The sequence below is a fragment of the Aliifodinibius sp. S!AR15-10 genome, from assembly GCF_031569985.1.
Lineage (GTDB): Bacteria > Bacteroidota > Rhodothermia > Balneolales > Balneolaceae > JAMQKA01.
Genome location: NZ_JAMQKA010000020.1, coordinates 57,672 through 98,759 on the forward strand (window position 1 = coordinate 57,672; position 41,088 = coordinate 98,759).

37 protein-coding genes, 1 tRNA gene and 1 pseudogene (1 of these 39 cut by a window edge) are annotated in these 41,088 nt (G+C 46.3%); 21 read left to right on the forward strand and 18 right to left on the reverse strand.

Going from position 1 to position 41,088, the window contains the following annotated elements:
* The 10 genes from NC796_RS14100 to msrB all read left to right on the forward strand — a co-directional run.
* Positions 1-95: the 3' portion of an outer membrane beta-barrel protein gene (locus NC796_RS14100; protein WP_310685277.1), read on the forward strand. It extends 493 nt beyond the left edge of the window; only the last 95 of its 588 coding nucleotides appear in the window; the start codon falls outside the window, past its left edge; its stop codon occupies positions 93-95.
* A 166-nt stretch (positions 96-261) separates the two neighbouring features.
* Positions 262-2,508 carry a bifunctional (p)ppGpp synthetase/guanosine-3',5'-bis(diphosphate) 3'-pyrophosphohydrolase gene (locus NC796_RS14105; RefSeq protein ID WP_310685279.1) on the forward strand — a complete coding sequence of 749 codons (2,247 nt, stop codon included), beginning with the start codon at positions 262-264 and terminating at the stop codon, positions 2,506-2,508.
* A 138-nt stretch (positions 2,509-2,646) separates the two neighbouring features.
* On the forward strand, positions 2,647-2,979 hold the full coding sequence (locus NC796_RS14110; protein ID WP_310685281.1) for an HU family DNA-binding protein: 333 nt from the start codon (positions 2,647-2,649) through the stop codon (positions 2,977-2,979).
* Positions 2,980-2,982: 3 nt separating this feature from the next.
* Positions 2,983-3,414 (forward strand): Holliday junction resolvase RuvX, encoded by a 432-nt coding sequence (gene ruvX, locus NC796_RS14115; RefSeq protein WP_310685282.1) that lies wholly within the window; start codon positions 2,983-2,985, stop codon positions 3,412-3,414.
* A gap of 3 nt (positions 3,415-3,417) precedes the next feature.
* The gene (def, locus tag NC796_RS14120) at positions 3,418-3,999 is read left to right on the forward strand and encodes a peptide deformylase (protein WP_310685283.1); all 582 of its coding nucleotides are present in this window, start codon (positions 3,418-3,420) and stop codon (positions 3,997-3,999) included.
* 53 nt (positions 4,000-4,052) lie between these two features.
* Positions 4,053-4,973 (forward strand): methionyl-tRNA formyltransferase, encoded by a 921-nt coding sequence (fmt, locus tag NC796_RS14125; protein WP_310685284.1) that lies wholly within the window; start codon positions 4,053-4,055, stop codon positions 4,971-4,973.
* A 131-nt stretch (positions 4,974-5,104) separates the two neighbouring features.
* A complete protein-coding gene (locus NC796_RS14130; protein ID WP_310685285.1) occupies positions 5,105-5,797 on the forward strand; it encodes an ankyrin repeat domain-containing protein in 693 nt (230 codons plus the stop codon).
* A 223-nt stretch (positions 5,798-6,020) separates the two neighbouring features.
* Entirely contained in the window at positions 6,021-7,022 is a 1,002-nt protein-coding gene (gene gap / locus NC796_RS14135) for a type I glyceraldehyde-3-phosphate dehydrogenase (RefSeq protein WP_310685286.1), read from the forward strand.
* A gap of 48 nt (positions 7,023-7,070) precedes the next feature.
* Positions 7,071-7,144 (forward strand) — tRNA-Pro (locus tag NC796_RS14140).
* Between the two features lie 74 nt (positions 7,145-7,218).
* A complete protein-coding gene (gene msrB, locus NC796_RS14145; protein WP_310685288.1) occupies positions 7,219-7,662 on the forward strand; it encodes a peptide-methionine (R)-S-oxide reductase MsrB in 444 nt (147 codons plus the stop codon).
* Between the two features lie 63 nt (positions 7,663-7,725).
* Here msrB and moeB read toward each other — a convergent pair whose 3' ends face one another.
* From moeB to NC796_RS14165, 4 genes are all read right to left on the reverse strand, one after another.
* A complete protein-coding gene (moeB, locus tag NC796_RS14150) occupies positions 7,726-8,907 on the reverse strand; it encodes a molybdopterin-synthase adenylyltransferase MoeB (RefSeq protein ID WP_310685289.1) in 1,182 nt (393 codons plus the stop codon).
* A 111-nt stretch (positions 8,908-9,018) separates the two neighbouring features.
* The gene (locus NC796_RS14155; RefSeq protein WP_310685290.1) at positions 9,019-9,294 is read right to left on the reverse strand and encodes a MoaD/ThiS family protein; all 276 of its coding nucleotides are present in this window, start codon (positions 9,292-9,294) and stop codon (positions 9,019-9,021) included.
* Between the two features lie 19 nt (positions 9,295-9,313).
* A complete protein-coding gene (locus tag NC796_RS14160) occupies positions 9,314-9,754 on the reverse strand; it encodes a M67 family metallopeptidase (RefSeq protein ID WP_310685292.1) in 441 nt (146 codons plus the stop codon).
* 8 nt (positions 9,755-9,762) lie between these two features.
* A complete protein-coding gene (locus NC796_RS14165) occupies positions 9,763-10,677 on the reverse strand; it encodes a cysteine synthase family protein (protein ID WP_310685293.1) in 915 nt (304 codons plus the stop codon).
* 772 nt (positions 10,678-11,449) lie between these two features.
* On the opposite strand from NC796_RS14165, the gene NC796_RS14170 reads away from it, so the two are divergent.
* The 6 genes from NC796_RS14170 to NC796_RS14195 all read left to right on the forward strand — a co-directional run bounded on the left by NC796_RS14170 (position 11,450) and on the right by NC796_RS14195 (position 16,766).
* Positions 11,450-12,292, forward strand: coding sequence for a sulfurtransferase (locus NC796_RS14170; protein ID WP_310685294.1), 843 nt, complete (start codon positions 11,450-11,452; stop codon positions 12,290-12,292).
* A 38-nt stretch (positions 12,293-12,330) separates the two neighbouring features.
* Entirely contained in the window at positions 12,331-14,013 is a 1,683-nt protein-coding gene (locus NC796_RS14175; RefSeq protein WP_310685296.1) for an NADPH-dependent assimilatory sulfite reductase hemoprotein subunit, read from the forward strand.
* 17 nt (positions 14,014-14,030) lie between these two features.
* A complete protein-coding gene (gene cobA / locus NC796_RS14180) occupies positions 14,031-14,846 on the forward strand; it encodes a uroporphyrinogen-III C-methyltransferase (RefSeq protein WP_310685297.1) in 816 nt (271 codons plus the stop codon).
* A gap of 11 nt (positions 14,847-14,857) precedes the next feature.
* A complete protein-coding gene (locus tag NC796_RS14185) occupies positions 14,858-15,625 on the forward strand; it encodes a phosphoadenylyl-sulfate reductase (RefSeq protein WP_310685298.1) in 768 nt (255 codons plus the stop codon).
* A 3-nt stretch (positions 15,626-15,628) separates the two neighbouring features.
* Positions 15,629-16,309: a bifunctional precorrin-2 dehydrogenase/sirohydrochlorin ferrochelatase gene (locus NC796_RS14190; protein ID WP_310685299.1), complete on the forward strand. Its 681-nt coding sequence runs from the start codon at positions 15,629-15,631 to the stop codon at positions 16,307-16,309.
* A 121-nt stretch (positions 16,310-16,430) separates the two neighbouring features.
* Positions 16,431-16,766, forward strand: coding sequence for a DUF3470 domain-containing protein (locus tag NC796_RS14195; RefSeq protein ID WP_310685301.1), 336 nt, complete (start codon positions 16,431-16,433; stop codon positions 16,764-16,766).
* 121 nt (positions 16,767-16,887) lie between these two features.
* Here NC796_RS14195 and NC796_RS14200 read toward each other — a convergent pair whose 3' ends face one another.
* The 11 genes and pseudogenes from NC796_RS14200 to ilvB form a co-directional block, all read right to left on the reverse strand.
* Positions 16,888-18,063 carry an aminotransferase class I/II-fold pyridoxal phosphate-dependent enzyme gene (locus NC796_RS14200; RefSeq protein WP_310685303.1) on the reverse strand — a complete coding sequence of 392 codons (1,176 nt, stop codon included), beginning with the start codon at positions 18,061-18,063 and terminating at the stop codon, positions 16,888-16,890.
* 20 nt (positions 18,064-18,083) lie between these two features.
* Positions 18,084-18,497: an OsmC family protein gene (locus NC796_RS14205; protein WP_310685305.1), complete on the reverse strand. Its 414-nt coding sequence runs from the start codon at positions 18,495-18,497 to the stop codon at positions 18,084-18,086.
* Between the two features lie 246 nt (positions 18,498-18,743).
* On the reverse strand, positions 18,744-19,859 hold the full coding sequence (locus NC796_RS14210; RefSeq protein ID WP_310685306.1) for a branched-chain amino acid aminotransferase: 1,116 nt from the start codon (positions 19,857-19,859) through the stop codon (positions 18,744-18,746).
* Complete coding sequence (gene leuB / locus NC796_RS14215; protein ID WP_310685308.1) at positions 19,856-20,965, reverse strand: 3-isopropylmalate dehydrogenase; 1,110 nt, start codon at positions 20,963-20,965, stop codon at positions 19,856-19,858. The genes NC796_RS14210 and leuB overlap by 4 nt, the downstream gene beginning before the upstream one ends.
* Positions 20,962-21,528 (reverse strand): hypothetical protein, encoded by a 567-nt coding sequence (locus NC796_RS14220; protein ID WP_310685309.1) that lies wholly within the window; start codon positions 21,526-21,528, stop codon positions 20,962-20,964. Before NC796_RS14220 ends, leuB begins: the two co-directional genes overlap by 4 nt.
* A 23-nt stretch (positions 21,529-21,551) precedes the next feature.
* On the reverse strand, positions 21,552-22,853 hold the full coding sequence (locus tag NC796_RS14225; RefSeq protein ID WP_310685311.1) for a 3-isopropylmalate dehydratase large subunit: 1,302 nt from the start codon (positions 22,851-22,853) through the stop codon (positions 21,552-21,554).
* A gap of 105 nt (positions 22,854-22,958) precedes the next feature.
* Positions 22,959-24,107 (reverse strand): annotated as a pseudogene (locus NC796_RS14230) (2-isopropylmalate synthase); the annotation flags it as partial.
* Positions 24,108-24,176: 69 nt separating this feature from the next.
* Positions 24,177-25,781 (reverse strand): citramalate synthase, encoded by a 1,605-nt coding sequence (gene cimA, locus NC796_RS14235; RefSeq protein WP_310685315.1) that lies wholly within the window; start codon positions 25,779-25,781, stop codon positions 24,177-24,179.
* A gap of 31 nt (positions 25,782-25,812) precedes the next feature.
* Positions 25,813-26,832, reverse strand: coding sequence for a ketol-acid reductoisomerase (gene ilvC / locus NC796_RS14240; protein WP_310685317.1), 1,020 nt, complete (start codon positions 26,830-26,832; stop codon positions 25,813-25,815).
* Positions 26,833-26,877: 45 nt separating this feature from the next.
* On the reverse strand, positions 26,878-27,402 hold the full coding sequence (ilvN, locus tag NC796_RS14245) for an acetolactate synthase small subunit (RefSeq protein WP_310685320.1): 525 nt from the start codon (positions 27,400-27,402) through the stop codon (positions 26,878-26,880).
* Positions 27,399-29,078 carry a biosynthetic-type acetolactate synthase large subunit gene (ilvB, locus tag NC796_RS14250; protein ID WP_409070378.1) on the reverse strand — a complete coding sequence of 560 codons (1,680 nt, stop codon included), beginning with the start codon at positions 29,076-29,078 and terminating at the stop codon, positions 27,399-27,401. Before ilvB ends, ilvN begins: the two co-directional genes overlap by 4 nt.
* Before the next feature lie 652 nt (positions 29,079-29,730).
* Here ilvB and ilvD point away from each other — a divergent pair.
* Together ilvD and NC796_RS14260 are read left to right on the forward strand one after the other, a co-directional pair.
* Positions 29,731-31,440, forward strand: coding sequence for a dihydroxy-acid dehydratase (gene ilvD / locus NC796_RS14255; protein WP_310685323.1), 1,710 nt, complete (start codon positions 29,731-29,733; stop codon positions 31,438-31,440).
* A 143-nt stretch (positions 31,441-31,583) separates the two neighbouring features.
* Positions 31,584-33,632: an OPT family oligopeptide transporter gene (locus NC796_RS14260; protein ID WP_310685325.1), complete on the forward strand. Its 2,049-nt coding sequence runs from the start codon at positions 31,584-31,586 to the stop codon at positions 33,630-33,632.
* A 54-nt stretch (positions 33,633-33,686) separates the two neighbouring features.
* Here the strand turns inward: NC796_RS14260 and hisIE are convergent, their stop codons facing one another.
* A complete protein-coding gene (gene hisIE, locus NC796_RS14265) occupies positions 33,687-34,325 on the reverse strand; it encodes a bifunctional phosphoribosyl-AMP cyclohydrolase/phosphoribosyl-ATP diphosphatase HisIE (protein WP_310685326.1) in 639 nt (212 codons plus the stop codon).
* Positions 34,326-34,416: 91 nt separating this feature from the next.
* Positions 34,417-35,184: an imidazole glycerol phosphate synthase subunit HisF gene (hisF, locus tag NC796_RS14270; protein WP_310685327.1), complete on the reverse strand. Its 768-nt coding sequence runs from the start codon at positions 35,182-35,184 to the stop codon at positions 34,417-34,419.
* A gap of 501 nt (positions 35,185-35,685) precedes the next feature.
* Here hisF and NC796_RS14275 point away from each other — a divergent pair.
* Positions 35,686-36,747, forward strand: a complete 1,062-nt coding sequence (locus NC796_RS14275; RefSeq protein ID WP_310685328.1) for a hypothetical protein — start codon at positions 35,686-35,688, stop codon at positions 36,745-36,747.
* 97 nt (positions 36,748-36,844) lie between these two features.
* The gene (locus NC796_RS14280) at positions 36,845-37,348 is read left to right on the forward strand and encodes a phosphoheptose isomerase (protein ID WP_310685330.1); all 504 of its coding nucleotides are present in this window, start codon (positions 36,845-36,847) and stop codon (positions 37,346-37,348) included.
* 53 nt (positions 37,349-37,401) lie between these two features.
* Here the strand turns inward: NC796_RS14280 and hisA are convergent, their stop codons facing one another.
* Positions 37,402-38,115, reverse strand: a complete 714-nt coding sequence (gene hisA / locus NC796_RS14285; RefSeq protein WP_310685332.1) for a 1-(5-phosphoribosyl)-5-[(5-phosphoribosylamino)methylideneamino]imidazole-4-carboxamide isomerase — start codon at positions 38,113-38,115, stop codon at positions 37,402-37,404.
* 133 nt (positions 38,116-38,248) lie between these two features.
* On the opposite strand from hisA, the gene NC796_RS14290 reads away from it, so the two are divergent.
* Positions 38,249-39,832 (forward strand): calcineurin-like phosphoesterase family protein, encoded by a 1,584-nt coding sequence (locus tag NC796_RS14290; protein ID WP_310685334.1) that lies wholly within the window; start codon positions 38,249-38,251, stop codon positions 39,830-39,832.
* The last annotated feature ends 1,256 nt before the right edge of the window (positions 39,833-41,088 follow it).

Genomic DNA, 41,088 nt, shown 5'->3' on the forward strand with positions numbered 1-41,088 from the left:
ATGTTGGTGAAAGTTTTTATGATGATGTACAACAACAAAATGTACCTTCATCTTCTAATGGAAGGGTCGTTTTCGGTGTGTTATTGAAGTTTTAAAAGTATTTCCAACATTTTACCATTGGCGGACGTTATGAAATGCGTCCGCCTTTTTTATTATCTCTTGGCAGAATAATGGGGTAAATTGGTATTTAAGTGGACATATCCTTTAATTAAATTGTTTAAGTGTTACCAGAACTGTAGAGTTGAGAAAGGCAGTTAATAGATGTCTGAGGTCAAAACAACATATAAGCAGGATTTAGACGCCTATGAGTTAGATCCGGCACAGCAGGATGATTTAAATCAACTGTTGGATATGTGCCATCAGTACACCGATTCTACCGACGATGAGATGGTAACCAAGGCCTTTAAACTCTGTTACCTTTCGCACAAGGGAGTTCGTCGGGCTTCGGGAGAACCATTTTATTATCATCCCGTTTCTGTTGCCAAAATTGTGGCGTCAGAAATTAATATTGATGACGTGTCGGTTGCGGCTGCATTGCTGCATGACACCGTTGAGGATACCGAAGTCACGCTAGAGGATATTGAAAGAGAATTTGGTGAAGTGGTAGCACATCTTATTGATGGGGTCACCAAGATTTCCGGCGTGTTCAAAAGCCGCGATACCAAGCAGGCCGAGACGTTTATGAAGTTACTGTTGTCAATGGCAGAAGACCTGCGTGTGGTGCTTATCAAGTTTGCCGACCGGCTGCACAACATGCGGACAATCCAGCACCTGCCGCGCGATAAACAGCTAAAGATAGCCACCGAAACGCGCGAACTATACGCTCCGCTGGCCCATCGTTTTGGGCTTTTCAATATCAAGAGCGAACTGGAAGACCTCTGTTTTAAGGTTATTGATCCCAATTCCTATAAATTTATTGCCCGCAAGCTTCGGGAAAAAAAAGAATCTCGGGAAGCTTTTATCAAAGAATTTATGCAGCCTATTGAGGACGAACTCTCCAAACAGGGCTTCGCATTTGAGATTAAGGGTCGGCCGAAGCATATCTACTCTATCTTCAGGAAAATGCAGCGGCAACAAAAACCGTTTGAAGAGATTTATGACCTTTTTGCTATTCGCGTTATCCTGGAAGATCCCCACAAAAAAGAGGATTGCTGGAGAGTGTATTCCATCATCACCGATTGGTATACGCCCATTCCGAAGCGATTCCGTGACTTTATCTCGGTTCCCAAAGCGAACGGGTACCAGTCGCTGCACACAACGGTAATTACAAAGAAGGGACGGAAGGTAGAGGTACAGATCCGAACCCGGAAGATGGATGACATTGCTGAGCGGGGTCTTGCCGCCCACTGGAAGTATAAAGAGGGCAAAGAAGGTTCCGAAACACTGGATAAATTTGTACACTGGGTGCGCGATGTACTGGAAAATCCACGGCCTGATGAGGCAAAAGAGTTTGTGAAGGATTTTCAGCTCAATCTCTATCAAGATGAAATTTATGCGTTTACCCCGGACGGCGAACTGCGAACGCTTCCACAAGGGGCTACCCCGATCGATTTTGCCTTCGATATTCACAGTGAGGTGGGAGAACGTGCGATGGCTGCGAAAATTAACGGGAAAATGGCACCGTTGCGTCAAAAGCTGGAGATTGGCGACCAGGTGGAGATCATCACGGGTAACAAAATCAACCTGAATCCCGATTGGATTAACGATGTGGTTACCCACAAAGCCAAATCGCGCATTCGCCAGTATATTAAGCAGAAAGAGCGTAGGGTGGCCGAAGAAGGGCGCGAACTCTGGCAAAAACGTGCCGAGCGGGGTAATATTGAAATTAATGAGCAAGAGCTCATGCGTGTAGCCCATAAGCACAAGTTCGATACGACCCAAAACATGTTTTATGAAATTGGTCGGGGCACGTTTGATGTAAATGAACTCTATAAAACGGCCAAGCAGCTAACCAGCAAGGGGCGCATAGAAGACGATGATGATACGCCAGAGCAACGACCGCTGACGGAAGAAGAAATCCAGGAAACATATATCAGTGCTGCGCGTTCAGTTAGTGACAGGAAGTCGCTTCTCATTAATGGAGAATTAACCGATGTAAAATATGCATATGCCAATTGTTGTAACCCCATCCCCGGAGATGATGTTATCGGGTTTATAAGTCGCGATGGAGATGTGAAAATTCATCGTTCGAATTGTAAAAATGTGCATCACCTGATACAAACGGACGGGGAACGGGTGGTCGACGTATCATGGGCCAAGCACATAGATTCAAAATTCCTCGGGGCTGTTAAGATAATTGGTGAAGATCGTGTTGGTCTTGTTAATGATCTGACCGATATCGTTTCGAAGTCACTTAAAACAAATATGAAAAGCATCAACGTCAACAGTGACAGTGGAATGTTTGAGGGCTTGCTGACCGTTTATGTTGATGATATCGATCATTTGGATAAAATTATTACGAAATTACTAAAAGTTAGTGGCGTTAAGAGTGCATTTAGATACGAATAAGTACGATGTTTTTTAGGCTTTTTTAATCGTTTTAAATTTTTATATCTGCAATAAAAACAATATCATCTCTCCTTTTATAACTCAAAGAGTTTACAAAGGTTAGAGCTGAATAATAATACATAAAGCACACTTTATTCTATGATTACCTATACTAAAAGAGACTTGGTGCGTCGGGTTGCCGAAGAGATGGATGAACCTATGGTTCAGTCAGAACCGTGGGTGGAAGCTGTGTTGGTGGCAATTCGTGAAACAATGATGAAAGCCGATCCTGAGTGCAGGATTGAGTTGCGAGATTTTGGTGTTTTCGAAGTGAAAACAACGAAAGCAAAACCCAAAGCACGTAATCCAAAGACAAATGAGGTCATTTACGTACCACCACATCGTAAGACCCATTTTAAACCGAGCAAATTAATGAAAGAATTCCTCAAAGAACCTTTAGACGAAGAGGAATTGGAAGAAGCAGAAGGCTAATCATTGACAGAATACGGTCGAATAATTGGAATTGATGTAGGAACAAAGCTGACGGGCCTTGCTCGTACAGATTTGTTGCGTACCAGTGCTAACCCTATCGGCACCTACGGCAGCCGCCAGGTTTTTGATGAACTGGAACGACTTATAGAAAATGAAAATGAACGGGTCATCAAAATTGTAGTAGGCTGGCCGCTGACGCCCGACGGAAATGAGGGCGATGCCACCGAACGTGTCGAGAAATTTATTACGAAGTTGCGCCACCGTTTTCCCAACATTGAAATAGAAAAGATGGATGAGCGGTACACCTCGAAAGAAGCTGTTCAAGCGATGATTGAGGCTGGTGTTCCCAAAATGAAACGGCGCGAGAAGGAACGAATTGATCAGGCGGCTGCTGCCATTATTTTGCAAAAATACTTACAAATATCTGAACACTGATATATGCCCATTCTACCTATCGTTACATACGATGATGACGTGCTCAGAACGAAAACCAAGCCCGTCAAAAAAAACTCTGAGGAGCTGCAAAACCTGATCGATGACATGTTCGAGACGATGTATAACGCCGACGGGGTAGGCTTGGCAGCCCCCCAGGTGGGCCAACTGGTCAGGGTCTTCGTGGCTGATGCCGATCCAATGATTGACGATGCCGACCAGTCCGCAAAGAAATATGGGCCACTCACCATGATTAATCCTGAGATTGCAGAAACCAGTGAGGCTGAAGTTGAAATGGAAGAGGGGTGTCTGAGTATTCCGGGCGTCAATGCTGCAGTAAAACGTCCCGAGAAGATCAAAGTTCGATATCTTGATCGCGACTTCAATCAGCAGGAACTTGATCTGGATGGATGGCTCTCCCGCGTTGTGCAGCATGAGAAAGACCACTTGGATGGGGTACTGTTCCTGGAGTACCTTTCATATTTCAAGCAGAAGATGTTGAGTTCTAAATTGAATGAAATTGAAAAAGGTGAAAAAGAGACTGACTATCCCTTGGTGCCCAAAAAAGAAAAGAGTGCTCAGCAATAACTATATCGAGAATTATACTTAACAACTAGTAAAGTAACGGAAGCATTTCTCTGATGGATATTGTTTTTATGGGATCCCCCGATTTTGCCATTCCCAGCCTGGAAAAGATCCATGCCTCAGAACATGATGTTGTTGCCGTGGTAAGCAATGTAGACAAACGACGAGGCAGGGGAGGGGGTACAAGTCCTACCCCCGTAAAGGCAAGGGCACTGGAGCTTGATCTCCCGGTAATTGGAGTGGATGACCTATCATTACCCGCTTTCACAAACAAACTTGCGGCTTTGAAAGCCGATCTTTTTGTTCTCGTTGCTTTCCGTATTCTTCCACCGAAAATATTGGATATTCCCAGGAAGGGTTCCATCAATTTACATGCTTCCCTTCTGCCTAAATATCGGGGTGCCGCCCCTATTCACTGGGCTATAATTAATGGGGAAGAGAAGACCGGGTGCACCGTTTTCTTCCTTAATGAAAAGGTTGATACAGGCCATATTATTAAACAAAAAGAAACGGCCATTGGGAAAAATGAAACGACTGGTGATGTTTATAAACGCCTTAAAAAAATGGGTAGTGAACTATTGCTTGAGGCGTTAGATGAGATTGCTGATGATTCGTATTCTACATATCAGCAGGATGATTCCAAAGCTACCCCCGCACCGAAACTTTTTACTGATGATTGTCGAATTGATTTTGACAAAAAGGCGCTGGAGGTTCACAATAAAATTCGGGGATTAAGTCCTTTCCCCACTGCCTGGGCCAAGCTTGATGATCTCAAGTTCAACATGTATCGCTCGGAACTGGCAGACGCATCGGGTTTAAATCTCAAGTCGGGAGAACTGCAAATGGAGGATGAGGAGTTGCTTGTTGGCTGCCGTGACGGGGCTGTTGTCCTGAAAGAAGTTCAAATTGCGGGTAAGCGTAGAATGAGCGGCAAAGATTTTATGAACGGATACAGCGGAATAGGTGTAATACATTAGTGGTCCAATGGAGCAAAAAGCATAAATTCCCAACTTTACGGCGAAATCTTCTTGATTAATTTCTTAAATATTTAGATATACCTGTCCATCTGCGGAAAATGCATTAACCGCTATTTTTAAAACTCTTTACTATGGAACTATCACCACTACTTAGCGCTGCCAAAAATGGTAAACTCGAACAGATAAAAAAGTCTCTCAACGGTGGTGCAGATATTGATGAAACGAGCAAAAACGGTTCTACTGCATTGATCCTGGCTGCTGAACAAAACCAACTGGAACTCGTCAAATACCTTGTTAAGCAAGGGGCCGATCCCAATATGTCTACTTCCATGGGGGCAACAGCTCTCAACAGGGCAGCTGAAAATGGCAACCTTGAAATGGTTGAATTTCTACTCCAGAACGGGGCAAAGGTTGGAGAGCTGGTATTGGTCGTGGCTGCTCGCGAAGGATACTTGAACATTGTAAAACTGTTGGTGGAGCATGGAGCCAATATCAACGCCCAGCAGCGGTGGGGACAAACCGCCCTTATGCAGGCAGCACGTGAAGGCCATGCAAGAGTTGTTGATTATTTAATAAGAAAAGGTGCAAATGTAAGCCTGAAAGATCGTAATGGTGACACCGCTCTCTCTATAGCACTGGATAATGATCAGATTGATATTTCTAACCAACTAAAAAGGGCAGGAGCTACCGAGGTGACAAAGAAATCCAGTGCATCTACGGACGATTATGATGATGAAGGTGAAGACGAGGATACGAGTCCTGATTTTGAGGACCTCCTGGATGAAGAAAATATACCGGAGGATGTTGACCTTGATGAGGACTAAGAGTTAATATTTTAACTACTCCACTATCATTTACCAATCTGCTGCTATCTTTATTAGCATAGGTCAAGAAGAATCAATACTTTTTCGCAGAAAATTAGTATTGAATATTGAACGCTTGAATGATACTTTTTGACCGACTTTGCTCAATTGCTGTTTTCAAAAACCTTAGGAAAATTTACAGGAAACTAACCAAGAATAAAGGATAAGAAAGGGTACTTTTTTTATGGCGAAAACCAAGGTAGGAATTAACGGATTTGGACGAATAGGGCGGTTGGTTACGCGCTCTATTTTGGCCTATCACCAAGATGAAATTGAAATTGTTGGAATCAACGATCTGACCGATGCAAAAACATTGGCACATCTTTTTAAGTATGATTCTGTTCACGGAACCTACAACGGTGAAGTGAGTTCCACTGATAGCTCTCTTACCATTGACGGTATGGAGATTGGAATTTCTTCAGAACGCGACCCGGCGAATTTGGGCTGGGATAAACGCGGAGCTGAGGTTGTTGTGGAGTCTACAGGGCTTTTCCGCAACAAAGAAGATGCTTCAAAACACATTGAAGCCGGTGCTGAAAAAGTGATTATTTCTGCGCCTGCACGAGGTGGCGATGTAAAAACAATCGTACTGGGTGTAAATGATGAAGAAATTGATGATGAAACCCAGGTATATTCCAATGCCAGTTGTACAACCAACTGCCTTGCCCCGATGGTTAAGGTACTGGACGACAACTTTGGCCTGGAAAAAGGCTTTATGACTACAATTCACGCTTACACCAGTAGCCAGCAGATCGTTGACGGACCTCATAAAGACCTCCGTCGTGGTCGTACCGCTGCGCACAACATCGTGCCAACCACTACTGGTGCGGCCAAAGCTGTAGGCCTTGTACTTCCGCACCTGGATGGCAAACTTGATGGTAGTGCTGTTCGCGTTCCCGTTCCCGACGGATCGCTGACAGACCTGACCGCGGTTCTTGAAAAAAATGTAAGTGTTGAAGATATCCACAACGCCTATAAAGAAGCTGCAGAAGGCCCGATGAAGGGTGTTCTGCAATATTCTGAGGAAGAACTGGTTTCTACCGATATCCTCGGAAATCCGCACTCATGCATTTATGATACCGGATTTACCAAGGTAGAAGGAAACCTGGTTAAGCTTCTTGGCTGGTACGATAACGAAGCAGGGTACTCTGCACGTACCGCTGATCTTATTACCAAAATCAGCTAAACACGCTTTTCGTGCGACGCACTTTTGAAGTGCGTCGCACATTTTATTCGGGACGTAGCGCAGTCCGGTAGCGCACTTCGTTCGGGACGAAGGGGTCGCTGGTTCAAATCCAGTCGTCCCGACTAATCATATCATCAAGGTCAGGCTTTAAGAGTCTGGCCTTTTCTATTATAACACATGATTTAGATTTAGCATTATGATTGATTGGAAGCAGGTAAATCAATATGCCGTAAACGGAGCCCCTGAACCACCCCGGCGCGTGGAAAAAAGTGAACAGGAGTGGAAAGAACAGCTCTCTGAAGAACAGTTCCAGGTGACCAGGAAGAAAGGAACCGAGCAACCTTTTTCCGGTGAATACTGCGAGGCGCATCAGCCAGGTTTGTATGCCTGCATCTGTTGCGGCACCGAGCTGTTCGATTCCACAGAAAAGTTTGAATCAGGGTCGGGCTGGCCTAGTTTCTCAGAGCCCGTAGAAGAAAATGTGATACGCTATGAAGAGGACCGCAGCCACGGGATGCATCGCATTGAGGTGCTGTGTAATGTGTGTGATGCTCACCTGGGACATGTATTTCCGGACGGGCCCAAACCAACAGGGTTGAGGTATTGCATTAACTCGGCGTCACTTCAATTAGTGGAGTAGAAAAAAGGAAGGGAAGTCAAAGTTATGTGCGACGCACTTCAGAAGTGCGTCGCACATGTGGTATTAATATTGCGGAATGCTTTCGTCAATCTCCTCTGACCACGCCAGGATGCCGCCTTTCAGGTTATAGAGATTTTCGAAGCCGTACTTTTCTTTAAGCTTTTTAATCGCATCGGAGCTACGCTGACCACTGCGGCAATGAACAACAACCTTTTTGTTGCGGGCAATTTTATCCGCGTTATCAATGATCTCATCCAGCGGGATAAGCTCGCCACCGATTTCTGCGATTTCCGCCTCATATGGCTTGCGAACATCGATAAGCTGGACATCCTCACCATTATCGATCCAGGATTTGTACTCCTTGACAGAAACTTCAGGAACGACAGATTCCTGTTCCTCTTCAGCACTTGCCGAAGGAATCCCACAGAACTGTTCGTAATCAATCAGTTCTGTGATCTCGGGGTTTTTACCCGTAAGCGGATTGTCTTCATTTTTCTTAACCTTCACGGTGCGCGTGCTGAAGTTGAGCGCATCAAAAAGGAACAGCTTGCCAGCTAGCGGCTCACCAATACCGGTAATCACCTTAATTACCTCGCTGGCTTGTATACAGCCAATAATACCCGGCAATACGCCCAGTACTCCGGCCTCGGCACAACTTGGAACTAACCCGGGAGGCGGTGGTTCAGGAAATAGATCCCGGTAATTCGGGCCGCGATTTCCTTCTTGATCCACATAGTTGAAGACCGAGATCTGTCCTTCAAACTGGAAGATTGAACCATGCACGTTCGGTTTATCCAGCATTACGGTCGCATCATTGATAAGATAGCGTGTGGGAAAGTTATCAGTCCCGTCGGCAACAACGTCGTAATCTTTAATAATATCTAGTGCATTATCGCTGGTTAGTCGTGTTTCATGCACGTTGATGGTGATATGGGGATTGATTTCCTGCAATCGTTCTTTAGCGACCTGCACTTTGGGGCGGCCCACATCAGAGGCTCCAAAGAGCACTTGACGGTGCAGATTACTGGCTTCAACGACATCAAAGTCTACCAAGCCTATCGTTCCGACACCGGCGGCTGCCAGGTATTGCAGCATCGGGGCACCGAGTCCACCGGTCCCCACAGCCAAGACTTTGGCCGCTTTTAGCTTCTTTTGCCCTTCCATTCCAAATTCCGGGATAGAAAGATGCCGGCTGTAGTGGCCCAGCTCTTCACTTGAAAATTCTATGTTTTGCCAATTCGTCATTTCTAAATTCGTACTTTAAACTTTTACTGTGTTAATTTATGAGATAAAAAAGTCAAAGGAGCCGCGATTATACTTTACAAATCGAAGTTCCCCGTTTGCTGGCTCAATAAATCAACAACCTCCGGCAATAGCCGGTACAATACTTACTTCGGTATTTTCACTCAGTTCAAGTGAGCCATCTTCATTGGGATCAACTTCATCATCCCCAATATAAACCTTAATGAATGAACGGACGTTTCCATCCTCATCAAGCAGGTTACTCTTAACATCGGGGTATTCCTCCACAAACTGTTGGATCGCATCAGAAAGCGTATCCTTGTCGGTAGTAAAGTTGCGATTCTGATCAGTAAATTTTCGCAACGGGGTCGGAATTATGATTTTAGCCATAGTTTTACTTCAAAAAAATTTAGGTTATCTGTTTATCTTTGATATTCTCAGCTTGAAATGCTTCTTCCTCAAATTGTCGTTCTTCATTTAACTGCCAGGATCGCGTGACAACAGCCTCTCCATCTTCAACAGAAACAATGATGTAGGAGAAAAAGGGCATCGCAACTTTTCGGTCGTGCTCCGAAGGCACCGCGGGATGATCAGGATGAGAGTGATATACACCCAACAAATCCAGATCATGCTCAATCGCGTACCGCTCAGCTTCCTGGTAATCTTTTGGATCGATTTGGAAACGTCGTCGCTGGTCACCCTCCTTGGTATTATCGACGCGTTTAGCAAGGGTGATCTTACGCACATCGCCATCCTTGCCGTAGAAAAAACCACAACATTCATTGGGATAATATTCTTCAGCATGACGTTCCATTTCCGCCAATGCCTGCTCTTCAATAACTACCTTCATGCTCTGTTTTATTGTCCCTTAAACAGTTGATTGATTACTTGACCATATTTACTGCCATCATCAGGGAAGATCGTTACCACAACTCCCTCATCTAGCTCTTGAGCTATTTCTAAGGCTCCAGCCAAGTTTGCAGCAGACGATGGGCTAATGAGTAAACCCTCTTCACGGGCAGCCCGCTTCACAATATCATGTGATCGTTCGGTAGAAATTGTGCGCATCTGGTCGGCTACGGAATCATCATAAATACCCGGCGTGTGTGCCGTCTCCAGGTGCTTCCAGCCCTCCAAACCATGCATTGCCAAGTCTGGCTGCAGACCAATGAGTTCAATGTCCTCATCATACTCTTTCAGGCGGCGACCCGTACCGGTAAAGGTCCCGGTTGTGCCCAGTCCAGCAACAAAGTGTGTCACCTCATACCCCGATTGTTCAAGGATCTCAGGTGCTGTGGTGTAATAATGCGATTTCCAGTTGCTGGGATTACTGTACTGATCAGCATAGTAATATTTTTCAGGATTTTCCTCGTACAGCTTCTGCGCAATCTCCTGGGCTTCATCCGTGCTGCCTGTGCGAGAGGTGTACTTAATATTTACTCCAAGTGCTTTTAAAATCTGTTTCCGCTCTTCAGAGGCATTCTCTGGAAGGCACAAGGTTACCGGAATTCCGAGTGCTGCGCCGATATGAGCATAGGCAATACCGGTATTTCCACTGCTCGCGTCGAGCAGATGTTTCTCCGGCGTCAAGTCTCCGCGCTGGATAGCATCGCGAACAATTCGGTACGCAGGGCGCGCTTTGACACTGCTCCCAAATTGTTGCCATTCAAGTTTGGCAAAGACCTTAACATTTTTGTTTGGATTAATATTGGTAATAGGGTAGAGCGGTGTTTCTCCAATAAATGAGCTCAATTGATCACTTCGTTGACCCAAATCTGAATCTGTGTGTTCTAATAATTTTAGTGCGTTCATTATAAAAAAGCTTCTTGGATATTTTTTGCCAGAAATATGAAAGACAGATTTCACGCTGTGTTTGGGGAATCTGACTTCGTTACCGGCAATGTTAAATGAGTTGTGAGAGTAGAGAGAAGTTCCGGCAACTAGCTACAACAACAGCAACAACAACACGCACAGATATTACGTGGTTGAAGAGAGGTGACTGATATGTTGCTTGTTGTATTCAAAGTTTTCATAATTGATTTGTCTGACATTTCCCGATGTCAGTTGGCCTAAAATTAAGAATTTTTTTGATATATACAATGCTGTTTATTGAGTATTATCAAAGATCCCAAACCAGATTAATTGTATAATCGTTCAGGCTTGAGCTAAACGTTACATTTTAGCGGACAAGAGATTTTTTTGAATTAGGTGTTGACTTCTATCAAGAAGGTTAGTATTCTAGGCATGCAGAAGAAAGAAATCGCGAAAGTTTTTTAAATCTACTTAAATGAATCTTCAAAACAACATTCACAACCTTTTTACAAACATTCAGATGTGTTGTCTCTGTATGTGTTGTTGTATGGATGCCTCAAAGGGTAGTGGATGTAATATGCTTAAATAGGTTTAAAAGAACTTGATTTAAAGCCCACTACCTGAAAGCAGGTGGTGGGCTTTTTTGTTTGCAAAAGTTCACACGCCTGCCTCAGAAAAGCTTAATGAATCTTCCGAAAACAACCTTAATCCATAATCATAAAGATTAATAACTATGTCTGAAGTTTTAACTAACGAAAAAGTACTCGTTTCAACAGATTGGGCAGCCGATCATCTAAATGATGAGGGCGTTCGATTTGTCGAGGTCGATGTTGATACCGAAGCGTATGAGTCTGGTCATATTCCAGGCGCTGTAGGCTGGAACTGGAAAGAGCAGCTGCAGGATCAGTTGCGCAGAACTATTGCTTCAAAAGAAGATTTCGAAAAGTTGCTGGAAGAGAGCGGAGTAGAAGGGAATACTACTCTGGTTCTTTATGGCGACAATAACAACTGGTTTGCTGCATGGGCCTATTGGCTGCTGAAGTATTACGGTCATGAGGACGTGAAGATCCTGGATGGCGGTCGTAAGAAGTGGGAAGCTGAAGGTCGCGAGCTCACTACCGACGTGCCAAGCTATGATAAAACGGACTACACTATTTCCGGCACCAAGCCCGAGTATCGTGCATTCCGTGATGAAATTAAGGAGCAGCTCGAAGGCGACAACTTCGGTCTTGTCGATGTTCGTTCCCCAGATGAGTTCACCGGGAAAATCCTGGCACCTCCGGGCCTGAATGAGCTTTCCCAACGTGCTGGACACATTCCGGGAGCTTCCAATATCCCTTGGTCTAAAGCAGTAAATGAGGATGGTACGTTCAAGAGCAAAGAGGAATTGAAAAAAATCTATGAAGGCGAAGGCATTACTCCTGATAAAAATATCGTTGCCTACTGCCGAATTGGAGAGCGTTCTGCACACTCTTGGTTCGTTCTCAACGAACTGCTCGAATATCCCAATGTTAAGAACTACGACGGTTCTTGGACCGAATGGGGCAACCTGATTGACGCTCCGATCGAGCGATAAATTATAATTAGTTCAAAAAACAGATAACACAATCCTTTATGGGTTCACGACGAAAAAAAACAAAAAGCAAAATTGAAGTCATAAAGGAGAACAGCGATTATCTGCGCGCGCCTCTTTTGGACGAAGTGGGAAATGATTCTTCCCACTTCGGCAAAGAGGCTATCCAGGTGCTGAAGTTTCACGGCACCTATCAGCAGGATGATCGTGATCTCCGAGAAGGCAGAGACCGCCACTATATTTTCATGATCCGCGGCCGGCTGCCGGGCGGCAAAATGACAGCCGACCAATACTTGGCAATTGATGAAATTGCTGACAAATACGCCAATGAGACACTGCGGGTTACCACTCGACAGGCTTTTCAATTGCATGGCGTGATTAAAAGCGAGTTGAAAGACACGCTACGGGAGATCAACAATTCACTCATTACCACGCTTGGAGCTTGTGGTGACATTGTGCGAAACGTAATGGCCACACCCGCTCCTGATATTGACGGAAGACAGGCAAAAGTACAAGAGTTTGCCGACGAACTCTCAGATATACTGCTCCCCGCCAGCAAGGCATACCACGAGGTATGGCTGAATGGTGATAAGGTATATTCCGGTAAAGAGGAAGTTGAAGAAGGTGAGCCTCTTTATGGAGAGAGCTATCTGCCACGTAAGTTCAAGGTGGGTATCGCTCTGCCGGAAGATAACAGTGTTGACCTGTATACCCAGGATATCGGACTTGTAGCGCTGTTTGATGATAACAACGAAATTGAAGGATTTAATGTGACCGTCGGCGGCGGCATGGGAATGAATCACCGCAAGGAAAACACGTTCCCACGACTGGGCGATGACCTTGGGTACGTAACCAAGGACAAGGTCGTCGATGTGGTCAAAGGTATAATTGAGATTCAGCGGGACCACGGTGACCGCAAAAATCGCAAGCAGGCCCGCATGAAGTACCTCATCCATAAATGGGGACTCGAGAAATTTGAAAAAGAGCTTATCTCGCGCATTGGATTTGAGCTGCAGCCATTCCGTGATATGCCTGATTTTGACCTGGATCTCTACCTGGGCTGGAATCAGCAGTCTGACGGCAACTGGTTTCTTGGACTTTCCATTGAAAACGGACGTATCAAGGATGATGGTGAGCTGAAACTAAAAACAGCAGTACGAAAAGTCGTTAAAGAATACGGCACTGGCGTGCGGTTAACACCCAATCACAATATACTGCTCACCGATGTTAAAGAAGAGGATAAAGAGGATATTGAAGATATATTCCATGAGCACGGCGTGCTGCTACATGACGAAATTGCCAATGTGATTAAATATTCTATGGCATGTCCCGCACTGCCAACCTGTGGATTGGCGATTACCGAGTCGGAACGCGCACTCCCGGATATCATTCGTGATCTGGACGGCGTGTTGCAGGAGCTCGGTCTTGAAAATGAAAAGCTCTCCGTGCGTATGACGGGATGCCCGAACGGTTGTTCCCGTCCTTATGTAGCCGATATCGGCTTCGTGGGTCGTTCACTCGATAAATACACGATTTTTATCGGTGGAAATCCCGAAGGAACGCGGCTTAATAAGGAGTATAAGGACCTGATTGACCGTGAAGATCTGGTTGATGAAGTGCGACCACTTTTAAAACACTTCAAAGAAAACCGTTCCAACGGCGAGAGTTTCAGTGACTTCTGGAACCGGGTCGGGTTAGAAGAAACCGAAGAAATTCCCGCATAACAGCGAGTAAATTCACTATGAGCCAACAAAAATTTCAATCGCAGGATGGTAAAGTCCAGTTGGTGGGCGCCGGTCCCGGAGATCCCGAACTGATTACAGTCAAGGGGTCCAGGGCACTGGAGACGGCCGACGTTATCGTCTATGATCGTCTGGCCAATCCGGACCTGCTCTCCATTACCTCGGAAGAGTCGGAGCATATTTACGTGGGTAAGCGCCCGGGAAAACCCTCCGTTTCTCAAGATCAAATAAACCATATTCTGATCACCAAAGCGCGCGAAGGCAAAAAAGTGGTCCGCCTCAAAGGGGGCGACTCATTTGTCTTCGGTCGCGGAGGGGAAGAGTGCATGGCTCTGAAGGCGGCCGATATTCCGTACGAAGTAGTGCCGGGTATCAGTTCTGCGTTAGCAGCACCCGCTTTTGCCGGCATCCCGGTAACCCATCGTAAGGTGGCGCGCTCGTTTACCGTCGTTACCGGGCACACCATCAAAAAAAGTGATTCTTTTGAAGAGTGGGAACACCTGGCCAAGGCCGATACGCTCGTCATATTGATGGGTATGCGGAATTTGCCAAATATTACCGAAAGACTGATTAGTTTTGGTCGAGATGCCGATACACCGGCAGCTGTGATTGAAAAAGCGACCTACGAGTCACAGCAGACGGTTGTGGCAACCCTTGCTACTATCGCTGATGAAGCGGCGCATCTTTCTTCTCCGGCAACAATCGTTGTGGGAGAGTTGGCTTCAAAAGGTAAAGAATTAAACTGGTTCCAAAAGGAATCCATCGAGCAAGAAACGACCACAAATGAGAAATTTGTGACAAATTTTGCAGGATAAATTATTAAATCATGCAGAAGTTAAAAGAACCCATTACATTTTTACAGCAAAATTTAACACAGGAACTGCTAGATAACCTCAACCAGCAGTTTGAAGAGGCTAGTCCCGAGCGAGTATTATCGTGGGGGTTTCAGACCTTCGGTTCGGAAATGGTGCTGGGTACGGGATTTGGCCCTTCAGGAGTGTTTCTGATCGATCGTCTTCAAAAAGCAAACATCGATATCCCGATTTTTTACCTGGATACGCACCTGTTTTTTGATGAGACTTACGAACTGCGTGATCGTTTGGAAGCCCGGTATGATATTGATATTACCCGGGTAAGCACTGATCTTTCGCTGGATGAGCAGGCAGAAAAATATGGCGATGAACTCTGGAACAGGAATCCCAACCGCTGCTGCTATCTACGGAAGGTTCTCCCACTCCGAAATTATCTTTCGGATAAAAAAGCATGGGTTACTGGTGTGCGTCGCAACCAATCAGAGTCACGCAAAGAGACCAAGATTGTAGAATGGGATCCTGAGAATGAGGTAATCAAGATCAATCCCCTTGCAAATTGGACTGGAGACGATGTTTGGGATTATATCCACAACCGGGGTTTGCCGTATAACCCGTTGCATGATGAAGGATATCCCAGTATTGGCTGTATTCCGTGTACACAACCGGTAGATGCTGAAGAAGAGGAGGGTGAACGCGCTGGCCGCTGGAATGGTTCAGAGAAAACAGAATGCGGCATCCATCTTCCTACACAGAATTATCAAAACAGCATGACCGGCACTTGAATTATGGAAATGTTCCCGATTTACCTTCGACGGCTCGATGAACGCAAAACAGTTCTGATCGGTGGTGATGAAGAAGCAGAAGAAAAAGTAGAGCAGCTACTGGATCGAAATGCTAACCTCACTGTCATTTATCCGCACATAACTGATAATATGCGGCGTTGGGCCGACGAAGGACGCTTTGAGTGGCTGGATCGGGAGTACCAGGATGGTGACTTGGAAGGCGCTTTTATGGCTATTGTCGCTGAATATGAGGGCGATCTCAATGAACGTGTCTACAATGAAGCATTGGAGCGCAACATCCTGGTGAATGTGATGGATGATCTGCCACACGCTAATTTCGCCTTTGGTTCTATTGTTCGGCAGGGTCCACTAACACTATCCATTTCTACCAGTGGTGCGGCCCCAGCACTGGCTGTGCGGCTTCGACAGCGGTTCGAGAAAGAGTTTGGACCGGAATACGGGCACTTCCTCAAGTTTATGCAACGCTTGCGCAAACCAATGTCCAGGCATCATCCCGACTTCGAATCCCGAAAAAAAATTTGGTATGAATTGATTGACTCTGGTGTGATTGATTATTTCCGAGAAAATCAATTGCTTAGGGCTTACGAAGAAACAGCAAAAATTGTGGGAAGAAATGTGGTTGATGAAGCTTTAAAAGTGGAAACTACGCAAAAAGAAGATTAGATTAACCCCTCAGTTTTCAATAATTAATTTGTATTTATTTAAATGAACAGGAGTGGTTGTAGAATTTGTACACATCCTGTTTAGCAAAAATTAATTTTTTAAAAGATAATTTTTTTCAAGCATGGCTTATATAGTAGCAGAACCTTGCATTAATTGTAAATACACCAATTGCGCGGCGGTGTGCCCGGTAGATGCCTTCCGGGAAGGTCCCAACTTTTTGGTTATCGATCCTTTTGAATGCATTGATTGCGACGCCTGTGTACCAGAGTGTCCGGTTGAAGCGATATATCCGGATGATGAGCTGCCGCTGGAGTGGGAGCACTACATCGACCTGAATGACAAGCTCTCCGAAGAGTGGATGGATCACCTGATTAATGAAACAAAGGATCCGCTCCCTGATGCCGACGACTGGGCAGACAAGGAAAAGGAAATTGAAATGATTGAAGGCTGGGATTAAACCAGTTTAAAAAGTATTAAATTAGCAAACCCATCGAAGGGCTTACCGTTCGATGGGTTTTGTATATCAAAGGGATTATTAATCCAGCAAAAGTATTAAAGCTCTGTATCTGGTAGTTTCCTTAAGTAGAGAGTGCTTTATCCACATCCGCAATAATATCTTCAATCTCTTCCAATCCCACTGCAATACGCACTAAGCCTGGTGTAATGTTCACAGCGGCACGCTCTTCATCGGTGAGTTTGGAGTGTGTAGTAGAAGCGGGATGTGTAGCAATGGATCTTGTATCTCCAAGGTTGGCAGAAAGGGATATCATTGAGAGATTATCGAGAAAGTTCTTCGCCCGCTCATATCCACCTTTAATATTGAAAGCAACAACACCACCGCCATCTTTCATCTGTTTTTTGGCTAGTTCATACTGCGGGTGACTGGGCAGAAAAGGATACTTAACCCAATCCACATCATCTTGATTTTCCAGGAATTCAGCCAGTTTCAGGGCGTTGGAACAGTGGCGATCCATGCGGGCCGGCAGCGTTTCAAGGCTTTTGGAGAACAGCCAGGCATTAAAAGGAGAGAGTGCCGGCCCGGTATGTCGGGTGAACATCTGCATCTCTTCAATATAGCGATCTTTACCAACGATGATCCCTCCAATAGCCCGACCTTGTCCGTCAATAAACTTTGTGGCCGAATGTATGACGATATCGGCTCCGTATTTCATCGGTTTTTGCAGGTAGGGGGTTGCAAAACAGTTATCCACCACCGTTATAAGCCCATGCTCTTTGGCAAGCTTACACGCCCATTCCAGGTCAATGAGATCGAGTCCTGGGTTGGAAGGGGTCTCCAGGAAGAGTACACGTGTGTTATCCTGGATCAATGATTTCCAATTCTCGGGTTTATCAATATCAGCATAGGAATAGCTGATTCCCCAGCGTGGGAAAATAGAGTTCAGGATCTGGTGGCTGGAACCAAACAATGAGCGACAAGCCAGCACATGGTCGCCCTGGTCTAGCAGGGCCGCAAGGCTGGAAAACACAGCCGACATTCCCGAGGCGGTGGCGATCCCACTTTCAGCCTCCTCCATATTACAGATTTTGGTAATAAACTCATCTGTATTGGGATTCGAGTAGCGACTGTAGATATTGCCCTCTACCTCACGGGCAAACATCGCACGAGCATGCTCCGCCGAATCGAATACAAAGCTGGATGTCATGAACAGCGGGGTAGAGTGCTCTCGCTGCTCCGTACGCTCTGTTTGTGTTCGAATTGCCTTTGTACCGGTGTTGTTTTCTGAATCTGCCATGAAAATAATGTAAAGCTAAATTATTGAATCGTGTAACTATGGGTGATCCTGGATGTTTTTTCCAGCGCTTTTGAAACCGAGCAATATTTGTCGATGGAGAGATTAATAGCGCGTTCAACTTTTTTGGGATCCAGATCTCCCTTCAAGATAAAATTAAGGTGAATGGTTTTGAATTCGGAGTAGGTGTCCGTTTTTTGACGATCTCCATCCACTTCCACACTGATATCCTGCAGATCCTGTTTCTGTTTCTTAAGAATCCCGATGATATCGATAGTACTGCACCCCCCAATACCTGCCAGTAGAAGCTGCATGGGACTCATACCGCCTTCAATCCCCCCGATGGTGCGAGTGCCATCCATACGGATCGCCCCTCCTTCTTCATTTTGTGCTTCCATATGCAGCTCTTCATCCAGCTTGTTGATCTTAATCTTCATAGAAAATAAGAGTTATTATCAATTCTAATTGCGCCAGCAGGAAGGTAAGAAAAGCGGCTAGTTATGAAAAGAATTCCACCCAAAAAATGCCGTTTAGATTGTAAAATGAGGCTGGTCACTTAGTTTGTACAACTATTTTGCGTATTAGAAATGAGATAAAGCATAGTGCCGGATCCATCAAATGATCCCTTTGGAATTACCCAGAAAAAAAAGAAATCTACCCGACTATCAATCGGGTAGATTAGGTCAGCTAATAGTGGACATCCAGTGATAGATGTCCTCGTGAGTTGAATATTGTATACCAGTAATAGTGTCAAAAAGTTTTTTGGCAAAAGGTCCAATTTCATCTTCGTCCGTTACCAGCATATTACCCTGATGGTGAATGGATCCTACCGGAGAAATAACAGCTGCCGTCCCTGTACCAAAAACTTCCTCAAGGGTATCCTGTTTGTCTGCCTCAAATATTTCATCGATGGTTATCGGCCGTTCGTGAACGGGAATATCCCAGTGTTGAGCTAGTTTAATAACGGAATCTCGTGTTATGCCACTGAGGATCGAACCGCTCAGCTGAGGAGTATGGAGTTCACCATCAATTTTGAAGAAGATGTTCATGGTACCCACTTCTTCGATGTATTTATGCTCATGCGCATCAAGCCAGATGATCTGCGTGAAGCCCTCTTCTTTGGCTTTCTCAGCAGGTAGGAGGGTGGGACCATAGTTACAGGCCGTTTTAATGAAACCAGATCCACCTCGCACCGCACGGATATACTCATCAGTTGTTGTAAGACTTACGGGATTAAACCCTTCCTCGTAGTAAGCCCCAACAGGGGAAGTCATAATCAACAATCGGTATGTTTCGGCGGGACGTACTCCCAAGCAGGCATCCGTTGCAAACACGAGTGGACGAATATAAAGGGCATTTCCATGTTTTTTAGGTACCCACTCTTTATCAACAGAAATCATCTTCCTTAAGGCCCTTTCAAGGAGTCCTGTATCCAGTGGAGGAATACACATGCGTTCACAGGAATCATTAAGCCTGTTTAGGTGACGATTCAGGCGGAAAAATCGAACCTGGTCATCTTCACCACGGAACGCTTTCATTCCCTCGAAAACAGTCTGTCCATAATGCAGCGTGGACATGGCGGGTGAGATCCTGAGATCATCAAAGGGAATGATCTGTGCGTCTTGCCATTCTCCCGCCTTGTATTCCAGGCTGAACATATGGTCGGAAAACACATCGCCAAATCCCGGATTGTCAAGGTCCACTTCATTCACTCTGCTTGTGTTACGTAGCTGAAGCAGAATTTTTGAAGTGTCGGTATTCGGTTGTTGTGCGAAGTGTTTTGCTGGTGACTGTTTCATAAGAAAGTGCCTGGTTGTAAATCAGGATTTAAATGTTTCATGATTGCACTACCCATTTCTGAGGTGTTTACTAAATATTCTTTCGGAGATTTTGTGTAGATATCTCCTGTACGGAAGCCATCCTCAAGAGTTGCTAAAATTGCATCTTCGATTTCCTGGGCAGCTTCTTCCATATCCAATGAATGGCGGCAGAGCATTGCAATTGATGCAATGGTCGCTAATGGATTTGCTTTGTTCTCACCGGCAATATCCGGTGCAGAACCGTGAACAGGCTCATACATGGCAAATTTTTCACCAATGCTGGCCGAAGGCAACATACCGATTGATCCGGTGATCATCGCAGCTTCATCGCTGAGAATATCACCAAACATATTGCCGGTCAGGATGACGTCAAACTGCTTGGGATAGCGAACAAGTTGCATTGCACAGTTATCCACCAAGACGTGCTCCAGTTCAATTTCGGGCCACTGCTTGGCGGCTTCTATGACTACTTTTCTCCAAAGACGCGAGCTGTCGAGTACATTGGCTTTGTCCACCGATGCCACTTTCTTTGCACGGTTAGTGGCCATCTCAAAAGCCTTATGGGCGATGCGGGAGATTTTATCAGTAGTGTACTCCATCGTGTCTACCCCGCGTTCCCCATTTTCCGTCTTCTCAATAAGTCGAGGCCTGCCGAAGTAGATGCCCCCGGTCAGTTCACGGAGAATCATGATGTCGACACCCTCTACAATCTCCTTTTTGAGGGTAGAGGCATCGATTAACGGTTTATAGACTTTAATAGGCCGCAAGTTGGCGAAAAGATCGAGCTCTTTCCGCAATCCCAGCAGGGCAGCCTCCGGACGCTTATCCTTGGGCTCATTATCCCACTGCGGACCTCCCACGGCTCCAAGGAGTACAGCAGGTACTTCCTTGCATGCTTCAAGCGTCTCATCTGTCAAGGGGCGCCCATAGCGATCGATACTGGCTCCACCGACATCAAAGCTACGTGTCTTGAGCTTATACCCGTGCCGCTTACATACGGCTTCCAGGATCTTGATTCCTTCTTTGGTGACTTCCGGCCCAATGCCGTCGCCGGGTAGAACTACTATTTCTTTCGTTGCTGTCATGCGATCATTCCTTCTTTTCGTGCAAATTCAAAAATTCCCCCGGCGTTGACGATATCCGCAACACTACCCAGTGGACGAATCTTGTAGGTTTCGTCCTGGGTGAGATTGCGAACCTCGCGTTCAGCTGGATCGATTTCCAGTATATCATGGGTCTTTACCTTAGAACTCAGGTCTTCGATGCTTTCGTAGGGAACTACAAATCCACCGTCAACAGAGTTTCGGTAAAAAATACGGGCAAATGTGGGAGCGATGATCGCTTTGACACCTGCAATTTTCAGGGACGCCGGAGCGTGTTCACGTGAGGAGCCACAACCAAAGTTATGTCCTCCAATAATGATTTCGAACTCGCTTTCAAACTTGTCTTCTTCCACCAGGGGAATATTTCCCTGTGGAAGCCCGGATTCCGCATCGGGAACCCCGGAGAGAGCGTATCGCCCGTAAAATTTTCGTTCTTCAGGATCGTCAAGACTATATACCAAGTGTTCTGCAGGAATAATTTGGTCTGTGTCAATATTTTTACCGAGCACAAACGCTTTTCCCTTTATCGTATCTGGTGTAGACATTAAAACTTTCTAGTGGATTTTATTTAGTTAATAAATGCTCGTGGATCAGTGATTGTACCGGTGATGGCCGAAGCCGCAACAGTATAGGGAGAAGCCAGATAGACCTGTGCTTGCTTGGATCCCATGCGACCCGGGTAGTTCCGGTTGGTCGTTGAGATACATCGCTCTTCGTTGTTCAGGCGACCAAAGGTATCAGAAGGACCACCAAGGCAGGCTGCACAAGAGGCGTTACCGATATGACAACCGGCGCTCTCGAAAATGTCTTGCAGCGTTTTGCCATTCACCTTTTCAGTTTTAAGGCCTTTCTTAATTTCGGTAGTGGCCGGAACGATAAAGGTTTCCAGCTTCAACTCCTGTCCATCAATAATTTTGGCTGCTGCCACAAAGTCGGAGAGCTTACCACCGGTGCATGATCCGATATAGGCGCGATCCAGCTCGGTGCCTTCCAGCTCTTCAGCCGTTGCTTTGTTGTCAGGACTGTGAGGCTTAGCCACCATGGGAACCAGCTTGTCAAGCTGATAGGTATATTCACTGTGATAGTCGGCATCCTTGTCGCTGTATACCGGCTCAAACGGTTTGTCTGTACGTTCTTTTACATAAGCTTCCGTCTTTTCATCCGGTTCAACAACACCATTTTTACCACCGGCTTCGATAACCATGTTGGTCAGTGTCATGCGATCTTCCATGGTCATGGCACTGATTCCTTCACCGCCAAATTCCATCGTGCGATAAGTTGCGCCGTCCACTCCGATATCTCCAATAATTTGGAGGATAATATCTTTCGCCATCAGGTAATCGGGCATCTCAGTCCCTTCAAATACGAAACGCATGGTTTCCGGTACCTTTACCCAGAGCTTGCCCGTACCCATTATGAATGCGGCGTCGGTGTTTCCGATACCCGTGGCAAACTGTCCGAATGCTCCGGCAGTACAAGTGTGAGAATCGGTCCCGAAAAGAACCTCACCAGGACGAGTGAAGCCCTCCTCAGGAAGCGCGATATGACAAACTCCTTTATAGTTATCAGATCCTACATCATAGTAGTAGGGGAGATCCTGGTCGGCCGCAAAAGCGCGCAGGATATCGACATTTCGGTTGGCGTATTTGTCTTCGGTAAAGATGTAGTGGTCGGGAATAATAACTAGCTTTTCTTTGTCCCAGACACGGGCATCTTCCCCGAACTCATTTCTGAAAATTGAGATAGAAGGCGGCCCACAAACGTCATGGGTCATTAAAACGTCCACATCGACCCAGACACTTTCCCCGGGTTCAACCGAAGAGGCGCCACTGTGATTAGCTAATATTTTTTCTGTGAGAGTCATTCCCATGGTTATTCGAACTCTGTATTTTTAACAGTTTGGATTTATATTTTGTAAATCGTTGCGTTCCTAGTTTTTGGTGACCGTCGTATCTCCGGATACCTTTTTGTGATTCAGGGTTTCATCAACCAGCATCAGCAGGTCACTGTCAGTCACTACTTTCTTTTGATCAGCCAGGCGTGTTACCTTGGTATAGATTTGATTCAACTCCTCTTTATCGAGTGTATAGCCAAGATCTTCCATCTTTTTGTTCAGGGCAAAACGGCCGGAGTGTTTCCCCAGCACAATGCGATTACCTGTCAGACCCACCGATTTAGGCGTCATGATTTCATACGTCATCGGGTTATTGAGCACACCATGCTGATGGATGCCCGCTTCGTGGGCAAACGCATTTTCTCCCACAATCGCCTTGTTGGGTTGCACGGGGTTACCCGTAATTTTGGTGAGAAGCTGGCTGGCGGGATAAAGCTCTTCAGTCACAATGTTGGTTTTCTTGCCAATATTGTTTTCCCGCGTCGCCATCGCCATAACGATCTCTTCCAGCGAGGCATTACCTGCCCGTTCTCCAATGCCATTGATCGTACATTCAATCTGTTGGGCGCCATTTTGCACAGCAATCAGTGAGTTTGCCACCGCAAGACCAAGGTCGTTGTGGCAGTGTACGCTGATCACCGCTTTGTCAATATTCGGCACATTTTCTTTGATACCCTTAATCAGCTCCCCGTATTCCCAGGGCAGGGCATAACCGACGGTATCCGGCACATTGATCACTTCAGCCCCGGCATCAATTACCGCCTCAAAAATTTCATACAGGAATTCAGGATCACTGCGAGAAGCATCCTCTGCAGAGAATTCAACCTCTTCACAAAGCGAGTGGGCATATTCCACCGCTTGCACCGCCGATTCCAGCACTTCCTCACGAGATTTTTTGAGCTTGTACTTCATATGGATATCGGAGGTCGCAATAAATGTGTGAATGCGAGGCTTTTCAGCAAATTCAAGTGCAGAAGCCGCCCGCTCAATATCCTGCTTTTTTGTCCGGCTAAGAGCAGCAACGGTGCTGTGCTTGATCTTTTTCCCGATCGCGCGAACAGTTTCATAGTCACCATCAGAGGCAATAGGAAAACCGGCTTCGATAACATCGGCTTTTAGACGCTCAAGCTGGAGGGCAAGCTTTAACTTTTCTTCCTGGTTCATACTGAACCCGGGTGACTGTTCTCCATCTCTGAGCGTGGTATCGAAAATTTGAATTTGGTTTTCCATGATTCTGTGTTCTATAACTTAGTAGTTTAAATTACGCCTCAATTATGATTTATGATTAATGGATCGTTGTTAGCTTGCTTTATTTGTAGATGTATCAAGAAGTTCTTCATTTTGCTTCATCAGGAAATAGCTAAAGCTGTCGGAGAGAGCTTGCCAGCTCGCTTCAATAATATTTTCTGAGACGCCGACGGTACCCCAGGAGTCGCCATTTTCGTTCGAGTCAATAAGAACCCGAACGCGAGCTCCTGTGCCGTCTTTCTCGTTGAGTACGCGCACTTTGTAATCCTGGAGATGCATATCAACAATTTCTGGAAAGAATTTGTGAAGCGCCTTTCGCATAGCGCCATCCAGGGCGTGCACAGGACCACTGCCTTCGGCCGCACAGTGTTCAATCTGGTCGCCAACCTTCAGCCTGATTGTGGCTTCTGATCGGGCTTCACCAGATACGTTCTTTTCCACGATGACACGCAGGCCTTCAAGGGAAAAATATTCTTCCCACGGCTGGGTCATCTTTTTGACCAACAGTTCAAACGATGCTTCGGCTGCCTCAAACTGGTACCCTTCATTTTCAAGTTCTTTGAGCTTCTGGACAATCTGGGGAGCATCATCGCCGTGCTCATCCAGTTGAATGCCAAGCTCATCTGTCTTGTAATAGACATTACTTTTGCCCGAGAGATCCGATACAAGCACCCGACGTCGATTTCCTACTTTTTCAGGCACGACGTGCTCATAGGTCTGCTCATTTTTCATCACTGCACTTACATGTACACCGCCTTTGTGGGCAAAAGCACTGCGACCTACATACGGTTGACGAATATCCGGGCTAACATTAGCCAACTCACTTACGAAGTGAGAAAGCGAAGAAAGTTGCTCCATTTTTTCATCCGGAATACAGCTGTAGCTTTGCTTGAGCTGAAGGTTGGGAACCACCGAGCAGAGATTGGCATTACCACACCGCTCGCCATATCCATTAATGGTGCCCTGCACATGTTCACACCCTGCAGCAACCGCAGCTAAAGAATTTGCAACCGCCACTTCGCAGTCGTTGTGCGCATGAATACCAAGCTTGGTATTTGTATGCTCCCGGACTTCTGAAACAATTTGGGTGATTTCATGGGTAAGTGTACCACCGTTGGTGTCACACATAACCAAGACGTCAGCCCCGGCATCTTCTGCCGCTTTCAGTGTTTTGAGGGCGTATCCCGGGTTGTCTTTATACCCGTCAAAGAAATGCTCGGCATCATAGATAACCTCTTTTCCGTGACTCTTAAGGAAAGCCACGGAATCAGAGATTATTTTGAGGTTATCCTGAGCCGAAATTTTAAGCGCTTTTTCAACGTGCAGTAACCAGCTTTTGCCAAAAATGGAAACAGCGGGCGTTTCCGCCTCTACCAATGCACAAAGGTTTGCATCTTCTTCTGCGGTGTTACCGGCCCGGCAGGTACTGCCGAAAGCCACAATTTTGGCATTTGAAAAGGAATGACGCTTGGCCAGCTCAAAGAACTCCATATCTTTTGGATTTGAACCAGGCCAGCCACCTTCAATATAGTTGAATCCAAATTCGTCGAGCTTGTGAGCTACACGGATCTTATCCTCGGCGGAAAAAGAAATTTTCTCCCCCTGAGTTCCATCACGCAGCGTGGTATCAAAAATTTGGATGTTTGTTGCAGTCATTGTTGTTCTTTTTTAAAAGCGCTGTATAAAACTATTCTGCAGGTTCGGCTTGCTCCTTATTTCCGATCCAGTCCATCATTGACCGGAGATCTTTGCCGACCTTCTCAATTTTATGCTTGTCGAGCTCAGAGCGAAGTTTTGTGAGATTAGGAAGTCCTTCTTTGTTCTCGTTGATCCATTCTTCAGCGAAAGAGCCGTCCTGAACATCTTTCAGCAGTTTCTCCATGCGTTTTTTGGTGTCATCATCAATGATGTCGGTGCCACGGGTAAGTCCGCCATATTCAGCAGTATCACTTACAGAGTAGTACATTCCTTCAATACCACCTTCATACATGAGATCGACGATCAGCTTCAGCTCGTGCAGGCACTCGAAATAAGCGATTTCCGGTTGGTAACCAGCTTCAACTAGCACTTCAAATCCTTTTTTGACCAGCTCAGAAGCGCCGCCACAGAGTACTGCCTGCTCTCCGAAAAGATCGGTTTCTGTCTCTTCTTCAAATGTCGTTTCGATAACTCCGGCATGCGTTCCGCCAAGCCCTTTTGCATAGGCCAGTGCGATATCTTTCGCTGAACCAGTGTAATCCTGGTGAACAGCGATGAGGCAGGGGACGCCAGAACCTTGCTCATAGACCCTGCGTACAAGATGCCCGGGACTTTTGGGAGCAATCATGAAAACATCAACGTTATCTTCCGGCTCAATTGCACCGAAGTGGATATTAAACCCGTGGGCAAAAGCAAGAGCATTGCCTTCCTCAAGATTGGGCTTTACGTGTTCTTCGTAAAAATCTGCCTGGTACTGATCGGGAATAAGTATCATAACAATGTCGCCGGCTTTGGCCGCTTCAGATGGATCCAATACTTTGAGTCCAGCTTTTTCGGCTTCATCTCTGGACGAGCTGCCTTCACGGAGGCCAACAACTACATCGACTCCGCTCTCTTTCAGGTTAAGGGCGTGTGCATGGCCCTGGCTCCCGTATCCCATAATGGCTACGGTTTTATCTGCCAGAAACTGAAGGTCAGCATCATTGTTATAATATGTCTTCGCTTTCATTAAATAAGTCCTGCTTTTGATTATGTGTTATATGTTAAAAAACTGTTAAACTGATCCGCTGTATTCTCTTTTTAGGGCTACCGTCCCGGTTCGGGCCACTTCCGAGATGCCAAACGGCTCCATCATTCCGATGAAGGCGTCTACTTTATCCCGGTTGCCGGTCACTTCGATGGAAAGTTTTTCAGGGCTAATATCAATAACTTTGGCCCGGAAAACCTGGGCAACTTGCATCACTTCGGTCCGGCTGGAGGCAGTAGCGGCCACTTTGACCAGTGCCAGCTCCCGCTCAACGAAATGATCATACGTAAGGTCTGTGACCTTGACCACGTCGATGATTTTATTGAGCTGTTTCGTAATCTGCTCAATGATATGCTCATCACCGTGCGTGGTAATAGTAATTCTTGCAAGCCCCGACTCTTCGCCAGGACCAAAACTCACACTATCAATCTCAAAGCCTTTTCCGCTAAAGATTCCAATGATCCTGGAGAGAGCATTGAGATTGTAGTTAACCAGAACCGAAAGGGTATGCTTGTTTTTAGTTTCCGTTTTCCCGTTCTGTGTTGATATCATTCTTCTTCCCCTTCTACCATTTCATTCAATGCTGCACCCGCTGGTACCATCGGATAGCAATTTTCGTGTTCCTCAACCTGGAAGTCCATAACTACAGGCCGATCATTAATTTCCATCGCTTTTTCGAGCACTTCCGTCATCTCTTTTGGATTGGTGGCCCGGAAAGCAGCGGCACCATAACTTTCAGCCAGCTTCACGAAATCAGGATTTCCCTTTTTAAGGATGGAGTGGCTGTATCGTTTATTATAAAAGAGTTCCTGCCACTGTCGCACCATTCCAAGGCAATTATTATTCATAATGGCAATCTTGAGTGGCACTTCGTATTCAACCGCAGTGGCCAGTTCATAAGCTGTCATCTGGAATCCTCCATCTCCGGTGATACAGACAACCGGACGGTCAGGCACTGCAAAAGCTGCTCCCATAGCCGCGGGAAATCCATAGCCCATGGTTCCCAGTCCACCAGATGTGAGGAAGGAGCGTGGGTGGTTGAACTTGTAGTGCTGGGCAGCCCACATTTGGTGCTGGCCAACATCAGTTACCACAACTGCATCACCTTTTGTGATACGGGAAATCTCCTCGATCATGTGCTGAGGCTTAATAGTATCCTCAGATTTTGCAACCTTCAGTGGATGTTCCTCTTTCCAGGTATTAATCGTTTCCCACCATTGATTGATTTCCGGTTTATCTGTCAGTTCATCAATTTGTGGGAGTACCTTCTTAACATCCCCCACGATGGGTACTTCAACAGCGACGTTTTTACCGATGTTGGACGGATCAATGTCGATATGAATTTTCTTCGAATGTGGTGAAAATCCGTCCAGACGCCCCGTTACCCGATCGTCGAAGCGGGCTCCAACCGCCAACAGGACATCACATTCCGTTATAGCCATATTGGCGTAGTACGTACCGTGCATGCCAAGCATCCCCAGCGATTGCTTCTTGCTTTCCGGGAACGCACCAAGACCCATAAGGGTAGTGGTAACCGGAATGTCGAGCCGTTCAGCCATGGTTGTCAGCTCTTCCCAGGCTTCTCCGAGAATAGCGCCGCCACCAGCATATATCAGAGGTTTTTTGGCTTCACTCAGCAGTTTGGCTGCCTTTTGAATCTGGGATTTGTGCCCTTGGGTTACCGGATTGTAATTGGGCATTGAAATTTTCTTGAGCCCGCTGTAGCGACCTTCCGTATTCAACATGTCTTTTGGAAGATCAACCAGCACCGGACCAGGGCGCCCGCTTGTAGCAACATGGAACGCTTCCCGTATTACCTGCTCCAAATCGTCGACATCCTTCACCAGGTAGTTATGCTTGGTGATGGGACGGGTAATTCCTACTATATCAGCTTCCTGGAATGCATCATTCCCTATGAGGCTGGAAGGAACCTGTCCCGTAAACACAACCAGAGGTATGGAATCCATAGCTGCCGTGGCAATACCTGTAACGGTGTTGGTACCGCCCGGACCGGAAGTAACCAGGACAACCCCTGGTTTTCCGGTGGCTCGGGCGTATCCGTCGGCAGCATGTGTTCCGGCTTGTTCGTGTCGGATTAAAACATGCCGGATATCATGACTATCAAAAAGTTTGTCGTATATCGGTAGTACAGCTCCCCCGGGATACCCAAAAAGAGTATCTACCTCCAGGTCTTCCAGCGTATTTATCAAAATTTCAGCCCCGTTCATCACGTGAGTTTCCGAGGCCTCAACAGGTTGTTCATCGGTGCTGTGTTCGAATCTTTGAGCTTTTAAATGGTTCATATGACCTCGTAAATGTACTTTTCCTGCCAGAGGTCAGAATTTAGTTAAATCTTTTTAAAAAGAGCTTTGATTTAAGTTCTAACCTCTGGCTGTTGTGGTTAGCTAATTAGTAGGTTTAGAATTAGAATGCCAGAAATTAGAACCTGTAGGATGGATAGTACGGTTACAACTATACCTATTACACCGTAGCTATTGATAAGCTCTACTACAGGAGAGACAGTTGCTGCTAACGAAATTGAAAGAGTAGCAATAATGGAGAAAGCGACCATGAACAAAACAGAGGAATTACGATCCGCAGGAAGAATGCTGTTGCCTGCGTTGATATCAGCTGTGGTTATATGTTTGATTCGTTTCCCCAAAAGTGATTTATTGCTTTTCGATGAAGCTCTTCAATAATAGGTAACCATTTTTCTCATGTCAAGCAAAAAGAAAAATTTTTTTGACCGGATTAGACTTGTATAGTTTAACGAAACTTATAGCTTTAGGTCTTTCTGTTTATCGTTAAGTTTTAGATACTTTAACCCACCGGCAGCAGTAAGCATAAAATAGTAATAAACAAAGATATATTTCGACTTCTATGGCTGATAAACTCAATAAATACAGTTCCAGACTTACCCAACAACAGTCGCAAGTGGGCTCGCGTGCTATGCTATATGCGACGGGGTTGAGTGATGATGATATGGACAAACCACAGGTCGGTGTCGCCAGTACCGGCTGGGAAGGAAATCCCTGTAACATGCATTTGAACGGCTTGGCTGAGCGCATACGTGATAGCATTTGGGATGCTGGACTTGTGGGATATGTGTTTCACAGCATCGGTGTGAGTGATGGAATTTCTATGGGAACCAAGGGTATGAAGTACTCTCTGCCGTCTCGTGATATCATTGCTGACTCCATCGAAACCGTGATGCGTGCCCAATGGTATGATGCAAATATTTCAGTTGTCGGTTGTGATAAAAACATGCCGGGATCGGTAATGGCTATGGCCCGCTTGAATCGTCCTTCTATAATGGTGTATGGCGGAACCATTAGCCCCGGAAAGTTGAATGGAGAGGATCTGAACCTTGTATCGGCGTTTGAGTCGTATGGAGAGTACCTCTCGAATAATATAGATGAGGAAGAACTGAATAATGTGATCAAGCACGCCTGTCCAGGTGCGGGAGCCTGTGGTGGAATGTACACAGCCAATACTATGGCATCAGCCATTGAGACGATGGGGATGAGTCTGCCGTTCAGTTCTTCGATTCCCGCAACGCACAAAGAGAAACTGGCTGAGTGCGAAAAAGCAGGAGAAGCTATCCTCAATTTAATGGAGCAGGATCTGAAACCGCGCGACATTATTACAAAGGAATCTCTTACAAATGCGATTCGCATAATTATAGCACTGGGTGGGTCAACCAATGCGGTCCTGCACATGCTGGCCATTGCACATGCTGCTGAAGTGCCTTTTACTATTGATGACTTCCAGGAGATCAGCAACAGCACGCCCTACATCGCGGACCTCAAACCCAGCGGCAAATACCTGATGGAAGATCTTTATAATGTGGGAGGCGTCCCCGCCGTTCAAAAACTGCTCCTCGAAGAAGGATATTTAAACGGGGACTGCATCACCGTAACGGGCAAGACACTGGCTGAAAACGTGGCGGATGTTCCCGGCTTGTTTGAGGAACAGAATATTATCCATCCTGTTTCTGATCCGATTAAAGAAACCGGGCACCTGCAGATTCTGTATGGGAACTTGGCACCTGAGGGTGCAGTTGCAAAAATCACCGGTAAAGAGGGAACTCATTTTGAGGGCACCGCCAAAGTGTTTGAATCTGAAGAGGAGAGCCTGGAGGCGATTCAAAACGGGGAAGTTGAGGCGGGTGACGTCGTTGTCATTCGTTATGAAGGTCCCAAAGGCGGACCGGGCATGCGAGAAATGCTCTCGATTACTGCGGCAATTATGGGAGCGGGACTAGGTAAGGAAGTGGCCCTGATTACTGACGGTCGTTTTTCCGGTGGCAGTCACGGTTTTGTTATTGGTCACATAACACCTGAGGCGCAAGTTGGTGGTCCCATTGCGTTGCTCAAAGATGGCGACCCCATTTTGATCGATGCCGAAGAGCGCGTACTCAAGGTCGATATTTCCGACGAAGTGTTACAGGCCCGCCGCAAAGAGTGGGAGGCACCGCCTCTGCAAATCCAAAGTGGATCACTTTATAAATATGCGATGCTGGTTTCATCAGCTTCTGAAGGGTGTGTAACAGATAAGCTGCCATACAAAGTTGTGGATCCGGTTGAGTAGGCTAGAGGTCGAATGATTAAAAATCGAAGCGCATAGTGAGATTGCACTATGCGCTTTTTTTATTGTCAATTTTTACAAGTCTTGGAATAACGCCTGCATCTGTTAACTTTGGACAAATATTAAGTTAAGGATGGAGTTCAGCTTTGAATAAAGAGTCTCAACAGTTTACGCCCTACGTACGTCCACAAGACGATCTTCCCCAGATAACAGTGAAAGCGGTTATCCTGGGTATTTTATTATCTGCAATACTGGCCGGTGCCAACGCCTACCTCGGGTTGAAAGTGGGGATGACTGTTTCGGCCTCTATTCCTGCTGCCGTGATTTCAATGGCTGTGCTCCGCTTGTTCAGGGAATCTAATATCCTGGAAAATAATATTGTGCAAACAGCTGCGTCGGCTGGGGAATCGCTTGCCGCCGGCGTCATTTTTACGCTTCCCGCACTAATTCTGCTTAGATACTGGATGGATTTCCCCTTCATCGATACAATGGCGATTGCCCTTTTTGGCGGCGTGCTTGGCGTATTATTCACTATTCCATTGCGTCGCGCATTAATTATTGAACAAGGGCTCAAATTTCCGGAAGGCGTAGCGACTGGTGAGGTGCTGAAAGCGGGCACCGAGGGAGGAAAAGGAATCAAATATATCCTTTGGGCTGGACTTGTTGGTGGCCTGTACAAACTTGGACAAACCGGGCTAAAACTTTTTTCGGGTTCACTCAGCGGTTCAGTCACTACAGGGCGCTCAATTTTCGGGCTTGGAACTGAACTTTCGGTGGCACTGCTCGGTGTGGGATATATCGTTGGTTTAAATATCGCTGTGCTGGTATTTGGCGGTGGACTTATTTCCTGGCTGTTCGGAATTCCGATCTACATGGCGTTTGCTGATCCGCAGGTGTTGTCGGAAGTAGTAGGGAGCAATACCGGGTATGGCGCAGCCCTGGAGGTTTGGAGCCAGAAAATTCGGTACATGGGCGTAGGAGCCATGGTCGTTGGTGGCGTTTGGGCCCTGATTTCACTGGCAAAACCGTTGGTTGACGGTATAAAGTCTTCTTGGGAAGCTGTAAAAAAAGTGAGATCTGGCGAGGGAGCCGCTATACTTCGCACCGAACAGGATATGCCGATCAACTACGTGCTCTGGGGTGTTCTCGGACTTGCTATCCCTATCCTAATTGTATTTACCCAGGTGATCGACACCACGCACCTTCCGGTTACCAGTGGACTTTATTGGACAACTATGAGCATCGGAGTGCTATTCTCGCTCATTGCCGGTTTCCTGTTTGCTTCCGTTGCCGGATATATGGCCGGTTTGGTGGGCTCCTCCAACAACCCAATTTCGGGAGTCACCATTGCAACTATTTTGGCAACAGCACTTATCTTATTGGCCCTGTTGGGATCACAACTTGAATTCGGTGTGGATGCCGATCGGGCAGGGGCTGCAGCCGCTGCGGCGATAGTAGTGGGAGCCATGGTAGCCTGTGCGGCAGCCATCGCCGGGGATAACATGCAGGATCTCAAAGCAGGTCAGCTGGTGGGCGCCACCCCGTATAAACAGCAGATCATGCAGATTGTGGGAGTGGTAGCCTCGGCACTGGTTATCGCCCCGATTTTGAGCCTGCTTTTCAATGCTTATGGGATGGGCGGTGTGTTCCCCAGAGAAGGAATGAACCCGGAGGAGATGCTCAGTGCCCCGCAGGCTACGTTGATGCAGTCGGTGGCGGAGGGCGTTTTTGCCCGGAACCTGGAATGGAGCATGATTGTAATAGGGTGTCTCATCGCTGTGGCGATTATCATTTTTGACAAGGTGCTGGAAGCGCGCGGATCGGACTTCCGTGCGCCGGTGTTGGCCGTGGCAGTTGGAATCTACCTACCGCTGGAACTCACTGTACCGATTTTCATTGGAGGAGTTCTGGCCTGGTATGCCGGTAAACGTTTGGCAGCACGTTCCATAGCTGAGGGTTCAGACCCTGAAAAGGCAAAGGAGATTGGGGAACGGCGAGGTCTGCTCTTTTCATCAGGGCTTATAACAGGGGAGGCTCTCATTGGAATCGTCCTGGCCATTCCTTTTGCTCTCCAGGAGAGCACGGAAGCGCTACGTATTGTACCGGAATCGTTTGCTCCCTACGCCGATTGGCTGGGCGGGATTGCAGGCATTTTCTTTATTATATGGTTGTATAAAGTAGTAACGAAGAGGTAGGAGAAGGAATAAGAGATGTCATCTTTTCGCAAGATGACATCTCTTACAAACTTGTTATCCAAGGTGCTTGTGATTGCCTTTGTTGTGGCGCTTTTTCAGTTTTTTTACCACTTTCTTGAGTGATACGCCTTTTTCCGCCATCAATACCATAAGGTGGAAAAGGAGGTCGGCCACTTCCCCGACAAATTGTTTTTTGCTGTCATTTTTAGCTTCAATAACTGTCTCAACCGCTTCTTCACCCACTTTCTGAGCAATCTTGTCAATTCCCTTGTTGAATAGGTACGTGGTGTAGGAATCTTCCGGCAGTTTTTCTTTTCTATCCTTAATCAGATCTTCAAGGCTTTTCAGGAATGAGTAGCGATTCTTTTTGGGGACGAACTTTTTCTCATGAAAGCAGGAGGTTTCACCGGTGTGGCAGGTGGGTCCCTGAGGAGTGGCTAAAATCAGGAGCGTGTCGTTGTCACAGTCGGCTTGGATTTCTACGACATCCAGGTAGTTTTCAGAAGTTTCCCCTTTGGTCCACAGCCGTTCTTTGCTTCGGCTGTAAAAGGTAACTCGTTCTTCCTCCAGCGTTTTTTCCAGCGCAGGTTTATTCATATAACCAAGCATGAGTACTTGGTAGGTATCAGCGTCTTGAATGATAGCTGGAAGAAGGCCGTCGCCCTTGTCAAAATCTAGTTTGTCGATATCCATCGGGTTGGTAGCACCTAGTTCTTCAGTTGTTGATTAATGTCGGGGGTGAAAGTACGCAATTAACGGCGAAAATAATACCAGTTCAGGGAGGCTAGTGTTGAGAAACCAGGCGTACCGGAATCTCCTCTTTTTTGAAGGAAGCTTTTAGGTCTTTGATATCTATTTCCTGGAAGTGAAAGATACTGGCCGCTAAAACGGCATCTGCAAGCCCTTCCTGTATCGCATCAATACAGTGTTGAATGGTGCCGGCGCCACCACTGGCAATGACGGGTATTCGGACCTCTGTATTTACTCTTTTCAACAGTTCTAGATCAAAGCCCGATTTTGTTCCGTCGCGGTCCATGCTCGTAAGCAGGATTTCCCCGGCCCCGCGCTGCTCCACTTCCTGCATCCACTGCAGTGCATCTTTTCCGGTATCTTTCGAGCCGCCTGAAATGAAGACCGACCAGGAATCTCCTTGCCGCTTGGCATCTACGGCAGCAACAATGCACTGCGCACCGAAACGCTCGGAAGCCTTATTGATTAGCTCCGGGTCTCTAACTATTGCACTGTTGAGAGAAACTTTATCTGCTCCGGCATGCAGCAGATCCTCAATTTCATCGAGGGTGCGAATTCCCCCACCCACTGTGAACGGAATATCAATTTCAGCGGCAATACGGCGAACCAATTCAACCAGGGTTTTACGTTTTTCCTGGGTGGCCGTGATGTCAAGAAAAACGAGTTCATCGGCCCCTTCATCGGCGTAACGTTTGGCAAGCTCAACAGGATCCCCCGCATCACGCAGATCTACAAAGTTGACTCCTTTAACAGTTCGACCATCTTTAATGTCAAGGCAAGGAATAATTCGTTTAGCGAGCATATAGTAACTTTATTTGCAAGAAATTTGAAGGTATAATATAGACAAAGAATGGTAATTTTTTCACCTCCATGAAGGTATGTTTTATTTAAATCATATTTAAATTTGGCCAGATATTGGACATTCCCCTGATCTCTGGATAAAATTATTTTCAATCTTGAATTAAATGTAGTGGAGGTAATCATGAATAAACCAGTTGAGTGTCCAGAATGTGGCGCAACAGCGATAGATCCCTGCCACAAAGAACCAAAAGATGACTGCATTAGAGACGAAAATTCCTAAATATGAACAACTCTGTTGAGCCTCAGGGTAAAAACCTTGAGGCTTTTTTTTATTAGCCTTCCTACCTTTTAACAATACTCCAAATACAATTGCTAAAAGAATTTGTAACAGTACCTACGTTATCCGCTCTTATATATAAACGGACTTACTACAGGCGAATACATCCGAGTTTGGAAACCAAGTCTAACTCGTGCTCTCACTTCAAACAAAATCAAATTAACGATGACTTTGCGTATTCTGGGCAAATCTGTGAGCAGGATAATTTTGGCAATTGTAGAATTTGGGTTAAAGGGTTGTGCTTTTCTTTCCGCCCTTATCACACTGGGTTCCAGCGGGTCAATCATTGAAAAAAGCTTGTCCGGGCTCAGTTCTTTTCCAGCCGTTCTATCCAATTGTTCCTCTTTATATCGCCAATTGGCTGATATGGATCTACTTGGAGCCCTGTATCCAGAAACTATCGGTGAACTGGCAGGAGGCCCAAGCCCCGCTATGCCCTCTAGCCTGGTATCTACCATCAACGAGCTCATTTTTTTTGTGGGGAATGCCAATCATAATTTATCGACGGACTTGATGGGTACACTGGTTGCCATGTTGCTGGCTTTTTTGCCCATATATGTGGGGGGAGCACTTGTGGGTTTCGTGCGGCGCGGGGGAGAGGACCTGCTTTGGATCCGAATGGAAAAGAAGCTTTGGAAATGGCATTTTGAAGATGAACAGGTCAATAAGATCGACAAAACCGATTCAGAAACGACTACTGAAGTTTCAGTCCCGGAAAAGAAACTCGCTGTGGTAAATGCTCAGCACAAAATCCAGCAAAAGCCAACTGTTTTGGAAAAGGAGCAAAAACAGTTGGGACAAGGCTTTACGGAAGAACCCTGTCCTTCTCCAGAAACCGTGGATTCTGTTGCCAAAGGTAGTGATGAAATGGACCTGGATATACAGGTAGAGCATGATATCAAAGAGTTCGATGAATACTCTGACGATGAGGTTCCAAAGCCTGAAAATGAAAAGTTGGAGACTGAACGTTCTGAACCACGTGAATATGAGGAGTTTGGAGATGGAGGACTAGAAGCAAAGGAATCGGAACGAGATTTTACGGAAGAAAATGATTCCGAAGATGGTTTGTTGGAGGAGGAACATGACTCGGAATGCAGGGTCGAAAATGAGCTGGGGAAAGAACTATCCGAGGCCGAAGAGTCTACTTCGGATGAGGGTGAGGAAGAAGAATCTGAAATTCAGAATGATTATAGTCTGAAAGAGTACCTGCAACTGGCCCGTTCCTGATTTACTCGAGTATCTGAGATTAAAAATGGCGTAACTATCCTTTCTTTTTTAAGTTCGGTCGGTCACAAATACTATCTGGAATAAATCTAATATTGGAATGAGTACCGAACGAACGAAGCAGCAGGTTTTTGAGGAGACCGAACAACAGGTAAAGGATCTAGGCTTTACCATAGTTGACGAGGACAGGGAGCGCCCATGGGGAGGATTTTTTGTAATTGAGGAGGAACAGGCACAACAGTTTGCCAACACTTATTTTGAGGAAAAACCTGTGGATGAACTCAAGATTGCAGGCAGACTGAGCCCCAAAATATTGATTGTGGAACCTGGTAAAAGACTTTCCTGGCAGTATCACCATCGCCGTGCAGAAATATGGAAGATAATTGAGGGTCCCGTAGGGATTATTACCAGTGATACCAACCAGCAGGGTCCGCTTGATACCTATAAGACAGGGGCACAGGTCAGATTAAAAAAAGGGGAGCGGCACCGGTTGGTCGGGCTTGACGATTGGGGTGTACTGGCAGAAATATGGCAGCACACCGACATCAACAATCCTTCAAACGAAGATGACATCGTCCGGGTACAGGATGATTTTGGTCGATAGTTTTAAAACCCAGGTGCGACGTACTTTTGAAGTGCATCGCACCTAGCCTGTTTTTAAGCAAATTCTGCCAGCGCTTCTAAGCCTATTTTGCCTTCATAATACGCTCTCCCGACAACAACAGAAGGCATCCCGGCTTTCTGCAGATCGAGTAGATCGTTATAGCTTCCCACTCCGCCTGAAGCAATAAATGTCAGGTTGGGGAATTGTTTCCTTAGTGAGTTATAGAGCTCAATATTGGGCCCTCCCAGGGTTCCGTCGCGACTGATATCAGTGCACAGTACATTTTGTAGGCCCCGTTTTAGCATTGGTTCAAGGAATGTGTCAAGAGAATCATCCGACGTCTCTTCCCATCCTGCATATGCCACTTTGCCATCTTTCAGATCCATGCCGAGAATTGCTCGTTCTCCCCGTTCATCCAGCAGCTTCAGCCAATCCTCCGGCTTCCGCACCGCCATTGAGCTGCATATCACTTTGCTGATACCCTGTTTCAGCAACATATCCGCATCTTCATAACTGCGGACTCCGCCGCCGGTCTGTACGGAAAGCCCGGTTTCTTCAATAATAGCTGTGATATGTTTTAGGTTCATGAATTCCCCTTGCCGGGCACCGTTCAAATCAATCACATGGATGTGGGAAAAGCCAGCCTCTTTAAACTTGCGGGCCTCCTCCACAGGATTGTCATTATAAATTGTAGCTTGGTCGTAGTCACCTTTATGCAGCCGGACCACCTGTCCGTCAAGGAGATCAATTGCGGGTATTACCTTCACGTGATTTAGTTTTATTAAGAATGACAAATTGGTCGGCAAAGTTAACAAGAAAATAACTTTAAATTTCAGGAACCTTGACAAACGATTTGTATAATTATTCCATCTTTAAAAAGGAATCACATCAGTAGATATCATGAAATATACCAGCATTCTATTCGCACTCCTCTTCCTGCTTTCAGGTTGGGCAACCGCACAGCAAACGGCCTCAGGCGTGGTGTTTGAGGATGAAAATGGCAATAGTAAAAAAGAAAAGGCAGAACCGGGAATCGCATCGGTGACTGTTTCAAATGGCCGTGATGTGGTACTGACGGACGAGGACGGGCGCTATTCACTCCCGGTAGATGAGGATGATATCCTTTTTGTGATTAAGCCGTCCGGCTACCGATTGCCCGTGAATGAGCGCAATCTTCCCCAATTCTATTATAATCACAAACCAAAAGGGTCACCGGAATTGGATTTTCCCGGGGTAGAGCCAACAGGTCCACTTCCGGAATCGGTGAACTTTCCGCTGATAAAAGCTGAGCAGAAGAAGGATTTTAAAATGCTGGTATTTGGTGATCCACAGCACTATTCCGAGCAGGAGGTCGAATATTTTGATCGAGATATTGTGTCGGAAGTGGCAGAAATTGAGGGGTATGACTTTGGGATCAGCCTTGGTGACCTGGTCGGGGATGATCTAGACCTGTTTGATCCCTACACAAAATCGGTTGCCCGCGTTGGCATTCCCTGGTTTAATGTCTATGGTAACCATGACATGAATTTTGATGCTGAGAGCGATCAGTACGCGGATGAGACCTTTGAACGGGTGTTTGGTCCGGCTACCTATTCCTTCAATCACGGGCAGGTTCATTTCATTGTGCTGGATGATGTGTTCTACCCGCGGGCTGACGGCGAATCGGGGTATATAGGCGGATTTACTGGTGAGCAGCTTACCTTTATTGAAAATGATCTCGAGCATGTTCCAAAAGACCACCTGGTAGTGCTGGCGTTTCACATTCCACTTATCGTTCCGGAAGGCCGCCACACATTTCGTATTGAAGAGCGCAATCATCTTTTTGACCTGTTGAAAGAGTATCCGAAAACGTTATCTCTCTCAGCCCATACCCATATCCAGCAATTCGAGTTTTTTGGGAATGAATCAGGCTGGCACCGGGAGAATCCTCATATTCATTACAATGTAGGCACAACATCCGGCGATTGGTGGTCAGGCGTGCCGGATCAACGCGGAATTCCACCCACACTTATGCGTGACGGAACCCCCAACGGGTATGCAACGATTACATTTGAGGGCAATGAGTTTACCCTGGATTACCGGGCAGCCGATTACGAGGAGTCCCATCGCATGAGCATCTGGGGACCGGAAGTTGTTCCGCAAGACAGTTGGCATGGCGCTGAACTTTACGTGAATTATTTTATGGGCAATGAGAAGACTAAAGTAGAATACAGAGTGGCTGACAATGATTGGCGATCGATGAGTAAAGTTGAAGAAAGCGATCCCTATGTAGCCCAATTGCGCCAAAAGTGGGATACATCAGAATCACTGCTGGCGGGCAAACGTCCCTCAAACCCCGTAATTTCTTCCCACTTGTGGAGTGCCGGTGTGCCGAATAATCTCCCTGTAGGAGAGCAAACCATCCAGGTGCGGGTGACCGATATGTTCGGCCGGCAGTTTCACGATACATTTAATTATGAGGTCGTCCGACCCGGCGGGAATTAATAATAGAGGCCTTTGCAAAACTACACCATTTGAAATTGTCATCGCGAGCCCCGTGTTTTTCGGGGCGTGGCGATCCCCACACAAATGGAGATTGCCGCATTTCGCTCATTTCATTCGCTCCATTCGCAATGACATAGGGTTTTCAAAGCCCCCTAATAGTTTGATCCTGGTAAACTTGAACCGCCCCGGGTTCTTCACTAGGGGGCAGGCAGTCACAAAGGCAGTACGACGACGTCGCAAAGGGAATATGACGTCGTCGTATGGACTAAGTGACGGCGTCGTTTGGTCTGTTTGACGGTAGTCATTCAGATCATTTGACCGTAGTCAGAAAGGCTAAATGACGGTAGTCAAATTGGTAATACGACTATAGCGGGGTAAAGGGGGCTGTGAGCTTGGGTAGGTATGTTCCTTTTTGTGTGTACAATCCGCAGGCAGGCGACTAAAGAACTGTCCGCGAAAAAGGGGAGATCTAATTATCATTTTGGCGTCTTATTGCTGTTGTGCTGTTCAATTTTTTTAGTGATAACGTATTTAGCGGTTAGATTAGATGGCAAAGAACTAAGAAATACCCTCTGTGTCATCCCGGACCTCCGACAGCTCTCGGAGATCTCGTAGTGGCACTAAGCCCTGATCTGTTTAGAGCCGATATCAAAGATAGAGGCTCTACGAGATCCTGAAACAAGTTCAGGATGACACAAAGGCTACTTTTTAACCGCTAAACGCGTTAGTGATAAAAAAACGAATCAAAAAAATCACCGCCGGAGTAATTGTCGCTGCGTTCACTTCTCCCGACGGCTGTCGGGATAAAACCATTTAAACTCCCTCCGCTGAAAAAGCCTGGATCTCAGACAAAAATGGTTTCTTAACGCTCCGGATTCGGGCACTTTCCCCAACAAAAATTTCAAAGGGCGGGAATAGAAAACACATAACGAATATTAAACAAGATTTCTTTTTTAACGCCTTCGCTGCGTATGCCCGGGACGGCTCATAAATCAAGGGGGCGAATGACGCCAGGTATCACAGGTAGCCCCAAGTCCAGAAAATCCCTGCTATAGATTCCCTGAGAGTCAATGAATGTGGGAAAGCAGGTTCTTTTTAAATGCTGAAGAGGGGAATATCTGGGATTTTATGGTGAGTCATATGTTAACAATGGATTGAGGAAGGTTAAATAATTTAGGTTGTTACATGTCCTGCTGCCAGCGGGACCGCTGGCAGCAAACAACTGAGGATAATATGGAGAGTGGTCTGGTGAGAAG

Coding starts and splice junctions, on each gene's coding strand:
- NC796_RS14105 (WP_310685279.1), top strand. CDS start 262: ATGTCTGAGGTCAAAACAACATATAAGCAGGATTTAGACGCCTATGAG.
- leuB (WP_310685308.1), bottom strand. CDS start 20,965: ATGACAGCAACGAAAGAAATAGTAGTTCTACCCGGCGACGGCATTGGG.
- gap (WP_310685286.1), top strand. CDS start 6,021: ATGGCGAAAACCAAGGTAGGAATTAACGGATTTGGACGAATAGGGCGG.
- NC796_RS14200 (WP_310685303.1), bottom strand. CDS start 18,063: ATGGCAGATTCAGAAAACAACACCGGTACAAAGGCAATTCGAACACAA.
- NC796_RS14175 (WP_310685296.1), top strand. CDS start 12,331: ATGGGTTCACGACGAAAAAAAACAAAAAGCAAAATTGAAGTCATAAAG.
- cimA (WP_310685315.1), bottom strand. CDS start 25,781: ATGACTGCAACAAACATCCAAATTTTTGATACCACGCTGCGTGATGGA.
- NC796_RS14190 (WP_310685299.1), top strand. CDS start 15,629: ATGGAAATGTTCCCGATTTACCTTCGACGGCTCGATGAACGCAAAACA.
- NC796_RS14160 (WP_310685292.1), bottom strand. CDS start 9,754: ATGAAGGTAGTTATTGAAGAGCAGGCATTGGCGGAAATGGAACGTCAT.
- NC796_RS14225 (WP_310685311.1), bottom strand. CDS start 22,853: ATGGGAATGACTCTCACAGAAAAAATATTAGCTAATCACAGTGGCGCC.
- NC796_RS14210 (WP_310685306.1), bottom strand. CDS start 19,859: ATGAAACAGTCACCAGCAAAACACTTCGCACAACAACCGAATACCGAC.
- NC796_RS14195 (WP_310685301.1), top strand. CDS start 16,431: ATGGCTTATATAGTAGCAGAACCTTGCATTAATTGTAAATACACCAAT.
- ilvC (WP_310685317.1), bottom strand. CDS start 26,832: ATGAAAGCGAAGACATATTATAACAATGATGCTGACCTTCAGTTTCTG.
- NC796_RS14290 (WP_310685334.1), top strand. CDS start 38,249: ATGAAATATACCAGCATTCTATTCGCACTCCTCTTCCTGCTTTCAGGT.
- NC796_RS14220 (WP_310685309.1), bottom strand. CDS start 21,528: ATGTCTACACCAGATACGATAAAGGGAAAAGCGTTTGTGCTCGGTAAA.
- ilvD (WP_310685323.1), top strand. CDS start 29,731: ATGGCTGATAAACTCAATAAATACAGTTCCAGACTTACCCAACAACAG.
- ilvN (WP_310685320.1), bottom strand. CDS start 27,402: ATGATATCAACACAGAACGGGAAAACGGAAACTAAAAACAAGCATACC.
- NC796_RS14110 (WP_310685281.1), top strand. CDS start 2,647: ATGATTACCTATACTAAAAGAGACTTGGTGCGTCGGGTTGCCGAAGAG.
- cobA (WP_310685297.1), top strand. CDS start 14,031: ATGAGCCAACAAAAATTTCAATCGCAGGATGGTAAAGTCCAGTTGGTG.
- NC796_RS14170 (WP_310685294.1), top strand. CDS start 11,450: ATGTCTGAAGTTTTAACTAACGAAAAAGTACTCGTTTCAACAGATTGG.
- fmt (WP_310685284.1), top strand. CDS start 4,053: ATGGATATTGTTTTTATGGGATCCCCCGATTTTGCCATTCCCAGCCTG.
- ilvB (WP_409070378.1), bottom strand. CDS start 29,078: ATGAACGGGGCTGAAATTTTGATAAATACGCTGGAAGACCTGGAGGTA.
- NC796_RS14185 (WP_310685298.1), top strand. CDS start 14,858: ATGCAGAAGTTAAAAGAACCCATTACATTTTTACAGCAAAATTTAACA.
- moeB (WP_310685289.1), bottom strand. CDS start 8,907: ATGACGAATTGGCAAAACATAGAATTTTCAAGTGAAGAGCTGGGCCAC.
- hisF (WP_310685327.1), bottom strand. CDS start 35,184: ATGCTCGCTAAACGAATTATTCCTTGCCTTGACATTAAAGATGGTCGA.
- hisIE (WP_310685326.1), bottom strand. CDS start 34,325: ATGGATATCGACAAACTAGATTTTGACAAGGGCGACGGCCTTCTTCCA.
- msrB (WP_310685288.1), top strand. CDS start 7,219: ATGATTGATTGGAAGCAGGTAAATCAATATGCCGTAAACGGAGCCCCT.
- NC796_RS14275 (WP_310685328.1), top strand. CDS start 35,686: ATGACTTTGCGTATTCTGGGCAAATCTGTGAGCAGGATAATTTTGGCA.
- NC796_RS14130 (WP_310685285.1), top strand. CDS start 5,105: ATGGAACTATCACCACTACTTAGCGCTGCCAAAAATGGTAAACTCGAA.
- NC796_RS14205 (WP_310685305.1), bottom strand. CDS start 18,497: ATGAAGATTAAGATCAACAAGCTGGATGAAGAGCTGCATATGGAAGCA.
- def (WP_310685283.1), top strand. CDS start 3,418: ATGCCCATTCTACCTATCGTTACATACGATGATGACGTGCTCAGAACG.
- NC796_RS14280 (WP_310685330.1), top strand. CDS start 36,845: ATGAGTACCGAACGAACGAAGCAGCAGGTTTTTGAGGAGACCGAACAA.
- NC796_RS14155 (WP_310685290.1), bottom strand. CDS start 9,294: ATGGCTAAAATCATAATTCCGACCCCGTTGCGAAAATTTACTGATCAG.